Raw genomic sequence first — 56,995 nt, 5'->3', positions numbered from 1 at the left:
CCAGGGTCTCAGTGAACACACTGCACCCTTCGATGCCATGGTCCAGGTGATTGAGGGTGAGGCGGAAATTACAATAAGTGGAGAGAAGAACCGTGTGGCCGCAGGGGAGATGATAATAATGCCGGCCAATGAGCCCCATGCGGTGATGGCTGTGGAACCCTTCAAGATGCTCCTCACCATGATAAGGTCATGAGTTTGCGGTTGGTTAAGACAGTACCAACACCCTACCTAAAAAATCCAGAGGAACCAGATCCCCAAGAGTCTATATCGCCAAAAAAACCCATCCAGAAGAAACACTAGATCCCCATAAGGACAACCGCCACGATACCTGTGGCCACAATGACAAGGAAGAGGGTCCCCACCCTTTTCCCGAAAATTTTTGTGCCAAGTGCAAAGGCTATTCCGCCCTTTATAATTGTGTTTGAGACTCCTGCGAGGGTTATGGCAGCTGCAGCTGTTGATGAACTTACAGAACCCCCTGCTGCCAGTAAAGACATGCTCACAGTTATGGCATCCACATCAGCAACCCCAGAAATCACAGCCGCTGCCAGGACACCTCCACGGCCAAGGTAGATGTTCGCTGCCTTGGATAGGAATAGAATTGCCAGAAAAAGCGCCCCGAATATGAGTGCGGGCTTAACAGAGAATGGGTTTTGAATTTTAATATCGTGATCAATCTTTGATGGTGACCTGATGAACAGAACCCCCAGGGCCATCCCGGTTACCCCCATGGCAAGCATTGGGGGTGCAACGTACCCCATCAGTGAGGGGTTTATGACGGAGACCTCCAGCAGGATCCTGAAAAACATCATTGAACTTGAAACAACCGCCGCGAACACCGCAGGCCTTATGAGATCATCAGATTCCCTCACGCGCCCTGCCATTGCCGTAACCACAGCTGTGCTCGACACCAGTCCCCCTATTATTCCGGTGGCGCTAAGGCCTCTCTCTGGACCTGCTATCTTCATGGCAATGTAACCTGCATAGCTTATGGCTGATATGAACACAACCATCAGCCACACCTGATAGGGGTTGAAAACCCCCCAAGGGCCAAGTGATGTATCCGGAAGAAGCGGGAGAATCACAAAGGCTATTACAAGGAATTTTATTGTATCTATCATCTCCCTCTCACTTATCCTCCTTACGGCAATGTGAATGTACCTTTTGAGGGCAAGGAGCGCCGTTACAATAATGGCAAGCATTGCCGCAAGCCTGTAATCACCTGAAAAACACATAGCACCTAGCATGAAGGTTATAAACGCTGCGACCTCCCCTGTTATTCCGATATCCCCATCATCTTTTGTGCTCACAATGTAACTTGCAGATACTATGGCAACCAGACCCAGAAAGGCAAGAGGAAGCATCAGAGGGAAAATCCCTGATAGATACGCTGAAAGGGCCCCCATGAGTGATATCAGGATGAAGGTCCTTATACCCGCAAATTCAGTCCCCTGGGTCCGCCTTTCCCTCTCAATACCCACCAGGGCTCCTATGGCAAGGGCTATCAAAAACTTAATTACCGGGAAATCCATGTTATAATATATGACAGTTAAATTAATATTATTTATTCCATGATAATTAATAATAATCAGGGTGATGATAATAACGGTGATTATATGAAAAGTGATACCATAAAGAGGGGAATACAGAGGGCGCCCCACCGCTCCCTCCTCAGGGCATGTGGCCTGACAGACCAGGACTTTGAAAAGCCATTCATAGGGATAGCCAACAGCTACACGGATATCGTGCCAGGCCACCTCCACCTTCGAGAACTTGCAGATGAAGTCAGGGCTGGAATCAACGCTGCAGGTGGAGTTGCATTTGAATTCAACACCATGGCCATATGCGACGGCATAGCCATGAACCATGAGGGCATGAAGTACTCCCTTGCATCAAGGGAGATAGTCGCCGATACCGTGGAGAGCATGGCAATGGCCCACGCCCTTGACGGACTTGTCCTTCTTCCAACCTGTGATAAGATAGTCCCCGGTATGCTGATGGCCGCTGCAAGACTTGACATACCATCAATAGTGGTCACCGGTGGCCCCATGCTGCCAGGAGAGTTCCAGGGAAGAAAGGTTGACCTCATAAATGTATACGAGGGTGTGGGCGCCGTGAGTGCAGGTGAAATGAGTGAGGATGAACTCGCCGAGCTCGAAAGATGCGCCTGTCCAGGTCCAGGTTCATGTGCAGGACTCTTCACAGCCAACACCATGGCCTGCCTCACAGAGGCCCTGGGTATGAGCCTCCCTGGATGCGCAACCGCCCATGCTGTAACCTCAAAAAAGAGGCAGATTGCAAGGCTTTCAGGCCACAGGATAGTGGAAATGGTGAAGGAAGACCTTAAATCCGCAAAAATAATGAGCAGAGAGGCATTTGAGAACGCTGTGATGGTGGACCTTGCACTTGGGGGGTCAACCAACAGTGCACTCCACATCCCGGCCATAGCAGCCGAGATAGAGGGCCTTGGCATCAACCTTGATGTCTTTGATGAGCTGAGCCGCAGAATACCCCACATAGCATCAATATCACCGGCAGGTGAGCATATGATGATAGACCTTGACAGGGCAGGGGGAATACAGGCTGTCATGAAAACCCTCAGGGATCACCTCAACACCAGCTGCATCACCTGCACAGGAAAAACCGTAGCTGAGAACATGAGGGATACCAGGGTGAGGGACACCACAGTTATAAGGCCCCTGGATGACCCGGTCCACCAGGAGGGTGGCCTCGCCATACTCAGGGGTAACCTGGCACCCCGGGGCTCCGTGGTGAAGCAGGGAGCCGTTGCAGAGGATATGATGGTCCACGAGGGCCCAGCCAGGGTATTTGAGAGTGAAGACGAATGTGTTGAGGCAATATTCGGTGGGGAGATAGCCGAGGGAGATGTTATCGTCATAAGATACGAGGGACCCAAGGGCGGCCCTGGCATGAGGGAGATGCTGAACCCAACCTCTGCAATTGCGGGTATGGGGCTTGAAAGGGTGGCCCTCATAACCGATGGAAGGTTCTCAGGCGGTACCCGGGGGCCATGCGTGGGTCACGTATCCCCCGAGGCAATGGAGGATGGACCCCTAGCAGCTGTGAGGGATGGGGACACCATAAGAATAGATATACCCTCAAGAAAACTTGAGGTTGATCTGACGGAAGATGAGATCAGAAGAAGGATTGAATCTGCAGAAAAACCGGAACGCCACGTTAAGGGATGGCTTGCACGCTACAGGAAACTCGCAGGTTCAGCAGATACAGGTGCCATTCTGAGATAGGTGTAAGCATGAGTGATGATAAAAGGGAATGGCTTGAGGCAGCAGCATACATTCTCCTCCTCTTACTTGCTGTTGTTGCATCACAGCACATGAACGTGGTTGTATCAGGAAGCATGGAGCCCGTCTTCTACAGGGGAGACATAGTGATAATCGAAAAGAGCAACTTTTTCGGAATAAAGGAACTGAACCCTGAAAACGTACAGAAGGGTGACATAATAATCTATGACGCCACATGGTTCCCTGAACCGGTTATACATCGGGTTATAGCCGTCGAAAAGGATAAAGCAGGTCAAAAATACTACATCACAAAGGGTGACAACAACCCATCACCTGACCCCGCACCTGTGTACCCATCACAGGTTGAGGCAAGGGTCATAACGGTGGGTTCAAATCCGCTGATGATACCCAAGGTGGGCTACATAACCCTCTGGCTTAAGGGACTCTGAAGGCAGGTGAGGAAATTGTTCAGATACATTGAAAACAGTGCAAGGGATTCAATAACTGAAGCGCTTGAGAAGCTCCAGCTACCGGTACCATCAGAGATCAAACTGGAGGAACCACCAAACCCCCAGCTGGGTGATCTTGCATGCACGGTGGCCTTTGAACTTGCAGGTGAACTCAAAAGGCCCCCCATGGAGATAACCTCAGATATAATGTCGGTGATTGAAACTCCTGAGATCTTTGAAGCCGTCGAATCAAAGGGACCCTACATAAACTTCTTTGTTGACTATGGGAAGCTCTCAGGGAAACTCCTTGAAATCATGGATGACGAATACGGATCCCATCCAGAGAGGGGTGAGAGGATAATCCTTGAGCACACCTCTGCAAACCCCAACGGTCCGCTGCACATAGGGCATATAAGGAATGCCATCATCGGGGACTCACTTGCAAGGATACTCAGAAAGGCAGGATACCAGGTTGAAACCCAGTACTATGTCAATGACATGGGGCGCCAGATAGCCATGATAGTCTGGGGCCTCCTGAACCTCCAGAAAAACCTGGATGATTACCCCGGGGATAAGAGGGACCACCGGGTTGGAAGGCTCTACCTTGAGGTTAACCAGAAACTCGGCGAGGATCCAGGTATAAAGGACGAGGTGGATGAACTCCTGAGGAAATACGAGGCCGGTGAGAACGAGGACACCTTCAGGGAGGTTGTGGAGTACTGCCTTGATGGGATGAAGGAGACCATGCAGAGGCTCCATGTCCACCACGACAGGTTCGTGTGGGAGGGGGAACTGGTGAGGGATGGGACGGTTGGTGAGGTTATAGAATCCCTCAGAAAAACGGGACTCACCAGGGAAAATGAGGTCCTCTACCTTGACCTTGAGGATTTCGGCATTGAAAAGGAGCTTGTGCTCACCCGTTCAGATGGAACCTCCCTCTACTCCACAAGGGACATAGCCTACCATCTCCAGAAATCCCGTGAAGGGGATATTCTCATCGACGTCCTTGGATCAGACCATAAACTTGCAGCAGAGCAGGTGGGGATCGCCGTGGATCTCCTGGGTGGTAAGAAACCCGAGGTCATATTCTATGAGTTCATAACACTCCCTGAGGGCTCAATGTCCACCAGGAGGGGGGTCTTCATATCGGTGGATGAACTGATGGATGAGGCCCATAAAAGGGCCCTTGAGGAGGTTAAAAAAAGGAGAGAACTTCCAGATGACGTTGCAGATGGAATCGCCGAGGCCATCGGCAACGGGGCCATAAGGTACTATATAGCGCGCCTTTCCCCCGAGAAGCACATTGTGTTCAGGTGGGATGAGGCCCTCAGTTTTGAACGTGGCTGTGCATCAATACAGTATGCCCATGCAAGGGCGTGCAAGCTCCTCAAGAAGGCATCCTTCAATGGTGATGAGGACATCGAAGACACCTGGAAACCTGAAAACGATGAAAAAGAACTTGTCCGTCTCCTTGCCCGTTTCCCTGTGGTTGTTGAGGAGGCCGCCATGGCAAGGAGGGTTCACCCCGTGGCACAGTACGTGCAGGACCTTGCAAATGCCTTCAACAGTTTCTACAGATCCACCCCTGTCATCGGGTCTGAATTTGAGGGTGCAAGGTTGAGGCTCGTTGATTCTGTTAGAATCGTAATCAGGAATGCCCTGGGTCTTCTGGGTATACATGCCCCGAAGACCATGTAAATTTAATTTTTGGTTAAACTGCTATTCAGAAATTCATGTGCCACATAATGTATTGAAGTCTGGCATTCAGTCGGCGTTGGATAAAAGAAGGATGCTATGAACAGAGAGGCCCTCCTTGGACTCCAGTTCATAACTGCCTGAGCAGTCCATCACAGGCAACACCCTCAATCATCCCATGAGCCAGTGCATTATCGCCTTCTGTGCATGTAGCCTGTTTTCTGCCTGATCCCAGACAACTGACTGCGGCCCGTCGATGACCTCAGAGGTTGTCTCCTGCCCCCTCACAGCCGGAAGACAGTGCATGAATATGGCATCAGGGGATGCGAGTTTCATGAGCTCTGAGTTCACCTGGTAAGGCCTGAATACCCTGAGGCGTTCCTCGGTCTCTTCCTCATAGCCCATGCTGACCCAGACGTCGGTGTAGACAACATCCGCACCATCAACAGCTTCCCTAGGATCATGGAACACCCTTATCTCTGAACCACTTTTTCTGGCGATTTTCTCTGCCATTCCAGTGATTTCTGGGTGGGGTTCATAGCCTGGTGGGCAGGCAACGTCCATGTCCATCCCCAGCATTGCTGTTATGAGGAGCAGTGAGTTGCAGACGTTGTTACCATCTCCCACGAATACCAGTCGGCCGCTGAAGTCTCCCAGTTTCTCCCTTACAGTCTGCATGTCAGCCAGCGCCTGGCATGGGTGTTCAAGATCCGTAAGCCCATTTATAACAGGTACAGAAGACTCTGACGCAAGTTCAACCACGTCTGAGTGCCTTATGGCCCTTATCATGATCCCGTCAACGTATCTGCTGAGGGTCCTGGCGGTGTCTGCTATTGGCTCCCCCCTTCCAAGCTGCAGGTCTGATGCTGATAGATAGAGGGGCTGTGCACCCAGCTGGGATGCCCCGACTTCAAAGGAGACCCGGGTCCTTGTTGATGATTTCTCAAAGATCATGGCAAGGGTCCTGCCCTCAAGGACCTTCCCTGGGATTTCCCCTCCCTTGTAGTCATCTGCAAGGTCAAGGAGCGCCACCACGTCGTCCATGTCGCATACAGATAGAAGATGTTTCATCTGCCCCACTCCTCAGGACCGGAGGTCCTCCATGTGCTTCACTCTCTTCTCAACAAGCTCCCTGGTACCTATATCTCTCCGGTGGTAGAGTCTTCCCTTCACGTATCCTGTGGCGTTCTCACAGAGCTCCTCTGCAGAGTATATGTCCTCTGCAAGGGCCACCAGTGCAAGTGCCCTGGATGAAGAGGTGTATATGGTGCTGTTCTCCTGGTTAACCGCTGCATAGTAGGTTATAACCCCCATGTCCTCGATCTTATCCTCTTCAACCCTTATTTCAGAGCCTGCAACCCCCTTATCAGGGTAGCCCTCAGGTACAAGGTACTTGCAGACCGTTGCAAGGTTCCTGAACCTTGCCCCGCTGAGATTTCCGTCCACGACTCCCTCACAGATCTCAAGCATGCTGGACTCAAGTAGTGGGAGCACATTCATTGCCTCAGGGTCCCCGAAACGTGCATTGTACTCTATGAGTTTCGGTCCGTCGGCTGTGAGCATGAACTGTCCATAGAGAACTCCCTTATAGGGCCCTGCCTCACTTTTAATCGCATCGATCGTCTTCTGCATTATCTCAACTGCTTCATCATAGTCCTTCTGTGTCAGGAACGGTAAAAGACCATCTGAGTCGGAGTAGGAACCCATCCCCCCTGTTATTGGGCCCTGGTCCCCCTCATATGCGTGGGGGTGGTCCTGTACAGCAGGCATTGGCACGATACGGTCGCCGTCAGAAAAGGCCTGGACGGTGAATTCCTCCCCAACAACCCTTTCCTCTATAACAACGCTTGCATGGCCACCTATAAGATTATCTATTACCTCGCAGGCGTATTCGATTGCCTCTGAGTTGTCCTGGAGGTGTTCACCGACTATCTTAACGCCCTTTCCGCCTGTGAGTCCCACCGGCTTTACCACAGCCTCGCCCTCAAATTCATCCATGAACTCCCTGAGTTCATCCCTGTCATCAAAGACACGGTAGGTTATTGACCCGGGGATACTGTAACTTTCAAAGAGTCTGCGCATGAATGACTTGTCTGTCTCAATTCTGGCAGCCTCCCTGGTGGGCCCCACCGATGGTATGCCTGCTTCCTCAAGGGCATTGACCAGCCCTGCCTCGAGGGGTGCCTCAGGACCTATGAATGCCATGTCAACGCCCTTACTGGATGCGAAATTGACCACCCTTTCTGTGTCAACCTCAGGAGCAACCATGAATTCACTGGCAAGCCTTGATATGCCGGGGTTCCTGTTACCCATCACAGAGTATATCGTTGCCTCATCTGCCAGTGCACTGCAGATGGCATGTTCCCTTGCTCCTGTTCCCACAACAAGTATTTTCATCGGATAATCCTCCCTGAAATTGATAAACTTAAATCTCCCTATTGTTTTATATAACCTTACCACTTACCTTTATTATGTATTTATAAGAAATATGTCATTAATAATAATGATAGATTTTCAAGGTGTTTCCAATGAAAGGTGGCCAGGCAATAATCAGATCACTTCTGGATCAGGGAGCAGACACCGTATTCGGATACCCCGGTGGACAGTTACTGCCACTCTATGACATGCTCTATGATTCCGAACTCAAACACATCCTTGTAAGACATGAGCAGTGCGCGGCCCACGCTGCAGATGGATATGCAAGGGCCTCAGGCAGGGTGGGGGTCTGCATAGCAACCTCAGGGCCAGGGGCCACAAACCTGGTAACCGGTATCGCAACAGCCTACATGGACTCCTCACCAATAGTTGCAATTGCAGGTCAGGTCCCCACCCACCTCATCGGAAATGATGCCTTCCAGGAGGTGGACATGATAGGCATAACCATGCCCATCACAAAGCACAGCTTCCAGCCAGCGGATGCAAGTGAAATCCCCGCAATGGTAAGGGCAAGTTTTCACATCGCAAAGACAGGTCGCCCTGGCCCCGTTGTCATAGACCTTCCAAAGGACATACAGGAACAGGAGGTCCAGGACCCACTTGATGAGCTGGACCTTCAGGGCTACAGGCCAACCCTCCGGGGCCACCCGCTCCAGATAAAGAGGGCTGCAGAGCTCATAAGGAGATCAGAAAAGCCCGTTATACTGGCGGGTGGTGGGGTGATAATATCAGGGGCCTCAAAGGAGATCATGGAGTTATCAGAACTCATAAAGGCCCCTGTGACCACCACGCTCCTCGGTAAGGGTTCTTTCCCTGAGGACCATCCTTCGGCCATGGGTATGCTGGGGATGCACGGCCGCAAGGTTGCAAACCTGACAGTGGATGAGTGTGACTGCCTCATAGCGGTTGGATGCAGATTCTCAGACCGTACAACCGGTAATGTTGCAGAATTCGCCCCCAATGCCAGAATAATACACGTGGATATCGACCCTGCCGAGATAGGTAAAAACGTGGCCGTTGATGTCCCCATCGTGGGTGACGCCAGGAATGTCCTTAGGGAGCTTATAGAAAAACTCAAGAAACACGGTGAAAGGGATGATGAGTGGCTGAGGGGAGTTCAGAAGTTCAGGACGGACTGCATGCCAAGAATGAGTTATGACGAAGTTCCTCTGAAACCCCAGCAGGTTATAAAGGAGATAAGCCAGGTCCTGGATGATGAAACCGTTGTCACAACAGACGTTGGGCAGAACCAGATGTGGATGGCCCACTTCTACACATCAAGGGCCCCCAGAAAATTCATATCATCAGGTGGCCTTGGGACCATGGGTTTCGGTTTTCCTGCCGCCATAGGGGCAAAGGTTGCTCTTCCAGAGAATGACGTTGTGGCTGTCTGTGGCGACGGCGGATTCCTGATGGTCTGCCAGGACCTTGCAACCATAAGGGAATACGACATACCCGTTGTGATATGTGTCATGGACAACCGCCACCTGGGTATGGTTGCCCAGTGGCAGCGCCTCTTCTATGATGAGAGGATGTCCCATACACACCTCGGTGAGGTCCCGGATTTTGTTAAACTGGCTGAATCATTTGGAATTGAGGCCGAAAGGGTCGAAAAACCGGGTGAAACATCTGAAGCCCTTTCAAGGGCCATAAGATCAGGTGAACCTGCCCTGCTGGATATAGTTATAGACCCTGAGGAGATACTCCCAATGGTCCCGCCAGGTTGCGGTCTGACCGAAATAGTGGGGGAGTACAGGGTTGAAAGGGAGGATCCCCAGGAAATAAGATACTCTGGAGTGAAGGCGGACGGTGATTAAGATGAAACCCGACACACACATCATCAGTGCCCTTGTTGAGCACAGACCCGGTGTCCTTCAGAGGGTTGCAGGACTCTTCACAAGGCGCGGATTCAACATCGAAAGCATCACTGTAGGGGAATCCGAAACCCCTGGAATCGCCAGGATGACCATAATAGCCAGGGGCGACGACCGTGTGCTTGAACAGATAACCAAGCAGCTCAATAAGCTGATAGACGTTATAAAGGTCCGTGACCTTGAACCATCATCCACCGTTAAGAGGGAGCTATGCATGGTTAAGGTACACGCCCCATCAGAGAAGGAGAGGTCAGAGATAATACAGTACACCAACATCTTCAGGGGGAGGATAGTGGACGTGAGCAGTGAGGCGCTTACAGTTGAGGTCACCGGGGACTCAGAGAAGATAGACGCCTTCCTTGAGCTCCTGAAGGTCTTTGGAATCAAGGAACTTGCAAGGACCGGGCCAACTGCAATGTCCCGTGGTGGCAGAACCATCTGAATCCAGATGAACACAAATTTTATTTTTAATGATCCTGTTAATTAGAGATGAGGAGGTTTTTCATGAAGATCTACTATGAAAATGACATTGACATGGAGATACTGGCAGATAAGAAGATAGCCGTCATAGGTTACGGCAGTCAGGGAGAAGCCCAGGCCAGGAACATGGCCGACAGCGGACTTGATGTTATAGTTGGGCTCAGAAGGGGCGGAGCATCCTGGAAGAAGGCCCATGATGATGGTATGAACGTAATGACAGTTGAAGACGCCTCAAGGGAGGCCGACGTCGTACACATACTCATACCCGACGAGATACAGGAGACAGTATTTGAGCAGTCCATAAAACCCTATCTCAGGGAGGGCAACACAATATCCTTCTCACATGGCTACAACATACACTACGGCTACATAAGGGCCCCTGAAGGGGTAAACGTCACCATGGTGGCCCCCAAGGGTCCCGGTGCAATGGTGAGGAGAACCTACCTTGAGGGTTTCGGCATACCTGGTCTTGTGGCTGTTGAGGTGGATGCAACAGGAGACGCCCTTGAACAGGCCCTTGCAATGGCAAAGGCATGCGGACTTGCACGTGCAGGTGTCCTTGAGACCACCTTCAAGGAGGAAACAGAGACCGACCTCTTTGGTGAACAGGCCGTGCTCTGTGGTGGTGTAACAGAACTCATAAACACCGCATTCAGGACCCTTGTGAAGGCCGGTTATCAGCCAGAGATCGCCTACTTTGAGACATGCCACGAACTCAAACTGATAGTGGACCTCATCTATGAGAGGGGATTCCAGGGAATGTGGCACAATGTGAGTAACACAGCAGAGTTCGGGGGCCTTACAAGGAGAAAGAGGGTTATAACAGAGGAAACAGAGAAGGAAATGCAGAAAATACTGGAAGAGATCCAGAACGGTAAATTCGCCAAGGAATGGGCCCTTGAAAACAGGGCCGGTGCCCCGATGCTTAAAAGGATGAGGGCCCTTGAGGGAGAACTGGAGATAGAGAAGGTGGGCTCAAAGCTCAGGAAACTCTGCGGCCTTGAAAAATAAACTCCGCCGATAAATCCCATGTTTTTCTTTTAAAAGGTGATTGGCTTGGTATTTGTGGGTATGGACCATGGGACAACAGGCGTGTCCTTCACAATCCTCGGGGATGGGGCCGAGCACTTCAAGATAGGGAGGGAGGAACTCTCGGCGGGCAGAGTTTCCGCCCTTGAGGAGCTTGAAGGAAGGGTGTCCCCCGAAGAGATAGAACTCATGGCAATAACCTATGCAATGGGTGACGGTATAAACAGGATAAAGCCCATTGATCGGGTGAAGAACAGGGGTATCATCTCCATTGGAGGGGCCGGTAAGGTCACAGGTGGCGGGACAGCCGTTTACAGTGAAATAGAGTCCTCGGGAATACCCACTGTACTGATACCTGGCCTTCACCGCAACACCCCCTGTCTTGATGAGAGGTTCCGGGCAGCCTACTCCCACCACGCAAGTCCAGAGAAGGTGAGCATATGCTACAACGCATACCTGGAGACCGGGTGGGAGAACATGATAGTTTCCGATATAAGTTCCAATACGGTAACCATGCTCATACAGGACGGGAAGATAAGAGGCGCTATGGATGCCTGTATAGGTGCCATGGGGGTTATACATGGGCCCCTTGACCTTGAAATGCTCAGGAAAATAGATGATGGTGAAAAAACAGCGAACGAGTGTTTTTCACATGCCGGGGCTGTTAAGATAGCCGGAATAGATACGAGGGTATCCCGTGCAAGGGATGAACTCCTTGATATGTACCTTGAGGGAAGGAAGGAAGCGGCCCTTGCACTTGAGACCATGATAATGACTATAGCCATGGAGATATGGGGGCTTGCAGGCATCTCAGAGCGTGTTGATGGGATCGTTCTCACTGGATCAATGGGTGCCATGAGGGAACCCTACGACTTCCACGGAAAACTTGCGGATATGGTGGATGAACTGGCCCCTGTGAAGAGGCTGGATGCAACCTCCGGTTCCATGGGAAGTGCCCAGATAGCGCGTGATATACACGGAGGTAAAAGAGATATTCTTGGGATAGAGGTTGATATTTAATTATTCCATTGCAATGAACGCTATCTTGGTTCCCTTAATGAACCTGATGCCCTCCTCAGTCTGAAGAACTGTGTTGAGGTAATTATCTATTGATATGAGTTTTCCCCTTGCCTCTTCATTGTTTTTGAGTGTTAGAAGAACATTCCTGTTTTTAAACTTCAGGAACTGTTTGTTAACCCTGAACTCCTTATCATCGCCTTTCATCAGAATCCCCTTAAAGATTTAGTAATCCTATAATGATTCGCCTATATATACTTCACATATCCTCATCCTTCAGTTAAACTGCAGGGCTACTCCCAGGTTATCCTGAGGAGAACCAGAAGCGCGCCAAGCTGGCAGAGGTTAACACTGAGAACAGGAAATCCCAGTCCATGTCCCCTGAAGCCCTCCCGTGTCAGCATGAATATGATGAATATGATGTTCTGCAGGAGCAGGAGCAGTGAAAAACCGATAAGGCCCAGTGTAAAACTGGACCGGATCTTCCTGTAGCTTGAAACATAGACCCCAAGAAGGATGAGGAGGACGAACACATTCAGAATCCCAACCACAACCGCCAGGAATGTGAGCCCGGGATCTGCCATGAAATTACGGTCATGAACTTCTCTCATACATCAACCCCCTGCACCCTATCCAGTATATCCTCAAATAAGTCGTAATTCTCCTCCATTGCATCTGAAAGAAAGTACATCTTTCCGTACCTCTCACCTGACGATACTATGATTTTATTCTTCTCAAGAACCCTTAGGTGATGCTGAACAGTCTTATAGTCCAGGTTAAGAGCCTCTGCCAGCTGGTTGGTGTTGTATGGCCTCTCATGCAGCATTCTGATTATCCTTGCACGGTTCACCCCCCCACGTGTCGCTGCAATAAGCCACCACAGGAGCCTCTTCATGAAACCACGCTTATACCTATGGGGATAACTATGGATAATTTTTTGGCACTGATCCATCCAGTTGTTCACCTTTGAATACATGAGAGTCCACACATGATGCTTAAAGGGGAATTTTAAAGGTAAGGAATGGGGATTCTGAAGCCCATCTCAGGATCCTGCAGTGGTGATTTGCTTCACCATCAGGATGCACCCCTCACCAGCTGCCTGAACATGCCCTTTAAGGGCTTCCAGTAGATGTGGGCATGTATCAGGGTACCTATAACCATCAGAATTGCCAGTTCAGCATGCCAGTAGGTCACAGATGGATTCAGGGCAGTTTTTATACCAAGGCGTATGAATATGAGGAGGAGTATGCCTGTAATTCCTGTCCCGGCATATCCCACAGTCAGTAGCATGTTCCACAGCCTTCTGTACACTGAACCCCTGATATAGCCGCTGCGCATGAGGTAAAGCGTTATGAGGTACGCCCCCGCTATAATGAGGCTCACAGGTATTAAATGGTAATCTGTTTCATGGCCGCTGAACTCTCCACTGGTACCGTCTGAAACATCTCCGCTCACGTTATGTTCAGGGGTCTGATTCTGCGTCCTGTTAATTTCAGAAGTTTCTGCTGGACTGTAATCATCGCTACCACTGGATGAAGAATCCTTCTGGTCAGATGAAGAAGCTTCCCGATCCTCAGATGCTGCGTAATCGTTTGAGACTGATGTCTGTGAGAGGTCACATATGCCGTCACCGTTGAGGTCCGTGAACCTTGGGCACTGTCCAGGGTAGGGGTCGTTCACAAGACCATAGGGGCATGAAGCGGCGCATGAAATCTCAGAAGTGGATATTGCGGCTGCGAATGGTAAAATTCCAGTCAGAAACTTAAATCCTTTCCTCAGGTTCATTTACCAACCCCCAGGATTCTGTTTAAGCTGCCTGTGTAGCAGTGGAAGTGAAAAACCGTCACAAGCACGAGGGCCAGGCCCGCCTCCACATGCCAGTAGAGAAGCTGTGAGTTCAGTGAAAACCTTATGCCATTCTCCAGCAGGAGGAGAAGGACGAAACCTCCAATTCCTGATATCAGGAATGCAATGAGTATGACCAGGTTCCAGAGGTTCACATGAAAACTTCTTCGTATCCTCCCATTCCTGTAAAGGGTATAGGTTAATATATAAAGCCCTATTAATGGAAGGGTCACTTTAAAAATAGTGTATTCCATTTTAAGGTCCTCCAATCTTTTATTTTAAAATTGTACCTTCTATTAAAAGAAATTTTTCCGAATTTACACCCAGATCTCCACCAGATTATGGAGACCAAAATAAAAAGAAATTCCAAAAAATCACATCTACACCAAACAGTGACCAGAAAAGTAAAAAGAAATTCTTAGATCCAGAAGTCAGGATATATTCAGAGAACAGAAGCATGGATGTATGGTCAAATGAGTTATCGAGGATCTCCGGCCACTAATCAAGCCATTCCCTCATTGAGTCAAGGGGCGCGGTGCAGTCAAGGGATACCGGTGTGAGGGTTGCAGTGTTTTCAGCCTTCAGGGTATGGACATCTGTTCCAGGGGCGTCCCTCCCTGCAGGGTCACCATCAATCCAGTAGTAGGGCCTCCCCCTTGGATCCAGCCTCTTCTTGATGTGGACATTGTACATCCTGTCCCCGAGTCTTGTGATACGTATATCATTTCCTGAGGGGTGTGATGGGATGTTAAGGTTGAGAAAATCAACACCATCAGGTAAGCCCTTCCTGAGTATCCTGGATGCAACCCGTTCCGTCAGCTCAGATGCCAGTGAAAAGTCCACGTCCACATGACCATCATGAAACTTGATGTCCCCCCTCCTCACCTGGAGTGAAACTGCAAGGGAGGGTACACCATGAACCGCCGCCTCCATTGCGGCACCTATTGTCCCTGATGTTGTGAGTTCAGATTTCCCAAGGTTTTCCCCCATATTTATGCCGGATATTACAAGGTCAGGTTTCTCATCCATCAGCTCGAATATCCCTATTATTATGGCGTCTGTTGGTGTCCCTGAAACCGCGTAGGCCTCTGAACCGTCCCTGAGTGTGACCTCGCTAACCCTTATGGGTTCAAAGAGGGTGAGTGCATGGCCTATGCCGCTCTGCTGAGTGGCTGGAGCCACTATAATTGTCTCTCCAAGGTTTTCAACAGCCTTCCTGGCCGCCAGAATCCCTGATGAGTTCACTCCGTCGTCATTTGTTATGAGAATCTTCATTGGTAACCATCTCTATCCTTTTACTAGCATTTATATCAAATTTTAAGTATATCTTATAACATAGCTCTATTAAGTCTAACCCCGGAGGGTGGAGGAATTGAAGAAGCAGAAACTCGTGGATTTCATCGCCAAAGTCATGGAGGATTCTGGTTTCAAGGTTTACAAGGATTTCAGAACCTCCCAGCACATAGTGGACATATATGGTATTCTCCCCACCACCCTCGGGGACATAGGGGTTGTGGTGGCCTGTAAGAACTATGATGAAAACTGGAAGGTTGGTATGGACGTTTTAAAGGAAATGGAAATGGCTGCAAAGACCCTGAAGGCCTCCAAGGTGGTGATTGTTACAACATCCGATTTCTCATCCCAGGCCAGAAACTATGCCGTCAAGAGAAACATGAAGCTGATAGACAGAAATGGCCTCATAAAAATTGCTGAGGAGTTTTCAAAGAAAATCCAGGTTCCTGAAGAAGAGGAAGAGGATGAATACTACGAGGAGGAGGTTGAGGTATACGGTCCCCCCTCAACCATATTTCACACAGGGCACACAGGGTCCCAGAGGGGACTTCTATCAAGGAGGGAAAGACGCCAGCCCCTTACCCCCATTATAAGGGGTCTTCTGCAGAACACCATCATACTCATAATAACCGTTGTGGCGGTTTCCTTCCTGATTGCAACAATACTGCAGATGGCCGCGGGCCTGGGGACAAGTATCACAGGCGTCGTGAAGATAATGATTGCCGCTGCCCTCTCCTATGGTATACCCTACCTTGTTGAGGATGACGGTGCTGTCATAATGATAAAGGGAACAATAGTGTTCTTCAGTTCTCTTCTCCTCCTTGTCATACTGATACTGATCTAGTAATCTGAATAAGCGACCTCTGCAACTTAAAACTGAATAATAAGATTTAGCTGACTGATCCAAAAAATAAATGGTTATCTTCTTGAGATAACCAGCCCCGCGCCAAGGATAAATATCCCTGCCACGAGTAATCCTGCGGATGCGCCTGTCTCCTGCATGGGAACCATTTTTGCTCCTGTTACCTGATATTCCGGTTCTTCAGATGATTCAGTGACGTCGATGGTTGCCGTATCCTGGTTATTGGTGGCATTTATATCAGGCAGATCACCTGAGATGGTTGCAGTGAACTGTGCTGTTCCAGTTGCCACGGCCCTCTGGTGTACAACGAGTTTATAGACTGCGCCGGCTGGCAGGTTCCCTATAGTCCACTCACTGGTTGATGGATTGTACGATGGGTCATTGTAGATCCATGTGACCCCATTGTCCCAGGATACCTCATGTTCAAGGTATTCAAAGGGATAATTGCTGCTCCTTGTGATGGTTACCTTCACTCCGGTTGCAGTTGATGGTAAATTGTTTGTGACTGCCACTCCCTCAAATACCTCATCTCCAACAGAGGTACTGTTTATAATGTTTTCATCAAGATCAAGGTATTCTGCATCCACTGCAAGATCCGATGCGATCTGTACATTGTCCTCTGTTTCCTGGGCACTCACAGTCCCGACTGCCATGAATAGCAGGGCAAGGACAAAAAATCTGTGCATTCTCACCCCCCCTCAGTTCAGCATCGACAAAGAAAAGAAATTCGACGCTCTATTGGTTTTATGTTTTTCACTGATTATAAATGTTCTGAAAAGTGGTAGGTCTTGATTGATGATCATTAAGAACTCATGAAAAATTAACTGCTGCATTCATAAAATTAAATCCAGTGGGCCGGACGAGATTCGAACTCGTGACCACCTCGGTGTGAGCGAGGTATCATACCCCTAGACCACCGGCCCCCAGCGGGATCCTTCAATAATCATCAGATGGGCCGGACGAGATTCGAACTCGTGACCACCTCGTTGTAAGCGAGGTATCATACCCCTAGACCACCGGCCCTCAGTGTGACTTTAAAGTCTTACCCTATATAAACTTTTCCGGTTATGGGGCTAATATATAAACCTTGGAGTATAACTAAGGTAGTGAATATCATTCTGAGGTTATTCTCATGTCATGTGAAGCCAGTGGAAAGATATGGTTCAACGGTGAAATGGTTGATTGGGAAGACGCCACATTACATGTCCTTTCACATGTAGTGCACTACGGATCCTCAGTGTTTGAGGGGATAAGGTGCTACAGGAACAGGAAAGGATCCGCCATTTTTCGTTTGCGGGAGCATGTGAGGAGGCTCTTTGATTCTGCAAAGATATACCGGATGGATATCCCCTACACAGAGGAGCAGATATGCGAGGCAATAATTGAGACCGTCAGGGAGAACGGGCTCGATGAGTGCTACATAAGGCCAGTTGTCTACAGGGGGTATGGAGAGATGGGCGTTCACCCGGTTAACTGCCCTGTTGAGGTTGCCATAGCTGCCTGGGAATGGGGGGCTTACCTGGGGGCAGAGGCCCTTGAGGTGGGTGTTGACGTGGGTGTTTCAACCTGGCGGAGGATGGCCCCAAACACAATGCCAAACCTTGCAAAGGCCGGTGGAAACTATCTGAACTCCCAGCTGGCCAAAATGGAAGCTGTTAGACATGGCTATGACGAGGCAATAATGCTGGACTACCATGGCTATGTCAGTGAGGGCAGCGGGGAGAACATATTCATCGTAACTGACGGTGAGCTTCAGACACCACCTGTATCCTCCTCCCTCCTTAAGGGGATAACAAGGGATTCTGTGATGAAGATAGCCAGGGCCGAGGGCGTCCCTGTCCGTGAAGAACCTATTACAAGGGAGATGCTTTACCTTGCAGATGAAATCTTCTTCACAGGTACAGCCGCAGAGATAACCCCTGTGAGGTCCGTTGATGGTATAGAGATAGGTTCAGGTCGACGGGGGCCTGTGACAGAGATACTGCAGAATGAGTTCTTCAGGATAATCAGGGCCGAATCAGAGGACAGCTTCGGCTGGTTAACCTACCTCTAGTATTTCAGCATTATAAGTGAAAACCTGGAAGTTATAAGTTAAAAGTTATAAGTGATTTCCATGGATGTTCTTCAGGCAATAATAATCGGAATTGTTCAGGGGCTCACAGAGTTCCTACCAGTAAGCAGCTCAGGTCACCTTGTGCTCGTACCTGAAATAATGGGTGTTAAATCCAGCCTTGCATTTGACACCCTGCTCCATGTGGGAACCCTGGTGGCTGTTGTCACCTACTTCTGGAGTGATATAGTCCACATGATAAGGTCATTCATCTCAAGTCTTACAGATATTCCCGGAGGCAATTTCAGGAATGGGATAGATGAGGATCCATATAAGAGGCTGGCCTGGATGGTCATCATAGGTACCATCCCCGCCGGGCTTGCCGGTGTACTGTTCAAGGACTTCTTCGAATCCCTCTTCAGTAGCATAACAGCCGTTGGATTTTTCCTTATAGTAACGGGTCTTCTCCTGTGGAGTTCGGAGAGGATCAGCGCAAGGGTAAGGGAAAAACTTCCTCTTGAAAAACTGGGTGTCAGGGATTCCCTCATAATAGGGGGTGCCCAGGCACTGGCAATAGCCCCGGGTATATCCCGTTCCGGTGCAACCATATCCGCAGGTCTCTTCCTTGGATTTGAAAGGGAGCTTGCAGCAAGGTACAGCTTCCTTCTCTCAATACCCGCCATACTGGGGGCTGCAATCATCCAGGTGAAGGATATCAGTGCAGGTATGGACCTCCTGGGTGCCAGTATGATCGCGGGTTTCGTGGCATCCGCTGTATCAGGTTACATTGCAATAAAGTTCCTGTTGAAGCTAATAAGGGAAAGGGATCTCTATGTTTTCGCCTCCTACTGCTTTGCAGTGGGTCTCCTGGTCCTCGGGGTGTCAATTCTCTGATTTATAGGACATCCTATCCTCTTTTTTCCCCCGAAAAATCACAGACACCCCAACTCAGTTTCTATACATTAAAGTCACGGCTGTACTCCTGCTCCAGAGTCTCAGATCTACTTAAAGTCACAGCTCCACAGAGGCAACATGGCTGTGGAAGTAGGTCCATGAAACCTGTCTCTCTGTGAATATATAGACCCACCAGGTGCCCCAGAAAACCTCAATAATGGCCGCCATTGCGAATATGATAGCGATCAGTACTATCAGGGACAGAAGCCTTTCTTTTATGGCGCCTATCAGTGGTTCTGCGGATCCTCTTGATATGGACTCCAGTATCGAACCAATAAAAACCCTGGCGGCCTGCAGTGAGAATATACATCCCATAACCTCAAGGTGGAGGTGCACCGTACCTGCATAGATCAGAAACCCCCTGAATCCCCACGTGGATACGAGATTGTGGAGGAGCGCCCCTGATAGAACAATTACCTTCAAAACCTGAATGGTGGTTGCAAGTGTGAATATGAAAACCAGTGCCTGGGTGATATTTGATACGAATATCCAGAAAGCTGTTGCGCCCAGATAGTCAATGAACTGCTCCCTGAAGCCAGGAAAGGAGGAAAAATGAACCACCATATTCCCGTTGAGAAACCCATATGGCGGTGACATGCCAGAAGCGTCCAGAAAAAGACCTGAAATATAAAGGAGCACTGCTACCATGAGGATTGCAGGGCCCGGTATCATACCATCCAGACCCCCCCTGCCCATGGATAACAGAATATCACCCCTCAATCAGAGTATTGTGTTGCAGAGCTCCTCAACCCTGTTCCTTATGCTCTCAACAGATATTCCATGAAGAAGTGCCAGGAGCATTGCGCCCCCTGCACCCACGCCCTCCTTGACCGAGCCATTGAGGTACTCGTGAAGACCCCTGTGGGATGCCCTCTCAAAGCCGGGGTCAACTGCGTAGATATCGATTTCACCTATCTGGTCAGCGATCCTGTTTATATCCGATGTTTCATCCTCTGCAACGAATATGGTCGTTGCAATTGCCGTGCCTGAAAAGTCGAATGCAGGATCAATCGCCTTCATGAGGGCGCATACCGCGGTCATCTGGGTCCCCCCTGCAAGTGTTACAGGGACACCGCTCCCCATGCACATACCTGCAACTGCTGGTATCATTGGGTCACCAACTGCAGCAACGGCCCGGAATGGATCTTCACTGCAATCACCCTTCTCAAGGCCTGCATTCCTGAGACCCTCCATTACAACATCCCTCTTGAGATTGTGGGGATTTTCAGGTAGACTTGCGCTGACCCTGAAATCAGCGTCATAGCCAAGGGCCGTCAGGACCCCCAGGGCGGTTGTTGTACCGGCCGGTGTGCTTTCGCCAATCACAAGGTGCTCTGTGAGTTTCGATAGCATCCTGCCAGCCATGAATCCCCTCTCATATATTCTCTCAGGATTATCCACGGCCCTCCCTGTTCTTATATCCCCTCCATGCCCTGAGTTGATGTTTATATAGGGCACGTCGGGTTTCACCGAGGCCCCTGCATCCGCAACCATGAAGGGTACCTCAGCCAGTTCAAGGGAGGCCTTTGTTATAACCGCAGGTGTGGGTGCAGATTCGCCCTCCACAATTGTCTGGGGTATCTCAGGAAGACACCTTGGGGCGTCATGTACTATTAGTTCAACATCAGCCGCAGGTGTGTACTCAGTCAGGTCTGGTCCGGCCCCGGCCCCTGTTATCCCCGGAATCCTTGATGTCTCGGTTGTTGCAACTGCACATATGAAGAGGGATTCCCTGTCAAGAACCCCCTCCAGGTAATCACCTGATCCATAAATCCTAAGTCCATCAAACATTTCCATTCACCTTTTCACCGATACAATAGTTATAACCGTGAATAAATAAAGTAGTTACAGTTCTGGTGACCTTACGCACCTCAACCGGTGGTGATCAATAAAATGTTGTGTCTCGGTATAGAGGGAACCGCAGAGAAGACGGGTGTTGGTATCGTTGATGACAGTGGAAGGGTGCTCTCACTCAGGGGCAGACCACTTATACCTGAAAGGGGTGGCATACATCCCAGAGAAGCCGCCGAACACCACGCCCGGTGGATACCGGTGCTTGTAGGGGAAGCGCTGGAGGATGCAGGAGTGGATATGGATGAAATAGGACTCATATCCTTCTCCAGGGGCCCTGGTCTGGGGCCAGCCCTCAGAACAGTTGCAACAGCCGCAAGAACCCTGGCAATTTCACTTAAAATACCAATAGTGGGTGTGAATCACTGTATAGGTCATATAGAGATAGGTAGGCTAACAACAGGTGCAGCAGACCCTCTTTCACTCTATGTGAGTGGTGGGAATACCCAGGTCATAGCCTTCAACCAGGGCAGGTACAGGGTGTTCGGTGAAACCCTTGACATCGCGGTGGGAAACATGCTGGACCAGTTCGCAAGGGAGGCCGGCCTTGGCCACCCCGGGGGTCCCGTCATTGAGGGACTTGCAGCCGAGGCATCAGAGTACGTGGAGCTTCCCTACAGTGTGAAGGGGATGGACATCTCATTCTCAGGTCTTTTAACGGCGGCCATCAGGAAACTGGAGACCGGTGAAAAACTTGAGAACCTGGCCTACAGTCTGCAGGAGACAGCCTTCTCCATGCTCGTTGAGGTCAGTGAGCGTGCTCTTGCCTACACAGAAAAGGGCGAGGTCCTCCTCTGTGGGGGTGTTGCCGTTAACAGAAGGCTCCGTGAAATGATGGAGACCATGTGCAGGGAGCACGGTGTGGACTTCCATATGCCACCCCCTGAATACTGCGGTGACAACGGGGCCATGATAGCCTGGCTGGGACATCTTGTCCACAGACATCATGGGCCCCAGAGGATAGAGGAAACATCTGTTGTGCAGCGCTACAGGACAGATGAGGTGGATGTCCCCTGGATGCGGGAGTCAGAACATGTGGTACAGTTTCAGGGAAACCTCAGGGCCAGGGGTGCCGAAGCCAATATTTACAGCGGCGAGTGGATGGGAAGACCGTGTATTGTTAAGGAAAGAATATCAAAGGGTTACAGGATCCCTGAAATCGACCATAAACTCAGATCATCCCGGACCAGGAGGGAGGCCCGCCTCATCAACCAGGCAAAGAGCGCCGGGGTACGGACACCCATACTCTTTGACGTGGATACAGAAAAGGGAACCATCATCATGGAGGAGATTGAGGGTACAAGGTTCAGGGACGCTGTTGAAAATAAGGAACTCTGCTCAAGAATAGGTGAGGCTGCTGGAAAACTGCACCGTGCGGGTATAATACATGGAGACCTCACAGGGTCCAACATAATCCTTCGGGGGGATGAGGTGGTCCTCATAGACTTTGGCCTGGGCATGTTCTCGGATGAAATCGAGGACATGGGGGTGGATCTCCTTGTGCTGAAAAAATCCCTGGAGAGCACACACTACCAGCTTGCATCAGACTGTTTCAGGAGCGTGCTTGAGGGCTACAGGAAGTTCACAGACGCTGATATCTCATCAAAGATAGATGAAATAGAGGCAAGGGGTAGATACACAACCAGGGACAGGGATGGGTGAATCCTAGAAAATAAGAGAAAAACCTGAAGGTGATTCACATTGAAGGTAACATTTATAACAGGCAATAAACACAAATTATCTGAGGCAGAAAAGATCTTCCATGATACCGGAATAGAACTTGAGCATGCTGATCTGGGCTACCCTGAACTTCAGGGAACCCTTGAAGAGGTGGCCCGGTACGGTGCAGAGCATGCAGCCAGGATCATGGACGGTCCTGTTATTGTAGAGGATGCAGGACTATTTATAAGGGCCCTTAAATGGTTTCCAGGACCCTATTCTGCCTATGTACAGGATACCATTGGAAACAGAGGTATCTTAAAGCTCATGGAAAATGTTGAAGACCGCTACGCTGAGTTCAGGTCGGCTGTTGGGTTCTGCGCCCCCAACTCCGAACCCGAGGTTTTTCTAGGCGTGGTGAAAGGACGTATAGGTACTGAGGAACGTGGAACCAGGGGATTCGCATTTGACCCCCTGTTTTATCCTGAAGGTATGGATAGGAGCTTTGGAGAACTCAGTACCATCGAAAAGAACAGGTTTTCACACAGGAGCAGGGCCCTTAAAAAATTTGCACAGTGGTATACTGAAAATTATGAGGTGATTTAATGGCTCTAAAACCTGAATGGGTTGAATACTCAAACGAAGAAATCGAGGATCTCATAGTAAAGTTATACAGGGAGGGTAACTCCACAAGCAGGATAGGAATCATACTTAGGGACCAGCACGGCATACCAAGCGTTAAGGCCGTCACCGGACTCAAAATAACCCAGATACTGGAAAAACATGGTATGAATCCTGAATACCCTGAGGATCTCATGAACCTCATAAGAAAGGCTGTCAACATAAGGGACCACCTCAAGGAGCACCCAAAGGACCTCCACACAAGGAGGGGTCTGCAGATTGTTGAATCAAAGATAAGGCGCCTTGTGAAGTACTATGTGAGAGAAGGTGTCCTGCCTGAAGGATGGAGATATGACCCACAGAAAGCAGCCCTACTCGTTAAGTAAACTCCCCGACTCAATCTTAAAGAGGGGGTCAGAGGCCTCAAAACTCCTTGAGGAGCACCTGGAGAAGGGAAGCATAATAAGGGTCATATCCCACAACGATGCCGACGGTCTGTCAGCTGCAGGAGTTGTTGCACGGGCCATTTCATCAAGAAACGGCCAGTTCCACATCTCCATCCTTTCAAGACTCAGGAAGGAGTTCATAAAAAAACTTGGAAGGGAGAAGTACTCCCTCTTCTTTTTCTGTGACATGGGAAGCGCCTACCTTGAGGAGATATCAAGGCTCAAGGCCGATATCATAGTTGCCGACCATCACCAGCCCTCTGAATTTGAGGCCGATTCCAACGTTGTACACGTCAATCCCCATCTTCACGGCCTTGATGGAAGCAGGGACCTCAGCGCCTCGGGGGCAGCCTACCTGGCAACCAGGAACATCAGCAGAAATACGGGGCAGCTGGCCCTGGTTGGAGCACTGGGCGATATGCAGTACAGTGACGGGTTCACAGGTGCAAACCGTTTCATAATGGATGAGGCGATTGAAGCAGGTGTCCTGCAGGTTCACAGCGACCTCAAACTGGCATCACGATACACCGAGCCCCTTTACCGTTCCATTGCATACACATTCAATCCCCCTCTCCCTGGATTAACAGGGGACATCGAGGCTTCAAGGGGTTTTCTTGAGCGTATAGGAGTCTCATATGGGATAAAATACGCTGACCTCTCACCCGAGGAGAAGGACATCCTCAGGGATGAGCTATCAAGGATAAACCCTGATATATTCGGTGAGGTTTTCACTTCAAGGGAGTTTCAGCCAGCAGTTGGTGACCTGTCTGATTTTGCAGGGATTCTTGATGCCTGTGGAAAGAACCGTAAATACGGTATTGGAATAGGTCTATGCCTTGGTGAGGGTGAAGGTGCCCTTGAAGTGGGCCTTGAACTCCAGAAAAATTACCGTGAAGAGCTCATAAGGGGCCTTGCATGGATCAGGAGGGAGGGATCCACTGTAATGGAGAATATACAGTACATTTACAGTGAGGACAGGGTCTTTAAGGGGATAATGGGGACCATAGCAAGCATATCACTCTCCCTGAAACTGCTGAACCCTGATATTCCACTCCTTGGTCTTTCAAGGATGGACCAGCATGTGAAGGTATCTGCAAGGACCACCAGACCTGCTGTTGAGAGGGGTGTTAATCTGGGGGCTGCCCTCAGGGATGCAGCATCCAGTTTTGGTGGTACAGGTGGCGGGCATGATATAGCGGCCGGTGCCATGGTACCCTACAGGGATATGGAGAGTTTCCTCCAGCTGGTGGATGAAATAACAGGTGCTCAGATTAAATCGTGAGTGCTGCCTTGGTGTTGATTATGTACCTTGATGGAATCGAAGAGAAGATGTATGACGGCGAATTCGGTGAAACCATCCAGAAGAGTATGGAGATACTGGTGGCCCTGGGTGACATCTACGGGGCTGAGAGGATGGTTGAAATATCATCCGCCCAGATCTCAGGTGTTTCCTACAAAACCATAGGAGACGCAGGCCTTGAATACCTGGAGGACCTGAGTGAGGGTGGTGCCAGGGTCAGGGTCCAGAGTACACTAAACCCTGCCGGCATGGACCTGGAGAGATGGAGGGAGATGGGTTTTTCAGATGAATTTGCCAGGAGACAGCTCAGAATAGTGGAAGCCTACTCATCAATGGATGTTATGAACACCTGCACCTGCACCCCTTACCTCATAGGGAACGTGCCCCTCAGGGGGTCCCATATTGCATGGTCAGAGTCATCTGCGGTTTCCTATGCAAACTCGGTTCTCGGTGCCAGGACAAACAGGGAGGGCGGCCCGGGGGCCCTTGCAGCTGCAATATGTGGAAGGACACCTGAATACGGTTACCACCTTGATGAAAACAGAAAGGCCACCCTTCTGGTTGATGTGGAATGTGACCTCTCAGGTGCAGACTACGGTGCCCTCGGTTACATTGCAGGGAGGATTGCAGGAGAGGGTGTGCCGTACTTCAAACTAAGGGGTTTGCCTGCGCCCGAGGATCTTAAAGCCCTTGGAGCTGCCATGGCGTCATCAGGTGCTGTTGCACTCTACCATGTTGATGGCATAACACCTGAGTACAGGGATGCTTCCCTGGATGATGTGGATGAGAGGATCAGGGTGGATGCCGGTGACATATCAGAGGCCCGTGAGGAACTTTCCACCACCTCTGATAGTCCTGATTTAATCTGCCTTGGATGCCCCCACTGCTCCCTTGATGAGATAAGAAGGATAGCATCCTTTGTGGGTAAGAAGGGCACTGACTGTGATCTCTGGGTATGCACATCTGCCGCCATAAAAAGTGCCGCGGACCGTATGGGCTACACAGATGTGATAGAGGCTGCCGGGGGAATGGTTGTATCCGACACCTGCATGGTTGTGGCTCCTGTGGAGGAACTGGGCTATGAGGTCCTTGGTGTTGACTCTGCAAAGGCAGCCAACTATGTCCCAAGTATGTGCGGCCTTGATACAGTCTATGATGACTGGATGAATCTCCTTAAATTGTAAACTGCCTGGAATAACTGCCCGGCACTCTAACCCTTTATTTTTCTGATGGCACTTCCAAGCTGAAGCCCAATGGATGAGATGTTTTCAAGGCTTATCCTGTTATAGGGCTTCACACTGTAACTTGCAAGGTTCAGTATCCCGATTATTTCCCCTGAAAACCTGATTGGAATCATTAAAATAGTCCTTATATTATTTTTACGTATTGAATCATGGATCATGCGGTATTCAGGGGATTCTGCGGTTATATATATTACCCGCTCATCCTCAATTGATCTGCTGAAGAGGTCCGTGAATACCCCGGCCATGCACATACGGCTGAGGGTCTCGGGCAGGTTCTTCTGGACCCTGAGTTTGAGTTCCCTTTCCTCTTCCATGAGGTAGATGCATCCCATTTCGAATTCAAGGGTATCTATGACGGCCTCAATTGATTTCTCAAGTATCCTGTTCTCTTCCTCATCGCTGTTTATAATCTCAGAAACCCTGTTCATTGCAAGGAGTGTTCTTATAAATTCCTCGTTCTCCCTTCTGAGCCTCTCAAGTTCAATGTACTCTGAGACCTCATCGGCAAACATTTCCACGATTTCAAGTGCCCTGGATGATATGGAGTCATCAGGCACCTCAAGTATCATGGCCCCCCTTGCCCTTTCCTCTGTTATGAGGGGAACCGATAACATGAGGCCCTTATTCGAGCTCCATGAGACAGTTTCAAGTGTTTCGATGCTTCTGTATATGAAATAATCAAATTCTTCAAGTTTAATTGATGAAGGGTGGTCATAGACCTGGTTTAAACCTGATGCGTCTTTCAGGACCACTGATATCTGTTTGATATCCAGAACTCCTGCCAGTTCCTCCCTTGCAGACCCAAGAAAGTCCTCCAGGCTATCGGATGATGTCCTGAGCCTTGTGATTGTGAGGAGGACTTCAAGTTCATTCTTTGAGAATGATGAGCTTGCCATATCCTTTGCGATAATCACCCAGAAGTTATTTACAGGACTTATAAAGAGGCTGTAGGTTCTCCTTATACCATCTCTTCCCCTGAGATCCGCCTGTATTTTACCAGGAGCATGCATTCTGCTTTCAAGAAGTATTATACTTTCCCTGTCCATGATATCCTCAAGGTTTCTGGCGCCAGGGAACATTCTCCTGAATGATTCATTGGCGACAACTATGTCAAGGAGTGTGTTTACTGTGAAAACCAGTTTATCAGGGTCATCTATTTTTCTTTCAAGTTCCAGAAGCCTGAGAAGTGTCTCGTGAATCTCCGAGGCATTCTTTATGATCTCCGGGGCCCTTGAGGTGTCGTCCCGGTACTCCACTGTCTTAACATCTGCATCCCTTGTTGGCATCCATAGTTTACTTCTGCCCACCATCCTGTAGGTCACAAGTCCCCTTGCCTCCAGGATGTGGAGGTATTTGAGTACGGTGGCCCTGCTGCGGTTTATTCCCCTGGTTATCTTATCCAGCATGCACTCCTCTGGCGGGTTCGATTCAAGGTAGGACATTATCAGCTTCTCGGTTTCAGAAAGGTTCTCCAAGATCTCACCCCATTTACCTATGGTATAACCATGAATTATAATTTTATAGAAATATTTAAATATGAGTTTTTTATACTTTATTGTATAGTTATACTATAATGTTGAGGTGGTTGTATGGATTACCGTGAGATCGCAGGTGAACTCAAAGAACTCCTGCAGATGGAGGGCAGCCCCGTGGCTGTCAAACTTGTTAAGGCAGATGAAGAAACATCAGGTCCCAGACTTGAAAAAAGGAGGCACTGCGAATTCATACAGGAGGCCAGATTAAATGGGCTAAAGGGCCATGCAACAGCAGAGGAACACCTCTGTAAGGGTGGTGCCGCCGCCATGGGCCTCTGCAGCCTTCCAGCGCCTGTTGCAGATGGGAGCATGTACCACAAACTCGGAAACTACAGCACCCCTGAAGCGGCCCATGAAACCGTGAAGGCTGTGCCAATGCTAGATGAGGAATATTATGCCTCAGAGTACGCTCCACTTGAGGATGCTGACTTTGAACCCGACGTGGTTGTGCTGATACTCAAACCTGCCCAGGCACTGAGACTCAGCCAGGCATACCTCCACGAGAGGGGTGGCAGAATCACAGGGGACTACTCAGGTATACAGTCACTCTGCGCAGATGCAGTTGCTGCGGTCATCCAGAGGGGCCTTCCAAATATTACAATGGGATGCAACGGGTCAAGAAAATATGCCGGAATAAAGCCAGAGGAACTCGCAGTTGGAGTCCCTGCAGAGGAACTTGAGGGAATAGTGGATGCCCTCAGAAAATTCAGGGAGACATGGGGGTAACCATGAGGATCAACCTCAGAGGAATAAACAGATACGCTGCAGCCATAATCACAGACAACATCCTGAAGAATGGCCAGGAAAACATCCAGTTAATACTCAGGGAGAACTATGAAGAGATTGAAAGGGTTGCATCCAGGCACGGAATGAATTATTCTGCTAAAAAAGGACCTGATGGAGTGGTGGTTGATATTTCACGTGGAGAGATTGAAGAGGTGGACGTCACCGGTGAAACCTGTCCTGGACCCCTTATAATCGTAGGCGAAAAACTATCATCAATGAAATCAGGGATGAGAATAAAAATAAAGTCCGAAAGTCAGGACGTTATCGATGACCTTGCGGTTTCAGCCCCTGAAATGAACGCCAGGGTGATAGAAAAATCAAATACCAGCCTTATACTTGAAAAAATAGAAAAGACCGAGAAAAAGGAATTCACAGGAAGGGACAGGGTTCTGGTTGTTCAGAGCAATGGAACAGGTAATGCGGAGAGGGCCTACGCCACATTCATATTCTCAAAGGCTGCCCTGAGCATGGGTAAGGACGTCACTGTGTTCCTTCTGATGGATGGTGTGAGCCTTGCCAGGAGGGGCGCGGCAGCAAAGGTTAAACACCCGGCCTTCCCGGCCCTCAATGAACTCATGGAGGAGGTAATTGAAATGGGTGCTAAAGTTTATGTCTGCGAGATGAGCGCCCAGTTCAGGGGGCTCACAGAAGATAAAATAACAGAAGGATGTAAAATCGCCGGGGCCGCGACATTCATAACACTCCTTAGCGACCCCAGGTACGCCGTAGTGAACTTCTAGAGGTGATAGGATGTATCAGGTTATTGTGTTTGCTCTGCTACTTGCAGGGATCCCCTCAGGTTTTATAACATTCCGTATAATGGGGATGAGGATGGCACCCCACTTTGGGGTCCTCATCCTTGCGATCATTGCAACGGGGCTGAACCTTGTGATAGGTGGTGGGAATCTAATGTATCTTGCTGTGGCCCTCCAGCTCCTGGCCGGTATATCAGCCTACACCCAGTTTTTCCCGGTACTCAGGGATAACTTCCAGACCGCTCCCCTATACGCATGTCATCTCAGCACCATGACCACAGTGGCGGTGCTTGCAGCTGCATCGGTCCTTGCATAACTTTAAGTCTCCTAATTTCTATTTTTTATTTCCCCATGTGGGTACCGGAAATTTAATTCTACTTTACATCTCGCTCCAGCATATGCATTAACAGCGGATGCCATGATTAAATCATTAAATAAATTGATCACCAGATAGAAGACCATGGCAAGGTACATAGAGCACCCACTGATAAAACCAGGGACAGTCGAGGCAAGGACCTACCAGCAGTTACTGGCAGCAGACGTCCTAAGGAAGGGTAACTCGATGATAGTGGCTCCCACGGCCCTTGGAAAAACCATTGTTGCCGTTCTGGTGGCTGCAGAGAGGCTGCAGAAATACAGGGGGTCCAGGGTGCTCATTTTATCTCCCAGCAAACCGCTGGCCATACAGCATGAGGAGAGCTTCAGGGACTTCCTCCTCGCACCATGCACCTCACTCACAGGGAGCATAAACCCTGAGGAAAGGGTGAAGCGCTGGAATGAGTCCAGGGTCATATCTGCAACACCCCAGACAATAGAATCAGACATCCTGGCCGGGAGGTACGACCTAGGCGACGTTTCACTCCTTGTATTCGATGAGTGCCACCGTGCCGTTGGTTCCTACTCCTATGTCTTCCTTGCATCCACTTATATGCAGACCGCGAAAAACCCCCTTATACTGGGATTGACAGCCTCCCCCGGTGCAGATGAGGACAAAATAAAAACCGTCTGCAGTAACCTCTTCCTCAACGAGGTGGTTGTGAAGACAGAAAAGGACCCTGACGTCAGGCCCTACCTCAAACCCATCAGGATAGAATGGGTCAGGGTCAAGATGAAGCCCGAACTTGAGGAGATAAGGGACCTCCTGAAGAAGGTTTTAAAGACGCGGCTGAAGATGCTCAAGAACCTTGGAGTCATAGAGACTGTGAGTGTGGGTAAAAGGGACCTCCTGAAGGCCAGGGGCCGTGTTCAGAACAGGATCGCGCGCTCATCAAATCCGCCAAAATCATGTTACAGGGCCATATCACTCATAGCAGCCTCAATAAATGTGGAGCACGCCCTTGAACTCCTTGAAACCCAGGGGATCCATCCACTTCACAAATACCTCACCCGACTTAAAAAGAAGAACACAAAGGCTGCCAGAAGCCTCATTATGGACCCTGACTTCACAAGGGCCATGTACCTCACCCGAAAGGCCTCTGTTTCAGGGGTTGAACACCCAAAACTTGACAGGCTCATTGAAATACTCAGAAAGGAACTTGAAGGGGGAGACTCAAGAATAATAGTTTTCACCCAGTTCCGTGACACCCTTGAGGAAATATACCAGCGCTGTGTACGTGAGGGTATAAACGCCGTTAAATTTTATGGTCAGAACAGCAGAAGCGGTGAAAAGGGCCTCACCCAGAAACAGCAACGGGATATAATCAAGTCATTCAGGATGGGAAACCACGATGTTCTCATATCAACCAGCGTGGCAGAGGAGGGAATAGATATACCCTCAGTTGACCTTGTGGTCATGTACGAGCCTGTCCCATCGGAGATAAGGATGATACAGAGGAGGGGAAGGACAGGAAGAAGAAGATCAGGAAGAATGGTTGTCCTCATGACAGAAAAGACACGGGACGAGGCCTACTATTACTCAAGTATCAGGAAGGAAAAAACCATGAAGGAAAGCCTCAGGGGGGGTTCCATGAAAATTGAACTGACGCCCCTTGGGTTTCCTGAAACTGACGGTGAAAGACCATTCATCTACGTGGATTCACGTGAGGTTAACTCAAGGGTTCTCAGGGAGCTCAGGAAGATGGGGGTGGACTTTGAACTCAGAACACTCTCTGTGGGTGATTATCAGGTCAGCGATGACACTGTGATTGAAAGAAAAACCACCCAGGATTTCCTGGGGTCAATTATGGATAAGAGACTTTACAGGCAGGCCAGGGAAATGGTGGAAAACTTCAAGCGCCCTGTGATGATAATAGAGGGTGAGGACCTCTACTCGGGCTTCATGAACCCCGATGCTGTGAGGGGTGCCCTTGCATCAGTTGCGGTGGACTTTGGAATACCCATAATCCCCACAAGGTCCCCTGCAGATACGGCTGCAATGATAAGGAGGATAGCCCTGAGGGAACAGAGGGAGGGAAAACCTGACATGCGTATCAGGACAGATAAGAAACCCCTCACCCTCCAGGAAAAGCAGCTCTTCATTGTGGAATCACTTCCCTACATTGGATCCAAGTATGCCAGAAGGCTCCTTGAAAGTTTCGGTTCGGTTGAAGCGGTTATGAACGCATCAGAGAAGGAGCTCATGGAAGTGGAGGGAATCGGTAAAAGGATAGCATCCGAGATTAGAAAGGTTATTGAAACAGAATTCAGGGATTCAGAAAAAATGAGAGGGTGATCAATTGCGTATACTCATGGATGAAAGGGGTAAAAAGTACCTCCTGAAGGCAGGGGAGGACTTTCAGACTGACATGGGAATCATCCAGTCCCGGATGATAGAGGAGGCCAGACCAGGGGATGTTCTCAGAACCCACCTTGGAAGGGAGGTGTATGTCCTTAAACCCAGCCTCTCAGATTACCTTGAACTCATGGAAAGGAGGTGCTCCATACTCCTTCCCAAGGATATAGGAATGATCTGTGCATACACAGGAATAGTGAACGGCTCAAGGGTTGTTGATGCAGGTACCGGTGCGGGTACAGTTGCAATGTACCTGGCAAATGTGGTGGGTGAATCAGGGCATGTTACAACCTATGAGATACGGGAGGACTTTGCAGAGGTTGCAGAAAGGAACATCAGGGACTTTGGATTTAAAAATATTGAGGTAAAAAACAGAGATATAAAGGAGGGTATAGATGAGGATGACCTTGACCTTGTCTTCCTGGATCTTCCCCAGCCCTGGGAGCTTATGGAGGATCTGCATGAATCCCTTATTAGAGGGGGGTGGGCTGTTTTCTACAACCCCTACATTGAACAGGTGAAAATTCTGCACAGGGTCGGCTCAAAGGTGGGATTTGCAGATATGAGGACATCCGAGATAATTGAACGTGAAATTGAGGTCAGGAAGCAAGGGACACGCCCCAGGACCAGAATGGTCGGACACACAGGATACCTCACATTCATGAGAAAGGTCTAGAGGGATTTGATGTTTGAAAATGTTATCTCAATAAAGGACTTTGGAAAGGATGACATAGAGTTCATTCTGAGGGAAGCAGAAAAGATGGAGCCGATTGCCTCTGGCGAAAGGCCCTCCAGCGTTCTTACAGGAAAGATACTTGGGATGATGTTCTATGAACCATCAACAAGGACAAGACTTTCATTTGAAACTGCAATGAAGAGACTTGGTGGCAGTGTGGTTGGATTTGCAGATACAGGCGCTACATCCGCTGCCAAGGGCGAAAGTCTAACTGACACCGCAATGATGCTTGCAGGATACTCCGATGCAATTGTTATAAGGCACAGCCTTGAGGGAGTGGCCCGTTATATATCGGACATCGTGGATGTTCCGGTTATCAATGCAGGTGATGGGGCAGGTCAGCACCCCACCCAGACCCTCCTTGACCTCTACACAATGAAGAGGTTCTTTGGTAAAATAGAATCCCTCAATGTTGCACTTGTGGGTGACCTGAAGTATGGCAGGACAGTGCACTCATTGGCCTATGCACTTGCTGTTTTCGGTGTGAAAATGAGTTTTGTATCGCCCCCCGAGCTTAGAATGCCTGACAGTGTCATACATGACCTTAAAGGTAGTGGTGTTGAGGTTACAGAGACCGAGAGACTGGATGATGTTATAGATGATGTGGATGTCCTCTATGTTACAAGAATACAGAAGGAACGTTTTCCTGACCCTGAGGAGTATTCAAGGATCAGAGGGGCTTATCACATAGATAGAAATATGGTCGCGGGTAGGGACCTCATCGTTATGCACCCACTTCCAAGGATAGATGAGATATCCCCTGAGGTTGATTCGCTTCCACAGGCGATGTACTTCAGGCAGGCGTTCTACGGTGTGCCTGTGAGAATGGCTCTTCTTAAGATGCTGATAAGAGAAAGATCAGACTCCCCAGAGTGAGTCCTCCAGGAGTGAAGTTTCGCACTGGAGGTCTATGATATTGGTGCGTCCCTTTCCCCTTCCCCTGGAGACAGTGTTGGTTGATATGAGTCCAAGCATTTCGAGTTCATTTATGAAGTCAAATATTCTTCTGTATGAAACTGAATCACCCTTTGATATCTCCTTGTAGACCTCATAGAGCCTTCCTGAGGTTATCTCCTCCTTTCTCTTTGTGAGGTAGAGTATCGCCTCAAGGACCCTCTGCTGCTGGCTGGGCAGTGTCAGTATGATGTCTGTGATCTTGTTGTGCTCTATGTAGTCCTTGGCTTCCCTCACAAAGTCCCCCTTAACCATATCAGAATCCCTTTCATCTGCAATTTCACCTGCTGTCCTGAGAAGGTCAAGGGCATACCTTGCGTCGCCCTCCTCCTTGGCTGCAAGTGCTGCGCAGAGGGGTATTACATCGTCATCAAGGGCTCCTTCCTTGAAGGATAACTTTGACCTCTCCTCAAGTATATCAACAAGCTGCTGGGCGCCGTAGGGCGGGAAGACTATCTCCCTGTCCCTCAAACTGCTCCTCACGCGTGGTTTTATGAACTTTTTGAATTCAACATAGTTACTTATGGATAGTATGGAGACGTTATCTGTCCTTGTGAGGGTGTAGAGCAGGCCGTCACCATCGTTCCTCAGGAGTATGTCTATCTCGTCAAGGACAACAAGGAGTATCATGTCCTGGCCAAAGGCATTTTTCTTGAACATGTTCCTGAATGTGTTGACTATCTCAGCCTTTGTCCAGCCACGGTAGGGGACATCACGACCAAGCTGCTGGCAGAGCCTTGCTATGACCTGGTACTCTGTTGTGTAATCTGTGCAGCGGATGTACTCCGTCCTTATGTTAAAATCACAGTCCCTTGAAGCCTCTTTAAGCTGTTTCATGGCGAATTTGGCAACCGCAGTTTTCCCTGTCCCTGTTTTTCCATATATTGTTATGTCCGGTGGTGTTACTCCATTCAGTGCTTCAACCCAGTACTTGGCTATTGAACGTATCTGTTCCTCCCTGTGAGGCAGCCTGTCAGGTAGAAACCTGTGGTCAAGATATTTTTTATCCTTAAAAACAGATTCTTTGTCCCCTATCTCATCAAAAATGTTCATATTACCACTTCAAATAAAGTTTTAGAGAAAACTGCTGCTTGAATTTATTATGAAGTCCTCAAAACTGGAATGATAATCATTTCAGGTTTTTGAGGTTTCCCTTTTAATACTGGCAGTGCCCCTTTAGATCACCCAATAAACAGGGTGATAAGTTTCAAGTGTAAATTTTCTTATTCTAACTCTTAGATAAAAGTTTTTATTAATATTAAGCCTTTTCATAATAATGGCAGTGAGACATGCATTTCAAGTGTAAATTTTCCCTGGCAGTCTGCCTGATGTGAAGGAGGGACATGCATTTCAAGTGTAACAGCTATCTGTCTACTCGGCCATGAATGGGAGACATACATTTCAAGTGTAACAGCTATCTGTCTACTCAGTCATGAATGGGAGACATGCATTTCAAGTGTAATGGTCCTGAGGTGTTGGGATACTGGAAGGGAGACATGCATTTCAAGTATAAACATGTAGGATTCGGCTGCTGCTATGTTTCAAATGTAACTCAAATGTGAATCCAGGGGTCTGACCAGGAACATCCAGTATTTTACAGTTGAAATCAATGTCATCTTTTAATTCTAAAATTTAATATTGTAATAAATATTTCACTTGAAATGCACCTCTCACCCACCTCTCCCTCAGTATTATCCGTAAATTACAGTTGAAATGTACCTCTCACCCATGCCCCATAATGTACTGGAACAGATTTACACTTGAAATAGACGTCCCTCAAACCAGACTCATGACACAAAAAATAATTTACAGTTGAAATCCATCTCTCCCAGATGCTCAGAAGCACTTCATAGATGTTACACTGGAAATGAACCTCACACATACATGCTGTCGTGTTCAGGTTTATCATCGCCGAAACGTTCCTGTATCATCCACATGACATGAAGTTTAGCCCTGAAAACATTTTTTATACTTGAAATCAATCTGTCCTTTGAGAGGCCATCGGAAAATATCTCAGAGGTTACAAGATAACTGTTCAGAACGTTCTCTGGATGATCAAGCTGGAAATCAACTCCAAACCTGTTCAGGGTAAAACGAACCTTCCATATGAATTCAGTCCTTTTCTCCATGCTAAGGGCTCGTATACCTGACTGGTGCTCGGGACTAACACTGGTTGCACAGGCTATAAGAATCATGTCGTTCTTTCCAGCGGGCTGAATGATATCAATGACATGATCCTCTGGATAGTTTATCACATAATGGAACGAGGCGTTTTCGTCAGGGACCTCCATCCTCAGAAAACCCTCCTCTTCAAGCCATTTTTTTATCTTCTTCTCTGGCATGGTATCACACAACTAATTATATCCATCCATGAATATATAACATGGTGAAATTATTACATGATAGATGTTACTGGTATATAATGAATTGCAACAAAAAGAGAAAACATGAATGAAATCCCTGTCCTGTTACTTGCAGTTTCAATTGACATTATATTCGGAGAACCCCCAACCATACTTCACCCTGTTGTACACATGGGCTCAATCATAGCATGGATGAAAGGAATACTCAGTAAAACGCGTCTATCAGGAATAATAATGACTCTAGTGGTTGTCTCGGTATTCACAGCACCAGCACTACTCATAGGGTACCTGAGTGACCCCCTATACACTCTGATAGCTGCAGTGCTCCTCTCAACGGTAATATCCATAAAGATGCTCTTTACATCTGCCCTGGATGTTGGAAAGTCACTGGATAACAGCATTGATGAGGCAAGGGAGAAACTTTCCTATCTTGTGAGTAGAGACACCACCACACTCACAGATGAGCAGATACTTTCAGCAACCATTGAAACACTCACAGAAAACCTCACAGACTCTGTTACAGCGCCGCTTTTTTACTTCATCCTACTCGGACTTCCAGGTGCAATCCTTTACAGGGCCGTTAATACACTTGATGCAATGGTGGGATACCTTGATGACGAAAACAGGAATCTGGGATGGTTCCCTGCCAGACTTGATGACATACTGAACTACATACCATCCAGAGTGACAGGATTTATGATTGTTCTTGCAGCGTTTTTACTGTCCATGAACTGGAAAAATTCGCTGAGAGTACTCCTCAGGGATGCCAGACGCACCCCCAGTCCCAATTCAGGATTTACGATGGCTGCAGCGGCTGGAGCACTATCCGTTCAGCTGGAAAAACCAGGAGTATATGTTCTTGGGGATCTCAGAGATCTACTTTCACTTGAAAAGCTTAAAGACGCCCTGAAACTGAGTTCTCTAACCCTGATCCTGTTCATTATATCTGCAACAGGAATAATGCTGGTGATACCATGAGACTGAGCATACTGACACTCACAGAAAATGGCAGAAAACTTGGTGAGACCCTGAAGACGGCTCTTATGGACGATCCCACCATTCTCTCAGTTGAAACCCTGCACAGGGATATAGATTTCAGAGAGGTGTTTTCCAGAAGCGACATGATAATCGGTATAATGGCTGCGGGTATAATGGTGAGAAAGATCGCCCCGCTTCTTGAAAGCAAATTCTCTGATCCAGGAGTTATTGTTGTTGATGAAATGGGGCAGAATGTCATAAGTCTCCTTTCGGGACATGCAGGAGGTGCAAACGATTTTGCAGTCAAAATTGCAGACATACTCAACGCAAACCCCGTCATAACAACAGCAACTGATGTCAATGGTCTTGTGGGAATTGACAGCTTCGCAGCAAGATACTTCTACGTGATACTTGACAGGCACCTCGTTAAGCACTTCAATTCCTCAATTGTGGATGGTCACACTGTGGAACTGCACTCATCAAGGAACCTGGAGCCCCTCATTGATGGTGAACTGTCCAGAACCTACAGGTACATGAGGGATGGGGATGAGATTGTAAGGGCCCACTGTAACTCTGAGGTCATGAGACTGGCTCCCCTCAAGGTTTCAGTGGGTATAGGGACAAGGAGGGGGGTTGAGTCCAGCCGGGTAACCGGTGCAATTGTGGAGGCACTTGGTCTCTTGAAGCTACCCCCAGAGAGGATCGATGCACTGGCAACAGGTTACATGAAGAAAAATGAAAGGGGGATAATTGATGCAGCAGAGGATATGGGGGTCCCCCTGGAAATCATACCTCTGCAGGAGCTAAAAGCACAGGATACACACTCATTTTCAGATTTTGTCAACGAAAAATTTGGTGTTGGGAGTGTATGTGAAGCCGCAGCCCTTAAAAGCGCAGGAACCGGATCAAAACTCGTTATAAGGAAAACAACATCATCAGGAGTCGCGGTTTCAGTGGCGGTTTCAGGGACACCAAAAACTTTTTAACCCAAATGATATAAACCAGATTGAATATAAACATTATTCTGTATTCTTCAGGAATTCAGCAGGGAGGACCCAACATGAGTAACGAAACATTTGATCGCGTTTCTGAAATTTTAAAGCACATTATGGAAGATAATAGCGTCCCAAGAAACATCAGAAGGGCTGCCGAGGAATCAAAGGAGATCCTCAACAACCCTGATGAGGACAGCACAGTGAGGGCGAGCACGGTCATATCAATTCTGGATGAGATAAGCAACGACCCCAACATCCCGATACATGCAAGGACACTGGTATGGGAAATACTCAGTGAACTTGAATCCATAAGGGAATAAATCTCTGTTTTTTATATCCTATTTTGTCTGGTTTAAACAGTTGCTGGGGAATAAATCTCTGTTTTTTATATCCTATTTTGTCTGGTTTAAACTGTTCCTATGGAACAAATCTCTTCCATAACTATTTAAACAATTAATTTAACTATTTCATGGATTTCAGGACCTCAGAAATGAACCGGGTTTTCGCCAGCTCCTCAATGAACTCTGCAAGGAGGAGAGCCTCCTTAACAGTTTCACCTGCACATACCACACCGTGGTTTTCAAGGACAGCCGCATTTTCATTCACCATCATCTCTGCACAGGCGGATGCAAGTTCCCTGCTTCCAGGGGGATAATATGGTACTACAGGAAGATTTCCCTGTCCGAGCCCCCTGAAACCCTCCATTTTCTCAATTTCAATCCCGGCAACTGAAAATGCCCTGGCATATGGTGAGTGGGTGTGCACCACACCATTGACATCAGACCTCCTCCTGTAGACCTCAAGATGGAGTTCCAGTTCCGAGGATGGTCTTCCGCCCCTGAGAATATTCCCTTCAAGGTCAACCATTGCAACATTCTTAAGTGTCACCTGGTCAAGGGGGACCATTGTGGGTGTTATGAAAACCCTATCATCCACCCTGGCGCTCACATTCCCTCCAATGCCAGATACAAGACCCCTCCTGTAGAGGTGGACCGAAACATCAACAACATCCCTCAATGGATTCAAGTAATCACCTGCCTGGACTAATTGAACTCCAGAAGCTTCATTACCCCTCTGTTGAGCACCGGGACCTGGCCACATGTTGGGACAATGTTGTATATCTTCTGAAACTCCGTCTGCGACTGGAATGTACCTGAATTTATAAGGTGAATACCCTTGTATTTTTTGTATGCGTTTATATGGACATGTCCCGTATGAAGGATATGGGGGACATCATCAATCACAAGGTGGTCCTCTATCTCAGATGCAAGGGGGGTCCTCTCACCGTATATGGGTGCAAGGTGTCTCTTCTCAAGGAGTTCCTCCATTATGAGATCGGACCTTTCATGGGAAAGCCCGTTCACGCTCATGGCCATATCGTCAAAACTTCTGCCATGATATATGAGAGTTTTCACACCGTCAAGACTCACCATGGACGGGTTACTCAAGAATTCAACATTTTTTAGGCTGTAAAGCGGCTTCGCATATTCCTCGGGTATTGCAGGCTGGGGCTCAGCGATCCTTGATGCGTCGTGGTTTCCAGGGATCATCACAATCTTTATGTCATCCCTTATCTCTCCAAAAAGCCTTGCAGCCTCCTCATACTGCTCATGGATATCCCTTATGATGAGTTCTTTTTCCTGTCCGGGGTATATACCGATACCATCAACGATGTCACCTGCAACCACCAGGTACTTAATGTCAGCCGCGATATTCATCTGTTCCTCCGTTCCAAAGTCCCCGTTTATCCATTTAATGAACCTGGTGAATGCATCTTCAAGGAAGGTCTGGCTTCCTATGTGGACATCAGATATGAAGGCAACTGAAAAGTCCATTTCCTTCTCCTGTATTCGTGGGACACCAGGATGGAAGATCTCGGAGGCCACCACAAACCTCCCCTTTTTCGCTCCCTGAACACCTATGACCTCATCCCTCACGAGTTTCTCGGATTTTTCAAACAGTTTATGGTTTTCATTGTGAACCACCACTGTTATTTCCCCTGTTTCATCCTCCAGTTCAAGCATTCTGTGGTTGTTCTTGGTGGTTCGTATGTCATTTATGATCCCTATGATGCTCACAGCGTCGTCCCCGCCACGAAGATCCGCAATGGGCACGTGGCTCTTAAGTTCAGGGCGTCTTTTGAGGAGATCCCTCAGGCAGCTGAATCTGCTGTTGAAGTAGGAGATCATATCACCTATCTCTCCACTGGTGTATGATCTCTTACTGGTGTCTGTGATGACCCTGAAGTCAAATTCCCTCTCCCTTGGAACATTGATTGGACCCCTCGCCTTTATTTCTGCGGGGTTATCTATTTCCTCAGTCACCTCAAAGAGCTCATCAAGCATCTCAGAGGTCAGAAGAGTGAATTTACCCCCACCATTCTTCTTTATCTTAACTATAATCTCTGAGGAGGCTGTTGCAGGGTCATCCATTTCTTTCAGCCTGAAATATGCGTTATCCTCTATTAAAATTCCTTCCCTTGCAAATTTTCCTATTATTTCATTCATTTCAATCATACTGCATGAACTGGTTAGGGGAATTCAGAAATCTTTAAAATGGGTTCACGGTTAAATATTTCATTGAGTTCATATATTCTTTATCGAAATGGTAGTTTACCCTTTGGGTCCATTCACAGAAAAAAGGTGATGCATTGCCAAGGATCATTAAATTATTCCTGTTCCTCATAATATTCCTGGCCTTCTTTGAGGCCGGGCTCATAAGTTCATACACACTTGTAACGTCAAAACCACCGGACGTGGAAAAACTTATTGAAATGCAGATAGACACCGTATCCTCATTTCTGGATTCAGGTAAGAATATAACCTCCACAATCACCGGAGGGCCTGAGGAGATCCGGATAATAAACAATGCAGATGTTGCAGATGCCCTTAAAGCCCGCACGGGCCTTGATGGAATAAACATCCGCTCCCTCAATGCAACAACAACAGAGGACACATCACTTGAGAACATCAATATCAACATCACAGCGACCGGGTACCGTGAAAACCAGACAGGAAGCGGTCAGATAGTTATAAGGCCAACTGAGCAGTTCACTGTAACTGCAGCTGCAAGGGCCGAGACGAGGTCATCAGGGGTATGGGTCGATGTTAGGACCCTCAGGATCATTTCAGTAACCAGGATTTACTGAGCATCAATTGGGAGGGTAAATTCATACAGTTTGGAAATCCGCTGCAGTGGCTTCACATCACTAAGCTCCCGATCCACTGAAGGTGTTTTCATGATAAGGATAATAGGACTTGGACCCACAAGGGATGATATAACAGTTAGGGCCCTCCGGGCTCTTGAAGAATCCGATGTTGTCATAGGATATGCAAGGTACATAAAACAGATAGAGGACCTCCTTGAGGGCAAGGAGATAATAAAAAGCGGAATGGGGTCTGAACTTGAGAGGGTGGAAAAGGCCATTGAGAAACACCTTGAAGGTCTCAACGTCGCACTTGTGAGTTCAGGAGACCCGGGTGTCTATGGGATGGCCAATGTATTCTTTCAGATATTTGATAAGTATTCCGGGGTTGAATTTGAGGTTATACCTGGCGTGACAGCGGTCAACTATGCAGCATCCCACCTGGGGGCACCTCTCCATGACTTTGCGGTTATAAGTCTAAGTGACATCCTCACACCCCTATCAGAGATAAGAAGAAAGATCAGGGCAGCTGCAGGGGCGGGTCTTGTAATAGCCCTCTACAACCCCCTGGGAAAGAGGAGGAAGAAACCCTTCAGGGAGGCACTTGAAATACTAAGATCTGAACTTGAACCAGAAACTCCAGTGGGTGTGGTGAGGACCGAAAATGGAAGTCCACAGGTGAGTATTGTGGCTCTTGGAGACCTAAATGAATCCCTTGTGGACATGTCCACCACCATCATAGTCGGCAACGTTACAACCTACACAAGGGATGGATACATGATCACACCCCGCGGATACGCGGTTGAGGCCCCACTCCATGAACTTGCAAGGAAGTTCTATGAGGAGAATCCTTACGGAAAAGATTCAGGCCCTGATGAGAAGTGTGAATTCTACCCCTGCCACTTTGAGGGTCAGAACTGCGCATTCTGTTACTGCCCATTCTATCCATGCGGTGAAGGGTCCACAGGGGGCTACTGGATAAGGGATAAGGGTGTATGGAGCTGCCAGGACTGCAGATGGATACACACCGATGAGGCTGTTGAGTGCGTCAGGAGGGGCCTCAGGCGGCTTATTTCAGAACCAGATGATCTAACCAATAGGAAGAAGGAACTTCTCAAGCTTCGAAGGGAGTGCCTCATGGCTTCAGGAGGAAACTCCAGTAAATAACTGATTTCACCGCAGCAAGATATTTATTTTAAATCACCCAATATCATTTCACCAGCCCAGGAGGATGAAAGTTGTCCAAAAGTGTTAAGGATATTCTCATCGAAATGAAGAACCTCTCGGAGTTGATGGTGGATCTTGCATACTCTGCCCTCCTGTTTAACAGCAGGGACGCGGCAGAGGAAGTCATAAAACTTGAAAACAAGGTCAACAGGCTTAACTATGAGATAAAAAAGGAGTCACTTCTTGCTGCAAGATCTGTTGAGGACGCCGAAAAACTGACAGCCCTCCTTGAGGTGGGTGAGGCAGCTGAAAGCATAGCGAACTCTGCCAAGGATATCGCTGACCTGGTGCTGAAGGGCATCAAACCCCACCCTGTCTTCAAGATGGTCATGGAGGAGTCCGATGAGATAATAGTCAGGGTGACAATTGATGAGGGATCAGAGCTGGCAGGAAAATCACTGGGGGACCTTTTACTTGCAACCAGAACAGGTATGAGGATTATAGCCATCAGAAGAGGAGAATCTTGGATTTATGGACCCGATAGAAACACGGTACTTGCAGAGAACGATACTCTTATTGCCAAGGGAAACGAAGCAGGTTCAGAACTCTTATTCGCACTTGCAAAGGGTGAGATGACCCTTGAGGATATTGGGTGCAGCATAGAATAGTCCCAGAGATGATGTAAATGTTAGCAGGTGAGGTCAATGAGGATAACAGGAAGATTACTGAGGACGACTCGGCTCATACTACAGTCCCTGCTAACATTTACCGTGAATTTATCCATAATGGCCTCAAGGGGATGGGTCAGGGCTTTTAACCTATTCAAGAGTTTTGGAAGCTTTTTCAGGGGTTCTAAAAGGGTTATAGGGGAAAGCTTCGTCGCACTCTTCATATGTGCCCTGGGGGACCTTGTGGCAGGTATATTTCTGGGTAAGATGTCTCCCCTCCTTGAGTCATATCCAGGCCTACTTGTACTGATACCCGGTGCCATAGGGATGAGGGGTAATATCTTCGGGGCCCTGGGTTCACGCCTCGGTTCAGGTCTGCATATAGGTACCCTTTCACCGGAACTTCGAAAATCAGATGTCCTTACAGAGAACATTGAGGCGACCATAATACTGACCGTGGTCATGTCAATTTTCCTTGGATTCATGGCCTGGATATTCTGTCAGATCTTCGGATTTCGAAGTATGGGAATAATGGATTTCATTGTTATCTCTGTTGCCGGCGGAATAATATCAGGTGCCGTTCTTCTCCCGGCAACCGTCCTCATATCCCTCAAGAGCTATGAGAATGGCTGGGACCCTGATAACGTCACAACACCCCTCATAGCAGCTTCAGGCGATCTTTTCACGCTCCCATCAATATTCGCGGCACTGGCCATCCTTGAGGCTGTAAGGAACGGTATTTTTGAATGGGTGCTCTTTTTCCTATTTATTCTGATGGGTGTTCTGGGCCTTGCAATGGGAATTAAGGGCAGATATAACCTCAGGAGGATCATAAGACAGAGCGTGCCCGTACTTCTGGTCTGCTCGGCCTTGGGAACCACTGCGGGTATAGTCCTAAACAGCAAACTATCGTTTATACTTGACAACCCTGCAATCCTTGCACTGGTACCGCTGTTTTCAGGTGAAAGTGGAGACCTTGTGAGCATACTCGGAGCAAGGCTTTCCTCCGGGCTCCACTCAGGTATAGTCCCCGCAACCCTCAGACCCCATGGGGAGGCCCTCAGAAACTTTGGAATAATATCAGTACTTTCACTGATCATATATCCAACAATCGGGCTTCTGGCCCATGTTGTGAGTGTTTCCCTTGGTATAGGGTCCCTTGGACTTGAGAGGATGGTTCTTATAAGTTCACTTGCAGGGTACCTCCTGACCCCATTCCTTCTACTGGTGGGCTTTTATCTGAGCTCAGCATCCTACAGACTTGAACTGGACCCTGACAACATAGTTATTCCACTATCGACCAGCATGACCGACCCGGTGGCAAACACGTGCCTTGTAATAGCCATAATAGCAGTTATAGGGCTCTGAATCACCATTAAGGCCTCAGAACCTGTAATAGCTGCTGGAATGGGTTCTGGGTCAGTATGGGGATATTAGGATCTGGAGGGAGCATGGCTGGACCTCAAAGTAATCAGGTTTCAGCGGGCAATCCATTACAGAGCGGGGAAGCCCGGCAATTATTACACCCCTTCCACATCCATGTAAATGGATCCATACCACGCCCTGACCTGTTAAATTCAGTTTTAAACTTCCTGAACGGATTTTTATCTCTTCATGGCTTCTGTTGCAGTCTGTATCAACGATGAATGATCCGCTGCAGCCCTCTGATATGAGGTAGTAATCCAGTGAGTCATTAACGCGGAAATTCATGCAGGTCCAGTTTTCACCATGACCCGAGGGACACAGGCATTCCTCCTGCCTGATAACATAATCAGACAGGAAGTTGCAGTTGACGGTTCTTCTAAATACATATATTTCATTCCCCTTCAACTCATCCCCAATGATTATGGGGCTTATTCTGTTGTTGAGGGGACGCAGTACGATTCTCACATTAAATCCCCTGAATGCCCTTTCAAGTAATTCTGGTCTTGAGCGAATTTTCATGATTTTTTCATAGGATATGACCCCTCTTTTTCCTGGGACGGCAAGTCCAGGATACTTGCAGGTGCCTACAGGAAGCTTTTCCCAGTTAACAGGATCTCCAGGTGTATTTATGAGAATATCCGTTGCTGTGGCACCTTTATCCCTTATGTATGTTTCTCTGAATCTTTCATTCATTCGGGCCTCCTGTACGTCCATCATTTCTGCAGATATGCCCACTATAATGGCCACGATTATGAGGGAGAGCAGAAAATCTGTTGAGAATATCACTGTATAACACCGTACTTTTTTCTGTGGGCCCCGTCAAGGTATATGATGAATCCTGATCCGTTGTGGGGTTCTCCAGTGTATGCTGTCGTGAATAGAACATGGTCAACAGATACCGGGGCCTCCTCAAAATTTCCTGAGGGTATTATGAAGGTTTCAAGACCCAGGTGCGGACAGGAGGTTTTTCCCTCCAGTCTACAGAGGTAGCAGGACCCATCATGACTCTCATGATAGTATCCATTTAGGAGGCAGGCGTAAAGGACTCCGCTGGATCCATGGATGGTGTAGGGTTCATAGGGACACCTTCTTATCAGGAAAGGACCGGAAGCCCCATCATAGGCTTCCCTGTTCCCTGAAGAAAGGTATTCCATGAGGCTCCTGCCATACTCTATTGACGTTTCATTGTGCTGCAACCTTCCCAGAACCCTGAAGGGCAGGGGATCAGGCAGATCCTCAACAGGTACCCTTACCGAAATGTTCTCAGTGTGGTGGATTTTTCCTGCCCTAATATCAACAGTGGAGTTAACCTCAATACAGAAAGGGTCGTCGGTTGCCCCCTCAACTGAATTCACCCTGCAGCTTAGATTCATGTTTCTGTGGACAGCGCATAACCTGTCAATACGCCCCTGCACCCCTGCTCTTACACGGGCCCTGGCATCCAGGTCTGGAGGAAGCGTACCGTTTATGGCCTCCTGTGCAGTTTCATTTAGTACTTCCCTTGTTACCACCGGGATACTGTCCCTGATATCCCACAGGGCCCCTGTCATACTCTCAGATAGGGACCTATCAGCACTTCTTTCCACTGATGAATCATCGATGCTGAGTATCATCAGAGCGAGTATCATGGCCGGCACCATGAGAAGAAGACTGAAACCTGCCATCACATAACCTCCATCATCCATCGTATCACCCAATTAAAATTAAGTATTACCAACATAAAAATATTACTGAAATGATATTAAGTTAATATTAAACGTTCTGGAGCTTCAATGACGATCTAAACCATTAGAAATAGAAAAAAAGGCCAGATTATCCCATGGATCAACTCAGGGGGTAATAAGAATCTTTATTACTCCCTTGGAAGCACAAGGGATTTAAATATCCTCTGACCATATGATTTAATTATAATGAATCAAGATAGATAATGAAAACTGATTACATTTATGGAGGTCACATCATGACAGAAACCGTTAGGACATGGCGCCATATACCCCAGCGCTACAATCTTACAGGTTCAAAATGTCTCCAGTGCGGGAACGTTTTCTTCCCAAGCAGAATAATATGCCCTGAATGCAGGCGTAAAGGTAAGCTTGAGGACCTAAAGTTCAGCGGGAGGGGAAAGATACACAGTTACTCCGTGATAAACACCCCAACCGATGAGTTCAAGGATATAGCACCCTACGTGGTGGCCATAGTTGAACTGGAGGAAGGTGCTAAGATAACAAGTCAGATTGTTGACTGCGACCCTGATTCAATAGAGATAGGCGACGAGGTCGAAATGGTATTCCGCAAGGTGAGAGAAGAGGGTGAAGATGGAGTGATATCATATGGATTCAAATTCAGGCCAAAAAACTAAGATAGGTGTTCTTCTTGTGGGGCATGGAAGCCGCCTGCCCTACGGTGAGGAGGTCATAAATGGCATAGCAGATATCTACAGGAAGGAGGTTGACCATCCTGTTGCAGTGGGATTCATGAACATCTCCAGGCCATCAATACCAGAGGCAATAAATGAACTCGCAGCGATGGGCGTTGAAAAGATCATTGTTACCCCGGTATTCCTGGCCCACGGAGTCCACACCAAACACGACATACCACACATTCTGGGTCTTGATAATGGCACTGAACATCACCATCACCATGAACATGAGCACGAGGAATTTGAATTCGACGGTGAGATAGTCTACACCGAGCCCCTCGGGGCGGATCCACGAATTGCTGAGATAATCCGGGACAGGGTTAAATCAGCCATTTAAGGGTAAACACCCAATTTATTTTTGATAAAATGCCCCCTGATAGAATATCATCCCTTGGCGAGAAGAAACTCATCTCAAGGATAATATCAAGATCAGCCTCATTTTTCAGACCCTCAGAGCTTCTCGGTCTTGGAGATGATGCCGCACTTCTTGATATGGGGGAGGAATACCTTGCACTGACCTCAGACCTTCTAATTGAAAGCAGGCACTTCCCCCCTACAATGAGCCATCACAATATGGGATGGAAAACGGTTACAGTGAACATGAGTGACCTGGCTGCAATGGGGGCTGCACCGGAGGGTTTCATACTCTCCATGGCCCTCCCTGACCTTGACCTGGAATCCTTCGACTCCCTCATAAGCGGGGTCCTGGAGGCCTGCAGTTACTACGGCGCACCCCTCATTGGGGGGGATACCAATGAGGGGGATGAGATAATAATGGCGGGCACAGCCATTGGGAGGATCAGGAAGGACCTTGTGATGATGAAGTCCGGTGCCAGGCCAGGGGACCTCATTGCAGTTACTGGGCCCCTTGGACTTGGAGCTGCGGGCACAGAGCTTCTTCTATCGGGAACAGACACTGCCGGATTTGAGGCCGCGGTTGAAAAATCCCTGAAACCCATTGCAAGGGTTGAAGAGGCATCCAGAATGGCGAAGTCTGGGCTTGTGTCTTCGGCCACGGACATAACCGATGGCCTCATAAGTGAACTTGGTGAGCTGAGGGATGCCAGCGGTGTGGGAATGAGGATCCACGAGGTGAAGTTACCTGTACCTCCCCAGGTATCAGAGTCGGCATCCCTCCTTGGAGTGGATCCACTGGAACTTGCCCTGTACTATGGGGAGGATTTTGAACTTGTTTTCACTGCACCACCTGATGCAATGGATGAACTCTCCAGAATAATGGAAGTGCATATCATAGGTGAGGTCATAGAGTCACCCTCCATTGAAATGGTTGATAAGCATGGAGATACATATAAACTTCATGTGAGGGGCTATGAACATCTGCGCCCCTGACTGCAGTGGGGGGGATACCATGAGGAAGGAATCCATACTCTATGAGAAGGCCGATGATAGGTTGAGGTGCCTGGTATGCAGTAGAAAGTGCTTGATACCTGAAGGGGGAAGGGGGTACTGTCTCACGCGTGAAAATAGCGACGGTAAGATCTATTCTCTCACCTATGGGGAGGTATCCTCAGAGTCGGTTGACCCTATAGAGAAGAAGCCCCTCTTCCACTTTTATCCTGGCAGCCTTGTCTACTCCCTTGGTGGTGTTGGATGTAACTTCAGGTGCAGGTACTGCCAGAACTGGAGCATATCACAGGCACGCATAGATGGCTTCCCAACCAAGTACATCTCACCGGAGGAGGCGGTTGAAAATGCCCTCAGAAGTAACTGCACCTCCATAGCATGGACCTACAATGAGCCCACCATGTGGCTTGAGTACACCCTGGACTCTGCAGAACGTGCAAGGGCAGAGGGTCTCAAAACGGTTTATGTTACAAATGGCTACATGAGTGAGGAGGCCCTCAACCTGCTTGGACCCCTACTGAACGCTGCAAACGTTGACCTCAAGGGAATGTCTGGGCGATTCTATCGTGAGCTATGTGATGCAAGGCTGGAACCCGTACTCGAGAACATCATAAGGATGCATGAGATGGGTATCCATATAGAGGTCACCAACCTCCTCATACCCGGTTACAATGACTCCGATGATGATATAGTGGCCCTTGTGAACTTCATGGTATCTGAGGTCGGGGTTGAGGTTCCACTCCACTTCACCAGGTTCTTTCCACATTACAGGATGCAGAATGTGCCCCCAACCGGGGTTGAGAGACTGATGAGGGCCAGGGAGCTTGCCCTTGAGGCGGGGATGAAGTATGTGTACGTGGGGAACCTTCCAGGGACCGATGCTGAGAACACCTACTGTCCGTTGTGCGGGGAGCTACTTATAAAAAGGGATGGCTACCTCACAAGAACAGTGGGGATCAGGGATGGTAAGTGCAGTGCCTGCAGAGCCGATGTAGACGTTGTAATAGATTAGTTAACTGAGTCTCAAGGTATTGGAGAATAGAAGTGCTATTTTATTTCTGTAACTGTGTTTTGGCTGAGACTTGTGTCCATAAAATAGGAAGAAAATGAAGTACTATCCAAAAAATAAATTCTTATGGTGCCCTGTCACTCGGACCTGCTGACCCTCTGGAATTTTTCTGCGCCAGCTAGGGGCACCGTTGCATCAACACCAACCTTGGTTGTTGTACCATCGGGAAGTGCTGCAGGGTCCAGGGATGAGCCCCTTGCCCCCGGGACTATCAATATGTCATCGTCGCCCTTCACCCTTGTTGCAACAGCATATTCGATTTCCTCAGGGTCAAAAACGTCTATATCGTCGTCCACGACCACCACATGTTTGAGGGATGGATGGGCTGCAAGGGCCGCCATTATCACATTCTTGCCGTCCCCCTGACTCTGCTTTTTAATTGAGATGGCTGCATGGAGCCAGCAGCACCCCCCCTCGGTTAGAACAACATTTCTGACCGTGGGCACCGTATTCTTGACTGCCCTGTATATCCTTGGCTCCTGGGGCAGCCCCTGAAGCAGCCTGTGTTCAAATCCTGCCGGCAGAATCGCATGGTACATGGCATCTTCCTTTACATGCATTTTATCAAGGGCTATGACAGGTTCCTCCCTTACAACGTCATAGGTGTCTGTGAGGTCAACAAAGGGGCCCTCACTTTCCCTTTCACCGCAGAGTATCCTGCCCTCAAGTATTATCTCTGCAGGGGGGACCTCAAGGTCAACTCCACTGCACCTCACAAGTTCCAGTTTTCCGTCGTGGAAGGTGTTTGCAACCTCCATTTCATCGGCATCTATCGGTATGGATGTGGTTGTCGCAAGGAGGGTGGCGGGGTCCATACCTATGGCCACTGCTATCTCAAGGTCCTCACCCATCTCCTCGGCACGCTGATGGTAGGTGTAAAGGTGCCTTGGAACTATACGGACCGCCATTCTATTACCAGATATTACCATCATTCTGTGGATGGAGGCGTTCCTGATTCCGGTTTCAGGGTCCCTGGCAAATATGACCCCTGCTGTTATGTAGGGGCCTCCATCCCTCTGGTAGTGGGTTAGAACAGGGAGCCTTGAGAGGTCGGCATCCTCAGAACTGTAACCCTCAAGGCCCCTCACAGTTCTGATGGGTGTCGGGTTTTCCATTGCATGGACAATGCGCTGGGTTATCTCATTGACCTGGCAGTTCAGGGAGAGGGCGATCTTTTCCCTGGTATTGCAGAGGCCGGATATGACAGGGATATCTGATTCCCGTATATTCCTCAGTATCACAACATCCCTTGGATGCCTCCTCAGTATACCTGCAGCCTCAAATCGTGTCGAAACCTCATCCTCAATTATCACGGGTTCTTCGCCGAGCCTATCAAGGAACTCTCTCATTGAATCACCATCAGAACTTGACTGAACGGCTTTTTATCCTCTTTATCCTGGACTCAATTTTACCGTCATATATTCCAAGCATTTCAGCCGCCAGTATTGCCGCGTTACCACCGTTACCAATTCCAACGGTTCCAACAGGGACACCTGGCGGCATGTTAACCATTGAAAGGAGGGAATCCCAGCCGTTCATTTTGAGGGGGCACGGAACACCGATCACAGGCCTGTCACTGAGGGCGACCACGGCACCTGTAACATGGGCAGAGAGTCCGCTTATCGCTATGAAGAGCTTAACATTCTCCATCCGCTCAAGGTACCTCTCGAACCTGTCGGGGTACCTTATGGGTGATATGACGTTGAGGTCATAGCTTATACCCATCCTCTCAAGGAACATTGTTGTCTTTTTGGCGATTTTCATGTCCGAGTAGCTGCCAGGGATCACAGATACCATTGGGGCGTCTTCTTCACCAGATTTTTCCTTATCCTGCACCTCTGGCAGCTCAACATCGAGGGGGGCGTAGTATGATCCCTCTATGCTGTTGAGTACCTGGCACTCATCCCTTCGGACCTTCTCATAGAAACCCCTTCTGAGTTCAGAGACCCGGTCCCTCACCTCCGGGTCACCTATCCCTATTATCTGTGCAGCCAGTATTGCGGCGTTTTCTCCCCTGTCAACACCAACCGTTGCAACCGGGGCAGGGAAGGGCATCTGTGAGCATGCGAAAAGGGCGTCAAGTCCTCCGAGTTTAACATCAACCGGGACACCTATCACCGGCCGGTGGGTGTTAGCCGATATCATGCCTGGAAGGTGGGCTGAGAGTCCTGCTATGCCTATGAAGACCTCAACACCCTCCTTTATGGACTCAGAGACTATAGCCTTCACCTTTTCATGGGTCCTGTGGGCTGAGGCAACCCTGAGGTCATAGGGTATCCTGAGTTCTTCAAGGATCTCCATGGCCTTTTCAGCTATTCTGAAGTCTGATGCACTTCCAAGGAGTATCATCACTCTGGGCTTCATTTAGAGATTCACCTTTACATTTATGGATAGATATTTATTCCAATTCATATTTAATAGAATCTCCCGACGCGTCTTAATAGCTTAATATTTAAGGGTTTTCAACCAATAGAACTTCATAGGTAGGAGAAGGTGTAGGGATGTCATGGCTTATTCTGATTCTGGTCTTCCTTTTATGTGCCCTCAGGACAGTGAGGGAAGATGACCAGACAGTTTCAGTGGTTATACCAGCGTTCAATGAGGAAAAGACCGTCTCACTGGTTGTAGAGGCGGCTAAAGGTTCTAAACTAGTTAGTGAGGTCATAGTGGTGGATGATGGGTCCACAGATAACACCGCCGGCGTGGCAGAGGCTGCAGGTGCAAGGGTCATAAGGCATGCCAGCAACCGCGGCAAGGGTGCTGCCCTGAGGACGGGATTCAAGCATTCTAGTGGGGACATAGTGGTTTTTGTTGACGCTGACCTTGAGAATATGACAACAGAGAAAATTGAGAGGATGATAAGGCCCATCCTGAGGGGGAGGGCGGACCTAACAAAAACACGCTTCAGGAGAAAGGCTGGGAGGGTCACTGAGTTAACTGCAAAGCCACTTCTGAATTTCTTCTTCCCTGAGATAAAATTTGAACAGCCACTAAGCGGACAGTTTGCGGCAAGGAGATCTGTACTTGAAAAGATGAAATTTGAGGAGGATTATGGGGTCGATGTCGGTATAGTGCTTGATGCGGATGTCCTTGGCCTTACGGTTAAGGAGGTGGATATAGGGACAATACACCATGACATGGCAAGCCTGAGGGACCTTAACCTGGTGGCCAACGAGGTTGTAAGGACCATAGTTGACAGGGCAGTTGAGTACGGTAGAATAACCATGATGGACACCATGGGAAAGTCCATAAGAATGTGCATACTGGGCCTCTCACTTGCAACCCTTGGGATATTCAGCATATTCTTTATAAGGACAATACCGGCAACAGCAGGGATCATAATTGCGGTTTCAGGATCCATAGTTGCTTTTTATTACTTTATAAGCTTAATAAGAAGATCCATATACGTTTTCAGGCGCTCCCGGGGCAAGCTTCAGACGGCTAGATCATTCATATACATGCACTTTCCAATCCTGGTTTCTGGTCTTATTCTTCTTGCAATGATCTCGACACTGCTGGGCGCCGTCAAGGTGGACGATGGTAAAATATCAATTGAACCAACATCAGGTAACCTGATAATATGGAAGAAGAGCAATGAAAACAGAACATTCGATGTCAGGGGACCATACAGGGTTGATAGTGCACTTGAAAATGAGAATAACTCCATAAGAATTCCCGAGGAGGCGATAAATACCCTTGGACTTGGTTATGGTGACATGGTATTTCTGGATGGTGAGGCCTATACCCTCAACAGGACCCGTGACGGTGAAGGTAACATAATGAGGATCCCAACCAGTGCAAGGGAGGCCCTCGGGGTTAACGTGGGGGACGTGATTCAGGATGGAAATCTTCGAAAGATATTCAGCAACATCTATGCAATTAGGAATATATCCAGCTCAAACATGACGGTATATAACGGTATCATAATTCAGTACGACGAGTCCCCGGCCTCAAATATCCTGGTTTACGTTGACAATCGGCTGGTTGCAGAGGCGAGTGGTGTCATGAAGAATGGTTCATACACTGTATCCGTTAATGGGGAGTTTATAAGAAATATAAGGTTCAGGGGAGAGGATTCCAGCTACAGAATTTATCATGGAAGCCATATAATAAAAATTGATATCAGAAAAGGGGGTTCATCTGACATGAGGTTTGCATCTGCATATGAGGGGAAATTCCTCAACATATGGTTCTCAGGTCAGTAGTATACCCTTGCAGCTTCTTCTGGATCATCATAGAGACCGATGGCTGCAAGGGCCCCTATCTTACCCTGAGAACCTGTTACCTCAATGAGATCTATTCCAAGGGACTCTGCAACTTCCTCCGCATCCTCAACTTCCATGAAACTCTTTTTAGCCATCATTGAATACTCTTTAAGCTCTTCTGGAACCTTTATTCCCCTGAAAACTGCAAGTGACGTTTTATCGGAAAGGGTGTTCTCTTCAAGAAAACCTGCAGCAAGATTGACCAGTTCATTGCTCTTACCGGGCTGCACCGCGAAGGCAAGGGCAACCGAAACACAGTTCTGTGTTTTGCGGGGGTTGTGCGGGTAGAGCTGAACCGTCACATGGTCAATGTACTCAAATCCCCTCCTGGAAATCTCCATACCCATATTGTTGGCAAGGGTCCAGGTCGCACCGCTTTCAGGGGTGTCTGTGTCATCTATACCCAGGACAACCTTCTCGAGGCGGGGTGTTATCACGGCTGCCCTCCCGGGCTTTGAACCCCCTCCCACATCATAGAGTTCGATTCTCTTAACGCCCTCTGCCATGCCCCGGCACATGGCAGCACCGACCCCGGCACCTGCAAGGCCGGCATGCACAACACGGACCTCATCACCCTCAACAGCCACCTCCTCTATTCCGGCGGCATTGAGACTCGCCCTGAGTTCTATTGGGGCCTTACCGGTATGTGCAAGGTAGGTGTGCCGGTTACCATCCCTCCGGGCCCTCTCTATCAGCTTGCTTGACCTGCTGTACTGGTATATCATCCACTCTGACCCTGAGATGCAGGGGTGGTATTCCAGGATCTCAACGAGGTCCCCGTCCACCATGGTGAGGACCTTGGTGTAGGGTGATATCCAGGGGTCCCTGAACCTTTCCTTCAGGTCTGATGGTCTGAGTATCTCCATGGGGGTTCTCCAGAAATATCAAATTTCGTTGAGTCTTCTGTACATCTTAACGGCTGCCTCAACGGCCCTCTTTGCATAGTCAACACGCTGGTGGGCTTCCAGCCTTGTCATACCGGGGCCGGATATTCCAAGGGCCACGGGCTTATCGTATTCAAGTGAAAGGTCCGCTATTTTACGTGAGGCGTGCTGGACCACTATCTGGTCATGGTCCGTTGCCCCCTCAATAACAGCCCCCAGTGTGATAACAGCGTCGATTTCATCATCCAGGAGAAGCTTCTTAACCGCGAGCGGCATATCGAACACCCCTGGAACAGCTATAACCCTTGTTATTTCAGATTCAAGAAATTTAGCATGTTCTTTTGCAAGTTCAAGCATCATATGTGTTATGTCATAGTTGAATTCGGCTACCACAGCCCCTATTCTGACATTTACCATTCAATACCTCCTTTAGAGCACAAGTGCGCCTGCAATGGTACTTAAGACCATTATGATTACTATGAGCAGTGCTATTATCTGTGCCTTATTCATCCCATCACCCCATCATTGCTATTTCCCTCAGGGTTTCTGCAAGGACCTCAATGTCCTCATCTGTATTGTAGTAGTGTATGGATGCCCTCACGGTGCCACCGGATTCATGAACTCCCAGGTGCCTCATGGCTGGTATCGCGCAGTGGTGGCCGCTTCTAACACAGACACCGGCGGTTTCATCCAGCAGCTTTGCAACGTCATGGGGGTCCATATTATCTATGTTGAAGGAAAGAATACCATAAATATTTTGGGGGTCACCATAGCACCGGATTTTGTCAATGGATGAAACCTCACTGTAGAGTTTTCCTGTCATTTTCAGGCCATGCTTTCTGATTTTATGGATTCCTATCCTGTTGATGTAGTCTATGGATGCCCCAAGACCTATGAAACCTGCTATGTTAAGGGTTCCCGCCTCGAACCTTGAGGGAAACTCTTCCAGGACGTAGTCATCCTCTGATACATCAATGACGGTACCCCCACCCAGCATGAATGGTTCAAGTTCATCCTGGCACTCACTCCTGCAGTAGAGGAAACCTGTCCCCACCGGACCCAGCGTCCCCTTGTGGCCAGGGAAGGCTGCAAAGTCTGCCCCTAACCCCCTAACATCGACCTCCATGTGTCCAATGGACTGGGCCCCGTCAATCATGTAGAGGGCACCGTTTTCATGGGCGATCCTTTCAATCTCCTTCACATCCTGCACCGTGCCAAGAGCATTGGAGATGTGGGTTATGGTTACAAGCCGCGTGGTATCATCGACCGCCTCCTCAACCATTGCAGGGTCCACAACGCCATTTTCATCTGCCCTCACTATCCTTACATCAACACCCCTTTCACGGAGCCTGAGCCAGGGCAGGAAGTTTGAGTGGTGCTCGATGTTGGGTACAACCACCGAGTCCCCCCTCCTGAATTTGAGGCCGCCTGCCACAATGTTTATGGCCTCGGAGGTGTTCTTTGTGAATACTATTTCGTCCTCAGAGGCATTTATGAATCCTGCAACCTTTCTCCGGGCTTCCTGAAGTTTCATGGTTGCTTCAACTGCAAGTGAATACGCCCCGCGTCCTGTATTGGCGTTGTATCCTTCAAAGTAATCTGTCATGGCCCTCACAATGGGAAGGGGGGTTGGGGTTGTGCTTGCAGCATCAAGGTACACCTTCTCCCTGAGGAGGGGTATGTCTGCCCTCACGTCCTCTGTACGCACAGGATCACCCATCGATTCTTTTTGCTATTTCAGCAGCCATTTCCATTGTACCGAGGCTTCCACCCAGGTCCGGTGTAACCAGACCCTCTTCAAGGGTTTTTTCCAGTGCTTTCTGTATTTTCTGTGCTTCCTGTGTTTTGTTGAGGTGTTTTAGCATGAGTGCTGTTGTTAGTATCATTGCTGTGGGGTTTGCTATGTTTTTTCCGGCTATCTGGGGTGCTGATCCGTGGACTGGTTCGAATATTGCGTTTTTTTCTCCTATGTTTGCTGATGGTGCCAGTCCAAGTCCTCCGATGAGTCCTGCTGCTTCGTCTGAGAGTATGTCCCCGAATAGGTTGGTTGTGACGAGGACCTGGAATTCCTGGGGCTGTGTTATGAGGTACATGGCTGTGGCGTCCACGTAGTAGTCCTCTGGCTCCATCTCGGGGTAGTCTGATGCCACCCGGTAGAATTCCTCCCTGAACACCCCATCGGTTTTTTTAAGGACATTGGCCTTGTGCACCGCGGTCACACGACTCCAGCCCTCCCTCTTAGCATACTCAAAGGCAAATCGACTTATCCTCCTGGACGCAGGGCGTGTTATGATCCTCCTTGCAACCGCCCCATCAGAGGTGAACTCCTCATCACCCACATAGAGGTCCTCGGTGTTCTCCCTCACTATGACAAAGTCAAGGTCCGG

General features: G+C 48.6%; 59 protein-coding genes and 2 tRNA genes (2 of these 61 running past the window's edge). 34 read left to right on the top strand and 27 right to left on the bottom strand.

Annotated elements, in window-relative coordinates:
• On the top strand, positions 1-193 hold the 3' portion of the coding sequence (locus AB9H23_RS07760; protein WP_321211341.1) for a cupin domain-containing protein. The gene continues 125 nt to the left of window position 1, outside the view; only the last 193 of its 318 coding nucleotides appear in the window; its start codon lies beyond the left edge, outside the window; its stop codon occupies positions 191-193.
• Positions 194-296: 103 nt separating this feature from the next.
• On the opposite strand, the gene AB9H23_RS07755 is transcribed toward AB9H23_RS07760, so the two are convergent.
• The gene (locus tag AB9H23_RS07755) at positions 297-1,508 is read right to left on the bottom strand and encodes an MgtC/SapB family protein (protein ID WP_370004672.1); all 1,212 of its coding nucleotides are present in this window, start codon (positions 1,506-1,508) and stop codon (positions 297-299) included.
• A 108-nt stretch (positions 1,509-1,616) separates the two neighbouring features.
• On the opposite strand from AB9H23_RS07755, the gene ilvD reads away from it, so the two are divergent.
• From ilvD to argS, 3 genes are read left to right on the top strand one after another with little or no spacing between them, the layout of a single operon-like run.
• Positions 1,617-3,266 carry a dihydroxy-acid dehydratase gene (ilvD, locus tag AB9H23_RS07750; RefSeq protein WP_370004671.1) on the top strand — a complete coding sequence of 550 codons (1,650 nt, stop codon included), beginning with the start codon at positions 1,617-1,619 and terminating at the stop codon, positions 3,264-3,266.
• Between the two features lie 8 nt (positions 3,267-3,274).
• Entirely contained in the window at positions 3,275-3,712 is a 438-nt protein-coding gene (locus AB9H23_RS07745) for a signal peptidase I (RefSeq protein ID WP_321211338.1), read from the top strand.
• A 15-nt stretch (positions 3,713-3,727) separates the two neighbouring features.
• Positions 3,728-5,410: an arginine--tRNA ligase gene (argS, locus tag AB9H23_RS07740; RefSeq protein WP_370004670.1), complete on the top strand. Its 1,683-nt coding sequence runs from the start codon at positions 3,728-3,730 to the stop codon at positions 5,408-5,410.
• 168 nt (positions 5,411-5,578) lie between these two features.
• On the opposite strand, the gene argF is transcribed toward argS, so the two are convergent.
• Both argF and purD read right to left on the bottom strand, forming a co-directional pair.
• Complete coding sequence (gene argF, locus AB9H23_RS07735; protein WP_370004669.1) at positions 5,579-6,478, bottom strand: ornithine carbamoyltransferase; 900 nt, start codon at positions 6,476-6,478, stop codon at positions 5,579-5,581.
• 12 nt (positions 6,479-6,490) lie between these two features.
• Positions 6,491-7,804 carry a phosphoribosylamine--glycine ligase gene (gene purD / locus AB9H23_RS07730; RefSeq protein ID WP_370004668.1) on the bottom strand — a complete coding sequence of 438 codons (1,314 nt, stop codon included), beginning with the start codon at positions 7,802-7,804 and terminating at the stop codon, positions 6,491-6,493.
• Between the two features lie 131 nt (positions 7,805-7,935).
• On the opposite strand from purD, the gene AB9H23_RS07725 reads away from it, so the two are divergent.
• The 4 genes from AB9H23_RS07725 to AB9H23_RS07710 all read left to right on the top strand — a co-directional run bounded on the left by AB9H23_RS07725 (position 7,936) and on the right by AB9H23_RS07710 (position 12,246).
• Positions 7,936-9,660 (top strand): acetolactate synthase large subunit, encoded by a 1,725-nt coding sequence (locus AB9H23_RS07725; RefSeq protein WP_370004667.1) that lies wholly within the window; start codon positions 7,936-7,938, stop codon positions 9,658-9,660.
• 1 nt (position 9,661) lies between these two features.
• Positions 9,662-10,159 carry an acetolactate synthase small subunit gene (ilvN, locus tag AB9H23_RS07720; RefSeq protein WP_321211333.1) on the top strand — a complete coding sequence of 166 codons (498 nt, stop codon included), beginning with the start codon at positions 9,662-9,664 and terminating at the stop codon, positions 10,157-10,159.
• Between the two features lie 62 nt (positions 10,160-10,221).
• A complete protein-coding gene (gene ilvC / locus AB9H23_RS07715; RefSeq protein WP_370004666.1) occupies positions 10,222-11,208 on the top strand; it encodes a ketol-acid reductoisomerase in 987 nt (328 codons plus the stop codon).
• A 45-nt stretch (positions 11,209-11,253) separates the two neighbouring features.
• Positions 11,254-12,246, top strand: a complete 993-nt coding sequence (locus AB9H23_RS07710; RefSeq protein ID WP_370004665.1) for a methanogenesis marker 12 protein — start codon at positions 11,254-11,256, stop codon at positions 12,244-12,246.
• Here the strand turns inward: AB9H23_RS07710 and AB9H23_RS07705 are convergent, their stop codons facing one another.
• The 6 genes from AB9H23_RS07705 to surE all read right to left on the bottom strand — a co-directional run bounded on the left by AB9H23_RS07705 (position 12,247) and on the right by surE (position 15,363).
• On the bottom strand, positions 12,247-12,450 hold the full coding sequence (locus AB9H23_RS07705; RefSeq protein ID WP_237779089.1) for an LSM domain-containing protein: 204 nt from the start codon (positions 12,448-12,450) through the stop codon (positions 12,247-12,249). It lies immediately after the preceding gene.
• Between the two features lie 86 nt (positions 12,451-12,536).
• Positions 12,537-12,854, bottom strand: coding sequence for a hypothetical protein (locus AB9H23_RS07700; protein ID WP_013294865.1), 318 nt, complete (start codon positions 12,852-12,854; stop codon positions 12,537-12,539).
• Positions 12,851-13,138: a winged helix-turn-helix domain-containing protein gene (locus AB9H23_RS07695; protein ID WP_370004664.1), complete on the bottom strand. Its 288-nt coding sequence runs from the start codon at positions 13,136-13,138 to the stop codon at positions 12,851-12,853. Before AB9H23_RS07695 ends, AB9H23_RS07700 begins: the two co-directional genes overlap by 4 nt.
• 179 nt (positions 13,139-13,317) lie before the next feature.
• Positions 13,318-14,028: a hypothetical protein gene (locus tag AB9H23_RS07690; RefSeq protein ID WP_370004663.1), complete on the bottom strand. Its 711-nt coding sequence runs from the start codon at positions 14,026-14,028 to the stop codon at positions 13,318-13,320.
• Positions 14,025-14,243 carry a hypothetical protein gene (locus tag AB9H23_RS07685; protein WP_370004662.1) on the bottom strand — a complete coding sequence of 73 codons (219 nt, stop codon included), beginning with the start codon at positions 14,241-14,243 and terminating at the stop codon, positions 14,025-14,027. The genes AB9H23_RS07690 and AB9H23_RS07685 overlap by 4 nt, the downstream gene beginning before the upstream one ends.
• Positions 14,244-14,586: 343 nt before the next feature.
• The gene (gene surE / locus AB9H23_RS07680) at positions 14,587-15,363 is read right to left on the bottom strand and encodes a 5'/3'-nucleotidase SurE (protein WP_370004661.1); all 777 of its coding nucleotides are present in this window, start codon (positions 15,361-15,363) and stop codon (positions 14,587-14,589) included.
• An 88-nt stretch (positions 15,364-15,451) separates the two neighbouring features.
• Here surE and AB9H23_RS07675 point away from each other — a divergent pair, with 88 nt between their 5' ends.
• On the top strand, positions 15,452-16,225 hold the full coding sequence (locus AB9H23_RS07675) for a restriction endonuclease (protein ID WP_370004660.1): 774 nt from the start codon (positions 15,452-15,454) through the stop codon (positions 16,223-16,225).
• Between the two features lie 74 nt (positions 16,226-16,299).
• Here the strand turns inward: AB9H23_RS07675 and AB9H23_RS07670 are convergent, their stop codons facing one another.
• From AB9H23_RS07670 to AB9H23_RS07660, 3 genes are all read right to left on the bottom strand, one after another.
• Positions 16,300-16,929: a DUF11 domain-containing protein gene (locus tag AB9H23_RS07670; protein WP_370004659.1), complete on the bottom strand. Its 630-nt coding sequence runs from the start codon at positions 16,927-16,929 to the stop codon at positions 16,300-16,302.
• Positions 16,930-17,094: 165 nt separating this feature from the next.
• Positions 17,095-17,166 (bottom strand) — tRNA-Val (locus AB9H23_RS07665).
• Between the two features lie 28 nt (positions 17,167-17,194).
• Positions 17,195-17,266: transfer RNA gene (locus AB9H23_RS07660), tRNA-Val, on the bottom strand.
• A 109-nt stretch (positions 17,267-17,375) separates the two neighbouring features.
• On the opposite strand from AB9H23_RS07660, the gene ilvE reads away from it, so the two are divergent.
• Both ilvE and uppP read left to right on the top strand, forming a co-directional pair.
• Complete coding sequence (ilvE, locus tag AB9H23_RS07655; RefSeq protein WP_370004658.1) at positions 17,376-18,296, top strand: branched-chain-amino-acid transaminase; 921 nt, start codon at positions 17,376-17,378, stop codon at positions 18,294-18,296.
• Between the two features lie 60 nt (positions 18,297-18,356).
• Complete coding sequence (uppP, locus tag AB9H23_RS07650; RefSeq protein ID WP_370004657.1) at positions 18,357-19,187, top strand: undecaprenyl-diphosphatase UppP; 831 nt, start codon at positions 18,357-18,359, stop codon at positions 19,185-19,187.
• 117 nt (positions 19,188-19,304) lie between these two features.
• On the opposite strand, the gene AB9H23_RS07645 is transcribed toward uppP, so the two are convergent.
• The gene (locus AB9H23_RS07645; protein ID WP_370004656.1) at positions 19,305-19,943 is read right to left on the bottom strand and encodes a hypothetical protein; all 639 of its coding nucleotides are present in this window, start codon (positions 19,941-19,943) and stop codon (positions 19,305-19,307) included.
• A gap of 24 nt (positions 19,944-19,967) precedes the next feature.
• A complete protein-coding gene (gene cobT, locus AB9H23_RS07640; RefSeq protein WP_370004655.1) occupies positions 19,968-21,038 on the bottom strand; it encodes a nicotinate mononucleotide-dependent phosphoribosyltransferase CobT in 1,071 nt (356 codons plus the stop codon).
• 102 nt (positions 21,039-21,140) lie between these two features.
• On the opposite strand from cobT, the gene AB9H23_RS07635 reads away from it, so the two are divergent.
• Genes AB9H23_RS07635 through AB9H23_RS07615 form a run of 5 tightly spaced genes read left to right on the top strand, consistent with a single transcriptional unit; the run spans position 21,141 to position 26,308 of the window.
• Entirely contained in the window at positions 21,141-22,760 is a 1,620-nt protein-coding gene (locus AB9H23_RS07635; protein ID WP_321211319.1) for a bifunctional N(6)-L-threonylcarbamoyladenine synthase/serine/threonine protein kinase, read from the top strand.
• Between the two features lie 39 nt (positions 22,761-22,799).
• Positions 22,800-23,363: an XTP/dITP diphosphatase gene (locus AB9H23_RS07630; RefSeq protein ID WP_147671322.1), complete on the top strand. Its 564-nt coding sequence runs from the start codon at positions 22,800-22,802 to the stop codon at positions 23,361-23,363.
• Positions 23,363-23,764: a 30S ribosomal protein S15 gene (locus AB9H23_RS07625; protein ID WP_013294852.1), complete on the top strand. Its 402-nt coding sequence runs from the start codon at positions 23,363-23,365 to the stop codon at positions 23,762-23,764. The genes AB9H23_RS07630 and AB9H23_RS07625 overlap by 1 nt, the downstream gene beginning before the upstream one ends.
• On the top strand, positions 23,730-25,106 hold the full coding sequence (locus AB9H23_RS07620) for a DHH family phosphoesterase (RefSeq protein ID WP_321211318.1): 1,377 nt from the start codon (positions 23,730-23,732) through the stop codon (positions 25,104-25,106). Before AB9H23_RS07625 ends, AB9H23_RS07620 begins: the two co-directional genes overlap by 35 nt.
• Before the next feature lie 20 nt (positions 25,107-25,126).
• Positions 25,127-26,308, top strand: coding sequence for an aconitase X catalytic domain-containing protein (locus tag AB9H23_RS07615; RefSeq protein ID WP_321211317.1), 1,182 nt, complete (start codon positions 25,127-25,129; stop codon positions 26,306-26,308).
• Between the two features lie 26 nt (positions 26,309-26,334).
• On the opposite strand, the gene AB9H23_RS07610 is transcribed toward AB9H23_RS07615, so the two are convergent.
• The gene (locus AB9H23_RS07610) at positions 26,335-27,843 is read right to left on the bottom strand and encodes a GAF domain-containing protein (protein ID WP_370004654.1); all 1,509 of its coding nucleotides are present in this window, start codon (positions 27,841-27,843) and stop codon (positions 26,335-26,337) included.
• Between the two features lie 114 nt (positions 27,844-27,957).
• On the opposite strand from AB9H23_RS07610, the gene AB9H23_RS07605 reads away from it, so the two are divergent.
• The 6 genes from AB9H23_RS07605 (at position 27,958) to pyrB (ending at position 33,787) form a co-directional block, all read left to right on the top strand.
• Positions 27,958-28,629, top strand: coding sequence for a DUF169 domain-containing protein (locus AB9H23_RS07605; RefSeq protein ID WP_370004653.1), 672 nt, complete (start codon positions 27,958-27,960; stop codon positions 28,627-28,629).
• 2 nt (positions 28,630-28,631) lie between these two features.
• Positions 28,632-29,429, top strand: coding sequence for a DsrE family protein (locus AB9H23_RS07600; protein ID WP_370004652.1), 798 nt, complete (start codon positions 28,632-28,634; stop codon positions 29,427-29,429).
• Between the two features lie 10 nt (positions 29,430-29,439).
• Positions 29,440-29,760, top strand: coding sequence for a DUF5400 domain-containing protein (locus AB9H23_RS07595; RefSeq protein ID WP_321211313.1), 321 nt, complete (start codon positions 29,440-29,442; stop codon positions 29,758-29,760).
• Positions 29,761-29,904: 144 nt separating this feature from the next.
• A complete protein-coding gene (locus AB9H23_RS07590; RefSeq protein WP_370004651.1) occupies positions 29,905-32,115 on the top strand; it encodes a DEAD/DEAH box helicase in 2,211 nt (736 codons plus the stop codon).
• A 4-nt stretch (positions 32,116-32,119) separates the two neighbouring features.
• The gene (locus AB9H23_RS07585; RefSeq protein WP_321211311.1) at positions 32,120-32,851 is read left to right on the top strand and encodes a tRNA (adenine-N1)-methyltransferase; all 732 of its coding nucleotides are present in this window, start codon (positions 32,120-32,122) and stop codon (positions 32,849-32,851) included.
• A 9-nt stretch (positions 32,852-32,860) separates the two neighbouring features.
• Positions 32,861-33,787, top strand: coding sequence for an aspartate carbamoyltransferase (gene pyrB, locus AB9H23_RS07580; protein ID WP_321211310.1), 927 nt, complete (start codon positions 32,861-32,863; stop codon positions 33,785-33,787).
• On the opposite strand, the gene cdc6-1 is transcribed toward pyrB, so the two are convergent.
• Both cdc6-1 and AB9H23_RS07570 read right to left on the bottom strand, forming a co-directional pair.
• Positions 33,770-34,918 (bottom strand): ORC1-type DNA replication protein Cdc6-1, encoded by a 1,149-nt coding sequence (gene cdc6-1 / locus AB9H23_RS07575; RefSeq protein ID WP_321211309.1) that lies wholly within the window; start codon positions 34,916-34,918, stop codon positions 33,770-33,772. The genes pyrB and cdc6-1 overlap by 18 nt on opposite strands.
• Before the next feature lie 821 nt (positions 34,919-35,739).
• The gene (locus tag AB9H23_RS07570) at positions 35,740-36,207 is read right to left on the bottom strand and encodes a DUF2299 domain-containing protein (protein ID WP_321211308.1); all 468 of its coding nucleotides are present in this window, start codon (positions 36,205-36,207) and stop codon (positions 35,740-35,742) included.
• A gap of 105 nt (positions 36,208-36,312) precedes the next feature.
• Here AB9H23_RS07570 and AB9H23_RS07565 point away from each other — a divergent pair, with 105 nt between their 5' ends.
• From AB9H23_RS07565 to AB9H23_RS07555, 3 genes are all read left to right on the top strand, one after another.
• Complete coding sequence (locus AB9H23_RS07565) at positions 36,313-37,206, top strand: cobalamin biosynthesis protein (RefSeq protein ID WP_370004650.1); 894 nt, start codon at positions 36,313-36,315, stop codon at positions 37,204-37,206.
• Entirely contained in the window at positions 37,203-38,192 is a 990-nt protein-coding gene (locus AB9H23_RS07560; protein ID WP_370004649.1) for a cobalt-precorrin 5A hydrolase, read from the top strand. Before AB9H23_RS07565 ends, AB9H23_RS07560 begins: the two co-directional genes overlap by 4 nt.
• A 74-nt stretch (positions 38,193-38,266) precedes the next feature.
• Complete coding sequence (locus tag AB9H23_RS07555) at positions 38,267-38,521, top strand: UPF0147 family protein (RefSeq protein ID WP_013296572.1); 255 nt, start codon at positions 38,267-38,269, stop codon at positions 38,519-38,521.
• Positions 38,522-38,663: 142 nt separating this feature from the next.
• On the opposite strand, the gene AB9H23_RS07550 is transcribed toward AB9H23_RS07555, so the two are convergent.
• On the bottom strand, positions 38,664-39,227 hold the full coding sequence (locus AB9H23_RS07550; protein WP_370004648.1) for a class II aldolase/adducin family protein: 564 nt from the start codon (positions 39,225-39,227) through the stop codon (positions 38,664-38,666).
• A 17-nt stretch (positions 39,228-39,244) separates the two neighbouring features.
• Positions 39,245-40,708 (bottom strand): DNA-directed DNA polymerase II small subunit, encoded by a 1,464-nt coding sequence (locus AB9H23_RS07545; protein ID WP_321212180.1) that lies wholly within the window; start codon positions 40,706-40,708, stop codon positions 39,245-39,247.
• Between the two features lie 143 nt (positions 40,709-40,851).
• On the opposite strand from AB9H23_RS07545, the gene AB9H23_RS07540 reads away from it, so the two are divergent.
• The 4 genes from AB9H23_RS07540 (at position 40,852) to AB9H23_RS07525 (ending at position 44,549) form a co-directional block, all read left to right on the top strand.
• Complete coding sequence (locus AB9H23_RS07540) at positions 40,852-41,349, top strand: hypothetical protein (protein ID WP_013296569.1); 498 nt, start codon at positions 40,852-40,854, stop codon at positions 41,347-41,349.
• A 90-nt stretch (positions 41,350-41,439) separates the two neighbouring features.
• Complete coding sequence (gene cobJ / locus AB9H23_RS07535; RefSeq protein ID WP_321211303.1) at positions 41,440-42,513, top strand: precorrin-3B C(17)-methyltransferase; 1,074 nt, start codon at positions 41,440-41,442, stop codon at positions 42,511-42,513.
• A 104-nt stretch (positions 42,514-42,617) separates the two neighbouring features.
• Positions 42,618-43,181 (top strand): potassium channel family protein, encoded by a 564-nt coding sequence (locus AB9H23_RS07530; RefSeq protein WP_171770417.1) that lies wholly within the window; start codon positions 42,618-42,620, stop codon positions 43,179-43,181.
• 36 nt (positions 43,182-43,217) lie between these two features.
• Positions 43,218-44,549, top strand: a complete 1,332-nt coding sequence (locus AB9H23_RS07525; RefSeq protein ID WP_321211302.1) for a magnesium transporter — start codon at positions 43,218-43,220, stop codon at positions 44,547-44,549.
• A gap of 51 nt (positions 44,550-44,600) precedes the next feature.
• Here AB9H23_RS07525 and AB9H23_RS07520 read toward each other — a convergent pair whose 3' ends face one another.
• Positions 44,601-45,392 carry a hypothetical protein gene (locus tag AB9H23_RS07520; RefSeq protein ID WP_321211301.1) on the bottom strand — a complete coding sequence of 264 codons (792 nt, stop codon included), beginning with the start codon at positions 45,390-45,392 and terminating at the stop codon, positions 44,601-44,603.
• A complete protein-coding gene (locus AB9H23_RS07515; protein ID WP_321211300.1) occupies positions 45,389-46,291 on the bottom strand; it encodes a hypothetical protein in 903 nt (300 codons plus the stop codon). Before AB9H23_RS07515 ends, AB9H23_RS07520 begins: the two co-directional genes overlap by 4 nt.
• A gap of 275 nt (positions 46,292-46,566) precedes the next feature.
• Here AB9H23_RS07515 and AB9H23_RS07510 point away from each other — a divergent pair, with 275 nt between their 5' ends.
• From AB9H23_RS07510 to amrS, 4 genes are read left to right on the top strand one after another with little or no spacing between them, the layout of a single operon-like run.
• Positions 46,567-46,965: a Zn-ribbon domain-containing OB-fold protein gene (locus AB9H23_RS07510; RefSeq protein ID WP_013296562.1), complete on the top strand. Its 399-nt coding sequence runs from the start codon at positions 46,567-46,569 to the stop codon at positions 46,963-46,965.
• Positions 46,937-47,362: a sirohydrochlorin nickelochelatase gene (gene cfbA, locus AB9H23_RS07505; RefSeq protein ID WP_013296561.1), complete on the top strand. Its 426-nt coding sequence runs from the start codon at positions 46,937-46,939 to the stop codon at positions 47,360-47,362. The genes AB9H23_RS07510 and cfbA overlap by 29 nt, the downstream gene beginning before the upstream one ends.
• Positions 47,363-47,391: 29 nt before the next feature.
• Complete coding sequence (gene thiL, locus AB9H23_RS07500) at positions 47,392-48,375, top strand: thiamine-phosphate kinase (protein ID WP_321211299.1); 984 nt, start codon at positions 47,392-47,394, stop codon at positions 48,373-48,375.
• A 19-nt stretch (positions 48,376-48,394) separates the two neighbouring features.
• Complete coding sequence (amrS, locus tag AB9H23_RS07495; protein ID WP_321211298.1) at positions 48,395-49,402, top strand: AmmeMemoRadiSam system radical SAM enzyme; 1,008 nt, start codon at positions 48,395-48,397, stop codon at positions 49,400-49,402.
• Between the two features lie 134 nt (positions 49,403-49,536).
• Here the strand turns inward: amrS and AB9H23_RS07490 are convergent, their stop codons facing one another.
• The gene (locus AB9H23_RS07490) at positions 49,537-50,808 is read right to left on the bottom strand and encodes a UbiD family decarboxylase (protein ID WP_321211297.1); all 1,272 of its coding nucleotides are present in this window, start codon (positions 50,806-50,808) and stop codon (positions 49,537-49,539) included.
• Between the two features lie 10 nt (positions 50,809-50,818).
• Positions 50,819-51,823, bottom strand: coding sequence for a 5-(carboxyamino)imidazole ribonucleotide mutase (purE, locus tag AB9H23_RS07485; protein WP_321211296.1), 1,005 nt, complete (start codon positions 51,821-51,823; stop codon positions 50,819-50,821).
• Positions 51,824-51,960: 137 nt separating this feature from the next.
• On the opposite strand from purE, the gene AB9H23_RS07480 reads away from it, so the two are divergent.
• Positions 51,961-53,664, top strand: coding sequence for a glycosyltransferase (locus AB9H23_RS07480; protein ID WP_321211295.1), 1,704 nt, complete (start codon positions 51,961-51,963; stop codon positions 53,662-53,664).
• Here AB9H23_RS07480 and mmp11 read toward each other — a convergent pair.
• From mmp11 to AB9H23_RS07460, 4 genes are all read right to left on the bottom strand, one after another.
• Positions 53,658-54,590 carry a methanogenesis marker protein 11 gene (gene mmp11 / locus AB9H23_RS07475; protein ID WP_321211294.1) on the bottom strand — a complete coding sequence of 311 codons (933 nt, stop codon included), beginning with the start codon at positions 54,588-54,590 and terminating at the stop codon, positions 53,658-53,660. The genes AB9H23_RS07480 and mmp11 overlap by 7 nt on opposite strands.
• 18 nt (positions 54,591-54,608) lie before the next feature.
• Positions 54,609-55,025, bottom strand: a complete 417-nt coding sequence (gene ribH / locus AB9H23_RS07470) for a 6,7-dimethyl-8-ribityllumazine synthase (protein ID WP_237779131.1) — start codon at positions 55,023-55,025, stop codon at positions 54,609-54,611.
• Positions 55,026-55,122: 97 nt separating this feature from the next.
• Positions 55,123-56,328, bottom strand: a complete 1,206-nt coding sequence (locus AB9H23_RS07465; protein ID WP_370004647.1) for a cysteine desulfurase — start codon at positions 56,326-56,328, stop codon at positions 55,123-55,125.
• Positions 56,321-56,995, bottom strand: the 3' portion of a protein-coding gene (locus AB9H23_RS07460) for a 3-isopropylmalate dehydrogenase (RefSeq protein WP_321211292.1). 306 nt of this gene lie beyond the right edge of the window; the window shows 675 of its 981 coding nt (coding positions 307-981); the start codon falls outside the window, past its right edge; it ends in the stop codon at positions 56,321-56,323. The genes AB9H23_RS07465 and AB9H23_RS07460 overlap by 8 nt, the downstream gene beginning before the upstream one ends.

Origin of the sequence: Methanothermobacter sp. KEPCO 2 (genome assembly GCF_041228365.1) — an archaeon.
In the GTDB taxonomy this organism is placed as follows: Archaea; Methanobacteriota; Methanobacteria; order Methanobacteriales; family Methanothermobacteraceae; genus Methanothermobacter; species Methanothermobacter marburgensis.
The sequence above is the reverse complement of the archived record's forward strand: the minus strand, read 5'-3'. Positions and strand labels throughout refer to the sequence as shown.

Coding starts and splice junctions, on each gene's coding strand:
- ilvD (WP_370004671.1), top strand. CDS start 1,617: ATGAAAAGTGATACCATAAAGAGGGGAATACAGAGGGCGCCCCACCGC.
- AB9H23_RS07745 (WP_321211338.1), top strand. CDS start 3,275: ATGAGTGATGATAAAAGGGAATGGCTTGAGGCAGCAGCATACATTCTC.
- argF (WP_370004669.1), bottom strand. CDS start 6,478: ATGAAACATCTTCTATCTGTATGCGACATGGACGACGTGGTGGCGCTC.
- purD (WP_370004668.1), bottom strand. CDS start 7,804: ATGAAAATACTTGTTGTGGGAACAGGAGCAAGGGAACATGCCATCTGC.
- AB9H23_RS07725 (WP_370004667.1), top strand. CDS start 7,936: ATGAAAGGTGGCCAGGCAATAATCAGATCACTTCTGGATCAGGGAGCA.
- ilvN (WP_321211333.1), top strand. CDS start 9,662: ATGAAACCCGACACACACATCATCAGTGCCCTTGTTGAGCACAGACCC.
- ilvC (WP_370004666.1), top strand. CDS start 10,222: ATGAAGATCTACTATGAAAATGACATTGACATGGAGATACTGGCAGAT.
- AB9H23_RS07705 (WP_237779089.1), bottom strand. CDS start 12,450: ATGAAAGGCGATGATAAGGAGTTCAGGGTTAACAAACAGTTCCTGAAG.
- AB9H23_RS07700 (WP_013294865.1), bottom strand. CDS start 12,854: ATGAGAGAAGTTCATGACCGTAATTTCATGGCAGATCCCGGGCTCACA.
- AB9H23_RS07695 (WP_370004664.1), bottom strand. CDS start 13,138: ATGAAGAGGCTCCTGTGGTGGCTTATTGCAGCGACACGTGGGGGGGTG.
- AB9H23_RS07690 (WP_370004663.1), bottom strand. CDS start 14,028: ATGAACCTGAGGAAAGGATTTAAGTTTCTGACTGGAATTTTACCATTC.
- surE (WP_370004661.1), bottom strand. CDS start 15,363: ATGAAGATTCTCATAACAAATGACGACGGAGTGAACTCATCAGGGATT.
- AB9H23_RS07670 (WP_370004659.1), bottom strand. CDS start 16,929: ATGCACAGATTTTTTGTCCTTGCCCTGCTATTCATGGCAGTCGGGACT.
- ilvE (WP_370004658.1), top strand. CDS start 17,376: ATGTCATGTGAAGCCAGTGGAAAGATATGGTTCAACGGTGAAATGGTT.
- uppP (WP_370004657.1), top strand. CDS start 18,357: ATGGATGTTCTTCAGGCAATAATAATCGGAATTGTTCAGGGGCTCACA.
- AB9H23_RS07645 (WP_370004656.1), bottom strand. CDS start 19,943: ATGGGCAGGGGGGGTCTGGATGGTATGATACCGGGCCCTGCAATCCTC.
- cobT (WP_370004655.1), bottom strand. CDS start 21,038: ATGTTTGATGGACTTAGGATTTATGGATCAGGTGATTACCTGGAGGGG.
- AB9H23_RS07635 (WP_321211319.1), top strand. CDS start 21,141: ATGTTGTGTCTCGGTATAGAGGGAACCGCAGAGAAGACGGGTGTTGGT.
- AB9H23_RS07625 (WP_013294852.1), top strand. CDS start 23,363: ATGGCTCTAAAACCTGAATGGGTTGAATACTCAAACGAAGAAATCGAG.
- AB9H23_RS07620 (WP_321211318.1), top strand. CDS start 23,730: ATGACCCACAGAAAGCAGCCCTACTCGTTAAGTAAACTCCCCGACTCA.
- AB9H23_RS07615 (WP_321211317.1), top strand. CDS start 25,127: ATGTACCTTGATGGAATCGAAGAGAAGATGTATGACGGCGAATTCGGT.
- AB9H23_RS07605 (WP_370004653.1), top strand. CDS start 27,958: ATGGATTACCGTGAGATCGCAGGTGAACTCAAAGAACTCCTGCAGATG.
- AB9H23_RS07600 (WP_370004652.1), top strand. CDS start 28,632: ATGAGGATCAACCTCAGAGGAATAAACAGATACGCTGCAGCCATAATC.
- AB9H23_RS07595 (WP_321211313.1), top strand. CDS start 29,440: ATGTATCAGGTTATTGTGTTTGCTCTGCTACTTGCAGGGATCCCCTCA.
- AB9H23_RS07590 (WP_370004651.1), top strand. CDS start 29,905: ATGGCAAGGTACATAGAGCACCCACTGATAAAACCAGGGACAGTCGAG.
- pyrB (WP_321211310.1), top strand. CDS start 32,861: ATGTTTGAAAATGTTATCTCAATAAAGGACTTTGGAAAGGATGACATA.
- cdc6-1 (WP_321211309.1), bottom strand. CDS start 34,918: ATGAACATTTTTGATGAGATAGGGGACAAAGAATCTGTTTTTAAGGAT.
- AB9H23_RS07570 (WP_321211308.1), bottom strand. CDS start 36,207: ATGCCAGAGAAGAAGATAAAAAAATGGCTTGAAGAGGAGGGTTTTCTG.
- AB9H23_RS07565 (WP_370004650.1), top strand. CDS start 36,313: ATGAATGAAATCCCTGTCCTGTTACTTGCAGTTTCAATTGACATTATA.
- AB9H23_RS07560 (WP_370004649.1), top strand. CDS start 37,203: ATGAGACTGAGCATACTGACACTCACAGAAAATGGCAGAAAACTTGGT.
- AB9H23_RS07555 (WP_013296572.1), top strand. CDS start 38,267: ATGAGTAACGAAACATTTGATCGCGTTTCTGAAATTTTAAAGCACATT.
- AB9H23_RS07545 (WP_321212180.1), bottom strand. CDS start 40,708: ATGAATGAAATAATAGGAAAATTTGCAAGGGAAGGAATTTTAATAGAG.
- cobJ (WP_321211303.1), top strand. CDS start 41,440: ATGATAAGGATAATAGGACTTGGACCCACAAGGGATGATATAACAGTT.
- AB9H23_RS07530 (WP_171770417.1), top strand. CDS start 42,618: ATGAAGAACCTCTCGGAGTTGATGGTGGATCTTGCATACTCTGCCCTC.
- AB9H23_RS07525 (WP_321211302.1), top strand. CDS start 43,218: ATGAGGATAACAGGAAGATTACTGAGGACGACTCGGCTCATACTACAG.
- AB9H23_RS07515 (WP_321211300.1), bottom strand. CDS start 46,291: ATGGATGATGGAGGTTATGTGATGGCAGGTTTCAGTCTTCTTCTCATG.
- AB9H23_RS07510 (WP_013296562.1), top strand. CDS start 46,567: ATGACAGAAACCGTTAGGACATGGCGCCATATACCCCAGCGCTACAAT.
- cfbA (WP_013296561.1), top strand. CDS start 46,937: ATGGATTCAAATTCAGGCCAAAAAACTAAGATAGGTGTTCTTCTTGTG.
- thiL (WP_321211299.1), top strand. CDS start 47,392: ATGCCCCCTGATAGAATATCATCCCTTGGCGAGAAGAAACTCATCTCA.
- amrS (WP_321211298.1), top strand. CDS start 48,395: ATGAGGAAGGAATCCATACTCTATGAGAAGGCCGATGATAGGTTGAGG.
- AB9H23_RS07490 (WP_321211297.1), bottom strand. CDS start 50,808: ATGAGAGAGTTCCTTGATAGGCTCGGCGAAGAACCCGTGATAATTGAG.
- purE (WP_321211296.1), bottom strand. CDS start 51,823: ATGAAGCCCAGAGTGATGATACTCCTTGGAAGTGCATCAGACTTCAGA.
- AB9H23_RS07480 (WP_321211295.1), top strand. CDS start 51,961: ATGTCATGGCTTATTCTGATTCTGGTCTTCCTTTTATGTGCCCTCAGG.
- mmp11 (WP_321211294.1), bottom strand. CDS start 54,590: ATGGAGATACTCAGACCATCAGACCTGAAGGAAAGGTTCAGGGACCCC.
- ribH (WP_237779131.1), bottom strand. CDS start 55,025: ATGGTAAATGTCAGAATAGGGGCTGTGGTAGCCGAATTCAACTATGAC.
- AB9H23_RS07465 (WP_370004647.1), bottom strand. CDS start 56,328: ATGGGTGATCCTGTGCGTACAGAGGACGTGAGGGCAGACATACCCCTC.